Below are 56,140 nucleotides of genomic sequence, written 5' to 3' on the forward strand. Positions count from 1 at the left end.
AGCAACTCGTCGGCGCTGAACGCGAAGTCGTTCGAAAAGCGCAGCACGCGATCGTCGACGCCTTCGAGCAGCGCCCGCAAAATCGCGCGGCGCCGTTCGAGCGGCACGTCGCGCAGGTCGTAGCCGTTCAGAAACGGCAGATCGAACAGATAGATCACGATGTCCTGTGGGCGATGCGCATCGAACGCGTTTTGCAGCAACTGGAAGTTCGGCACGTCGCGTTCATCGAGCACGACCGCTTCGCCGTCGAGCCACGCGCTTTGCACATCGAGTGCCGCGAGCGCCTCGATCTGCTTGCTGAACTTTGCGGTCCAATCGTTGCCGTTGCGCGTGAAAACGCTGACGGCACCGCCCTTCGCTTTCGAGGCGTGGTCGATGCGCGCGAGCACGCGGTAGCCGTCGAACTTGATTTCGTAGAGCCAGTCATCGCCTGGCGGCGCGCTGTCGACGAGCGTCGCCAGCTCCGGCTTCAGGCTCGCGGGCAAGGCGGCTTTGACCGCGCCTTCGATCGACGGCGATGCGGCGAGTTCGCGTAGCGACTGCGCGCTGCGCGTCGCGAAGATGTCGGGGCGTTTGGGATCGGCTGCGCGGCGCGAGGATGCGGATTTCGCCGGCTTGCCCGCGCTCGTGGCCTTGCCGTCGCGCGAGGTTTTCGTCTGCGCTTTCGATTGCTTCGTTTTCCTGCCTTTCGAAGCCCCGTCGGCCAGCACGCTGCCCGGCAGCTTCTTCAGCACGTCGTAGTCGCTTTCGTCGCGCGCTTCCTCGTCGCGCTCCTTGATCAGCAGCCATTGCTCCTTGTCGCCGCTGCCGCGCATGTGGCTCCGTACGAGCGTCCAGCCGCCATGCAGCTTCTCGCCGTGCAAATGAAACTTGAGCTTGCCGGCCGCGTACGACCGCGCGGCTTCGGCCGCGCCGCCCGCCGGCTCCCACGTGCCGCGATCCCACACGATCACGGTTCCCGCGCCGTAGTTGCCGGGCGGAATCTCGCCCTCGAAGGTACCGTATTCGACCGGATGGTCCTCGACGTGCACCGCGAGCCGCTTGACCGACGGGTCGAGGCTCGGCCCCTTCGGAACCGCCCACGACAGCAGCGCGCCGTTCAGTTCGAGCCGGAAGTCGTAGTGCAGACGCCGCGCGTCGTGCTCCTGGATCACGTAGGAGAGCGTATCGGGCGCGGCACGCGTCGCGCGCTTGCCGGTCTTGCTCGCGGCGCGCTCGCGGGTCGTCGCGCCGGCCGGCTCCGGCGTGTCCTCGAAGCGGCGCTTGCGATGATAGTGGTCGAGCCGGTCGTTCATGGCGATGACTCCGGTGCGTTTGGTGCCATAGACGGCTCGGCCGCGCGCTCAGGCCGCCGCGCGCCGTTTGCGGGACGTTGCGGTGGTTTTCGACGTCGCGCGCCCGCTGCCGCCGCTACCGCTGCGACCGCGCGCCGTGCTCGCCGCGCGCGGCTTTTTGCGCGCGGGCGCGGCCGCCTCTTCATCGGACTCGGCCTCGTTATCGCTCTGATCCTCGTCCTCGTCGGCGGCGCGCTTGCGGCCCGTGGTGGCCTGCTTGCCCTTGCCGCGGCCAAGACTGCGGCGCAGCAGATCGGACAGGTCGAGAATGTCGGCGGACTTGCGCGACTCGTGCGGCGTTTCGACCTCGACGACCTCCTCGGTCTTGCCCGCCTGGATCTTGCGCTCGACGAGCGCCATGATGTCGTCGCGAAACGTATCGTGATACTGCATCGGGTCCCACGGCTCGCTCATGTCGTCGATCAGCTTTTTCGCCATGTCGAGTTCTTTCGCCGACACGCCGGCGGCCTTCATGCCTTCGGGCGGCACGTTGAATTCGTCGAAATTGCGCACCTCGTCGGCCCAGCGCAGTGTGTTCAGCGCGAGCATCGGACCGAGCGGAATCAGCGCCGCCAGATGCTGCTTGTTGTGCAGCACGACACTCGCGACGCCGATCTTGCCCGACGCCGTCATCGCCTCGCGCAATAGCGCATAGACCTTTTCACCCTTGCGGTCGGGCGTCAGGAAATACGGCGTATCGAGATAGAGAAACGAGATGTCGGGGGCGTCGACGAACGCGAGGATGTCGACCGTCTGCGTCGACTCGGGGTTCGCCGAGCGGATTTCGTCGTCCGACAGCACGACGTAGCGATCCTTCTCGTACTCGAAGCCGCGCACGATGTTGTCGCGGGTCACGTCCTTGCCGGTCCGCTTGTTGATCTGCTTGTAGCCGATCGGATCGATCGTGCGCTTGTCGAGCAGATTGAAGCCGACCTTCTCCGACTGCGTCGCCGGATAAAGCTGCACCGGTACGTGGACGAGCCCGAAACTGATTGCGCCCTTCCAGATCATGTGTGCCATCGCGCGCTCCCTGTCCCATGGCCCTGAGATATCAGGCGAAGCAGTAAGCGTGCCCGCGTTTCGGCGCGCTCGACACTGCTGCCACGCGTAAAGCAGGAGCGGTTCGGCTCGGCGGCGTGCTGTCATGGGGTTGTAAGTCTTGCGACGAGGCGGCAAAACCTACGGTTTTCCTGGTGCGCGCGGTCTACGCGGCGCCCGCATCAAGGCTCGAGCAGGACCGGTACCGACGCAAACCCGCGAAATCGCACGCGACCGCCCCGCGTCGGCTCACCATCGACGCGATACGCCGGGAAGCGCTGCACGAAGCGCCCGATCGCAATCCGCGCCTCCAGCCGCGCCAGCGACAGACCCGCGCACTGATGAATCCCGAACCCGAACGCGAGATGCCGGTTCGGGTCGCGGCAAATATCGAAGCGGTCCGGCTCGGCAAACTGCTCGGGATCGCGATTGGCCGCGCCGATGCACAGCGTGACCGGCGTGCCGCGCGCGAGCGCGACGCCGCCGATCTCGGTATCGACGGTGGCCATGCGATTGCCGAGCTGGTTCGAACTCTCGAAGCGCAAGCACTCCTCGACCGCGGTGCCGATCAACTCCCGCTCGCGCAGCAGCGCGGCACGCTCGTCAGGCCACTCGCTCAGCGTGACGAGCCCGTTGCCGATCAGGTTGGTGGTCGTTTCGTGCCCGGCGTTCAGGATGAAAATGCAGTTCTGCAGCAGTTCGGCTTCAGATAGCTGCTCGTCCGGCCCCTCTCCCTGGATCAGCCGCGTCAGCACGTCGTGCTGCGGATCGCCCGGCTCGCGGCGGCGTCGTGCGACGAGGCCGCGCAGATACTCGACGAATTCGCTGACCGCGCGATTGCCGCGCTCGAACTGCGCGTCGGTCAGCGACGGCTCGAGCGCGCCCAGTATCGCGAGCGACCAGTCGCGCAACGGCGCGCGTTCATCGTGCGGCACCTCGAGCAGATTGCCGATGACCTCGACCGGAATCGCCGACGCGAATTCGCCGATCAGATCGATACGCCCGCGCTGCGCGGCCGCATCGAGCAGGCCGTCGACGAGCCGGATCAGGGCGGGCTCCATCGCCGCGATCGCGCGCGCGGTCAGCGCGCCGGCGATCAGCTTGCGCACCCGCGTATGGCGCGGCGGATCGTTGAACACGAGACTCGTGGTGTGATGCGCGTAGAGGAGAGAGTCGCCGTATTTCGGGCGGAACTCGACGGTCTTGTCGGAGCTGAACGTCTTGGGGTCGCGGTAGACCGCCTGCACGTCGCGAAAGCGCGTCAGGAACAGCGAGCCGTCGGGCATGCGCCGGATTGGCTCATAGCTGCGCAGTGCGTGATAGACCGGATAGGGATCGGCGTAGAACGCCGGGCTCAGATGACGCAGATCGAAGTCGCGGGCAAGGGAGGATGCCTCGCTGGCGGTTGCCGGGGTCATGCGTTGTCTCCGTGGGGCGTCTTGTTGCGCCCGTGTGGGGTGGTGGGTTCGTGTGACCGTATTCGTTCGGCCTGCTCCGTTACGGCGATGCGCCGATCGCCGGCTTCAGCCAACGCGACGACTGCATCACATGATTCGATGCGCCAGTATGAACCGCACGCCGCCGGAGCGCACGGCAAGCCCGGCAAAGCCGCCTGCGACGGGCCAACGCACAGAACCGATACAATAGCGCGATCTTCCGCGCGCCACGCGCCTCCTTCTTCCCGCGTCACCGGTCGTCCATGAACCTCGTCATTCAAAGCGTCGCCCCCCTTTCCGCCGACCACCACAAAACGCTCGTCGCGCTCGCACGCGGCTCGCACGCCGCCGTGATCGACGAGCACGCGATTCGCATCGCCGGCGCGAACCTCGCGCAACGCGCCGACGTCGAAGCGTATTGCTATGCGCATCGACTCGACTACGCGTTTGTCGAAACCGGCCGCCAGTTGAGCGACTTCGGCCTCGTCGCGATGGACATGGATTCGACGCTGATCACGATCGAGTGCATCGACGAAATCGCCGATTTCTGCGGGCTCAAAGCCGAAGTCGCGGCGATCACCGAGGCTGCGATGCGCGGTGAGATCACGGACTTCAACGAGAGCCTGATTCGTCGGGTCGCGCTGCTGAAAGGGCTCGACGCCAGCGCGCTCGAGCGCGTGTACGAGGAGCGGCTGCGGTTGTCGCCTGGCGCCGAACGCATGCTGGCCGGCGCGAAACAGGCGGGCCTGAAAACGCTGCTCGTGTCGGGCGGCTTCACGTTCTTCACCGCGAAGCTGAAGACGCGCCTTGGGCTCGATTTCACGCGCGCGAACACGCTTGAAATCATCGACGGCAAGCTGACCGGCAATGTGATGGGCGAGATCGTCAATGCCGACGTGAAAGCGCGCACGCTGCGCGAAACCTGCGCGACGCTCGGCATCGAACCGTCGCGCGCAATTGCGATGGGCGACGGCTCGAACGACCTGAAAATGATGGCCGAAGCGGGACTCTCCGTTGCATTCCGGGCGAAGCCGGTGGTGCGGGAAGCAGCCAGCGTGTCGTTCAATTTCGTTGGACTGGACGGTTTGCTGCGGTTGGTTTGAGGCTGGCGCTCGAGGGATTCGTCATCGCTCGCGTCGGCACAACGACCGACGCGCTAGCGAGCCGCGCGAACCGTTGCGTTATCTGTTGAAAATGGCCGGCAGGAACAGCGCGAACATGCCGATGGAAATCAGGATGCTGAAGATCAACACGCCCTTCATGATGCGATCGTGATTTTTGCCTATTTCCAATGACAGGATAAATTGTTTCATAAGCTCCTCCACAAGACAGAACAAGTATAAGAGCTGCACTATCCAATAAAACTAATTGAGGTAAATGTGCAGGGCCGCGGATAGAAGAAGCGCCGCCAGGCAGGTCATGAAAATTGACGTGCCTATCGCCCCACGCGATAGCGCGCCAACCACGGACTCGGTCTGCCGGTGATCGATAGCGGTGCCGAAGCCGTCCCGCCGCACCTTGAGTAAGCACGCCATCACGGCTATGGAACAGGCGAACGCCAACCCGCAGAACCCAACGATCCCCAACGCAAGCATCGACGTCTCCCCGCTGCCCTGCTCCAAGGCCATCACCGCCTCATAATCGCGGCGGCGCAAAGTCCGATCGCACACCAGAACAGTTGCCCGTCCTCGACCGACGCCGCAATCATCGTCCTGGCAACGCGCCAGCCATACGCGGGCGCGACGAGCGCGAGCGTAAAGATCGACCCGGCAATCGGCACCGCAAGGTTCAGCAACAGCCAGAAGAAAAGATTCATCCAAGCCCCTCCCCCGAGCGCCGCAACGTTATCCGGCAAGCACACGATCGTAGCGTCGCGCCGCGGCATCGAACATTCGGCCGAACGGTCGGGTCTGCCTGATACTCAGGGCAACAAAAAAGCCCGCCGGGAACACATCCCGGCGGGCTTCTCGAACAACGTGTCGAACAGGGCTAACGCGTGTTAAGCCAGCTTGGCCAGGCTCTGCTCGATATCCGCACGCAGGTCCGCCTCGTCTTCCAGACCGATATAGAAGCGCACCAACGTGCCGCGACGCGGCCACTGCGCCGCAGTGCGCATCGACGCGATGTCGTACGGCATCGCGAGGCTATGCGCGCCGCCCCAGCTCCAGCCGAGCGAAAACAGTTCGAGCGACTCGCAAAACGTGTCGATCCGCGCCGCGCTGTACCGTTCGTCGAACACCACCGAAAACAGTCCGCCCGCGCCGCTGAAATCGCGCTTGTACACTTCGTGCCCCGGACAGTCACCGAGCGCCGGATGCAACACCGCGACGATTTCCGGCCGGCTCTTCAACCACGTCGCGAGCGACAGCGCCACGCGATCGTGCTGCGCGAAACGCAATTGCATGCTCGGCAGGCTGCGCAGGATCAGCGAGCAGTCGTCCGAGGACACGCCGATGCCCATGCGCATGCGCGCCGCCTTCAGCTTCACATGCACGTCGCGGTCGACCGTGATCGTCGCGCCCATCAGCACGTCGCCGCCGCCCGACTGGTATTTGGTCAGCGCCTGCACCGAGATGTCGACGCCGTGGTCGAACGGCCGGAACGCGAGGCCCGCGGACCACGTGTTGTCGATCGCGGTGACGACCTTGCGCGCGCGCGCCGCCGCCGTGATGGCCGGCACGTCGGGCACTTCCATCGTCACCGAGCCGGGCGCCTCGATCCAGATCAGGCGCGTGTTCGGCTGGATCAGACTGGCGATGCCGGCGCCGATCAGCGGATCGTAGTAGCGCGCCGTGATACCGAAATCGCGCGCGAGCCAGTCGCCGTGGTCGCGGTTCGGCGAGTACACATTATCGGGAATCAGCACGTCGTCGCCGGCCTTCACGAGGCCGAAGTAGACGTTCGAGATCGACGACAGCCCCGACGGCTGCAGCAGCGCATGATTGCCGCCCTCGATCGCGGCGAGGCGCTGAGCGAGCGCGATCTGCGTCGGCGTCGCATGCAGGCCGTAGCGCCATTGCGCGTCGTTTTTCCAGTCGAGCGCGCGCATCGCGGCGAGGTCGGGAAACACCACCGTCGACGCGCGCGTGACGGGCGTCGAGAACGATTCGAAGCCCGGCGTGATCTGGTCCTCGGCACGCACGATGCGGGTCTGCAGGCCATGTTTGAATTTGGATTCAGTCATGTGAAGCTCGGTGAAAAACATAGTGAAGCGAGCCTGAAGCAACGGCCGCGCTGCGCGATTCCGGATGCCCGGCGCGCGTGCGCATCAGTAGCCCGTTTGCAGGTTGCTGACGCCGCCCACTGGGTGCCCGCCGGCAGCGGGTGCCGGCGCGGGAACCGCCGCTGCGCCGTTGGCCGCGGCCGGTTGCGGTGAGGGGGCTGCAGGCCTCGTCGCCGCACCGCCGGCCGAACCGGCCAGCGGCACCGCCTGCCCTGCCGCCAGCGGCTTCAGGTTGAATTCCTGCGGGTTCGAATCGTCGACGTTCATGCGGTCGCCTTCGAGCGAGCCGTCCGCCGCGAACTTGCCAACCCAGTTGCCGGTGATATGCGTGCCGTCGTTCGATTCCTCGACTTCGAGCGTATCGCCGTCGCGATCGCCGGCGATCAGAATCACCTCGCCGCTATCGGTGTACTGATACTCGCCGTGCACGCCAGATGGATCGTCGGTCTTGGGCCCGAGCCGCAGCACGATCGGCCGCGCGCCGAGCGTGCCCACGTAGCGCGGAAACTTCGCGAACTCGGGGCTCGGTTTCAGCGGCAGCTGGATCGGCGGCGGCGCGGCCAGTGCCTTGACCGCATCGCTTTGCGCCCACGCCTGCGACGGCATCCACAGCACCGTGCCCGTGCACAACAGCGCGGCGGCACTCACCACCACGCCGGCGCGCCGGCGCAAGGCGCGCGTTGCCGAACCCTTCGTCACTTTCGCTTCCTGCATCCCGTCGATCCTTGTTGCTGGTTCCTGCTTGCTACCTATGTCGCGCCGGCCTGCCGTGCGCGCTCACAGACGCTCGAAAACCGCCGCGATCCCCTGGCCGCCGCCGATGCACATCGTGACGAGCGCATAGCGCCCGCCGATGCGCTGCAGCTCGTACAGCGCCTTCACGGTAATCAGCGCGCCGGTCGCGCCGATCGGATGGCCGAGCGAAATGCCCGAGCCGTTCGGATTGACCTTGGCCGGATCGAAGCCGAGCTCCTTGCTGACCGCGCAGGCCTGCGCGGCGAATGCCTCGTTGGCCTCGATCACGTCGAGATCGGCGACCGTGAGACCCGCCCGCTCGAGCGCCTTGCGGCTCGCCGGCACCGGCCCGATGCCCATATACGCCGGATCGACGCCCGCATGCGCGTACGACACGAGCCGCGCCAACGGCTTCACGCCGCGCCGCTCGGCGACGCTACGCTCCATCAGTACGACGGCCGCGGCCGCGTCATTGATGCCCGACGCGTTGCCCGCCGTCACCGTGCCGTTTTCCTTCGCGAACACCGGCTTCAACTTCGCGAAGTCGTCCGCCGTTGCGTTCAGCCTCGCGTGCTCGTCCGTGTCGAACACGACGTCGCCCTTCTTCGACGCAATCGTGATCGGCAGAATCTGTTCCTTGAAGTAGCCGCTCGTGATCGCGTGGGCCGCGCGACGATGCGACTCGAGCGCGAGCGCGTCCTGCGCGTCGCGCGAGATCTCGTACTTGCGCGCGACGTTCTCGGCGGTCACGCCCATGTGGATCGACTGGAAAGGATCGTTGAGCGCGCCGACCATCATGTCGACCAGACGCGCGTCGCCCATGCGCTGTCCGAAGCGCGCGGCCGGCATCGAGTAAGGCGCGCGGCTCATGTTTTCAGCGCCGCCGCCGATCGCGATATCGGCATCGCCGAGCAGCACGCTTTGCGCGGCCGAGACGATGGCCTGCAAGCCCGAGCCGCACAGCCGGTTCACGGTCAGCGCGGGTGTATGCTGCGCGACCCCGCCGTTGATCGCGGCGACGCGCGCGAGATACATGTCTTTCGGCTCGGTGTGCACGACGTTGCCGAACACGACGTGTCCGACTTCGTCGCCCGACACGCTCGCGCGCTCGAGCACTTCGCGCACCACGCGCGCGCCGAGATCGGTCGGCGCGAAATCCTTCAGGCTGCCGCCGAACGTGCCGATTGCCGTGCGCACACCACTTACCACCACTACGTCCCGTTGCATCGCTTGTCCCTCCTGTTGTCTCTCCAGTCTGCCTGGATGATTGCACCAGCGCGGGCCATGCTGCGCCGCGCGCGGCTTACGTAAAACCTAGTTCGCCAGCCGCCGCTCGACTGTCTCGCGCGACGGAATCGGCGCGACCGCGCCATAACCTTGCGTGGACAGCGCGGCGGCAACGTTCGCGTAGCGCGCGGCGGCAAATGGATCGTCGCCCGCGACGATGCGCGCGATGAAGGCGCCGCCGAAACAGTCGCCGGCGCCGGTTGCATCGACCGCGTCGACGACGTGACCCGGCACGACGCGCCGCTCGTTCGGCGTCGCGATATACGAGCCGTCCTTGCCGAGCTTCAGCGCGACCACGCCCGACCCATGCGACAGCAAAAAATCGACGATCTCGTCACGGCCGGTCAGCCCCGTCAGTTCGGTCACATCGTCCCAGCTCGGCAGGCAGATGTCAGTCTGGCGGATCGCCTCGAGCATCACCGCGCGCGCCCGCGCCAGCGGCCACAGCTTAAGACGCAGATTGGTGTCGAAGCTCACGCGCGCGCCATTCGCGCGCGCATGCGCGATCGCTTCGAGCGCGGCGTCGCAGGCGCTGACGCTGATCGCGAGACTGATGCCGGACAGATGGACGACCTTCGCCGCCGCGAGCGCGTCGCGCGGCAGATCGGCGGGTGCATAGCGGCTCGCCGCCGAGCCCGCGCGCAGATAGTCGAACGCGTGGCCGTTGGGGCCGTGAGACACGAAATAGACGCCGGTCGACGCTTGCGCATCGATGCGCACGAACGACGTGTCGACCTGCTCGCGCTCCCACAGATCGACCAGCAGGCGTCCGAAATGATCGGCGCCGACCGCCGACACGAAGCCGGTCCTCGCACCCTGGCGCGCGGCCGCGATGCAGAAGTTCGAGGTGTCGCCGCCGAAGCCTTGCAGGTAGTTCGGTTGATCCTTCGCCGACTGGTTGAATTCGATCATCGCCTCGCCGAGCGCGAGGATGTCCGGTGTGTGAGCTTCACGCTGTGCGGCCGCGCTGTGCGTCATCGCTTAGACCTCGCCCCACAAATCGTGGCCGTCCGCGCCGGTGATCTTCACCGACACGAAATCGCCGACCTTGTAGCGCTTCGACGCCTTGGCGGACGGCGCGATATAGACGACGCCGTCGATCTCCGGCGCATCCGCCGCGGTGCGGCCGATGCCGCCGTCCGCGTTGATTTCGTCGACGAGCACCTTCAGCGTCTTGCCGACCTTCCTCGCGATGCGCTTGGCCGACACCTGCTCGGCCACTTCCATGAAGCGCGCGCGACGTTCCTCACGCACTTCATCGGGCAGCGCGCCGTCGAGTTCGTTCGCGCTCGCGCCTTCGACCGGCGAATACGCGAAACAGCCGACGCGATCGAGTTCCGCCTCGCGGATGAAATCGAGCAGCGTCTCGAACTGCTCTTCGGTCTCGCCCGGAAAACCGGCGATGAACGTGCTGCGGATCGTCAGATCGGGGCAGATCTCGCGCCAGGCCTTGACGCGCTCCATCACCTTCCCGGCGTTGGCCGGGCGCTTCATGCGCTTCAGCACTTCCGGATGCGCGTGCTGGAACGGCACGTCGAGATACGGCAGCACGTGGCCCTTGTACGGACCCTCGGCCATCATCGGAATCACTTCGTCGACGCTCGGATACGGATACACGTAATGCAGGCGCACCCACGCACCATACTGCGCGGCGAGTTCGCCGAGCGCGGCGACCAGATCCGTCATGCGCGTCTTGATCGGCTTGCCGTTCCAGAAACCGGTGCGGTATTTGACGTCGACGCCATATGCGCTCGTGTCCTGCGAGATCACGAGCAGTTCCTTCACGCCGGACTTGAACAGGTTCTCCGCTTCGAGCATCACTTCCGCGACCGGGCGCGACACCAGATCGCCGCGCATCGACGGGATGATGCAGAACGTGCAGCGGTGATTGCAGCCTTCGGAAATCTTCAGGTACGCGTAGTGGCGCGGCGTGAGCTTGACGCCCGCGGCGGGCACCAGATCGACGAACGGATCGTGCGGCTTCGGCAGATGGCTGTGCACCGCCTGCATCACCTCGCCGAGCGCGTGCGGGCCGGTCACCGCGAGCACCTTCGGATGCACTTCCTCGATCAGCCCCGAGCCGCTCGCACTCTTCTTCGCACCGAGGCAACCGGTGACGATCACCTTGCCGTTTTCGTTGAGCGCTTCGCCGATCGCGTCGAGGCTTTCCTGCACGGCTTCGTCGATGAAGCCGCAGGTGTTGACGACCACGAGGTCCGCGCCGTCATAGGTGCCGGAGATTTCGTAGCCTTCGGCGCGCAACTGGGTGATGATCTGCTCGGAATCGACGAGGGCCTTGGGGCAGCCGAGAGAGACGAAGCCGACTTTCGGCGTGGCGCCCGGCACGGCCGGAGCGTTCGAGGGGGTGGAAGACATGGGGAACCGCTTGAAGACGTTAAACCCTGAATTGTAGCGGTTCGCCACCGCCACCGCTCGTAAGTCTTTGAATTCCAGTCTTCAAACGGGGATGGGTTCGGCAGGATCGGGTTGATTCAGCTCGCCATTTTCGTCGCTGGAAACGTGCTGACGCGTCGGCGCCGACGCGGCTCCGGCCGCCAGCGCCTGGCCGATTACCGTAAGAATTTCGTCAGAGTCCTGCACTCGCCGGATCGCCGCATGCAGTTCGGCGGCTTGCGGCCAGGTCCGCTGCAGGTAGCTGAGCCACTTCTTGACGCGGCCGTGCTCATGGGTCAGCGTGCCATGCGCCCGCAGCTTGTTCATGTAGCCGACGATCGAACCCAGCACCTGCTGCCATTCGTCGGCAGATGGACACGGGTCGAGGAGCCCGCGGATTCGCTGCGCGAGGAACGGATCCGACACGGCGCCGCGCCCGATCATCACGTCCGCGCAGCCGCTGACCGAGCGGCAACGCTGCCAGTCCCCCACCGTCCAGACTTCGCCGTTCGCGATGACGGGCACGTCGACGGCGTCGTCGATGCGCGCGATCCACTCCCAGTGCGCAGGCGGCCGATAGCGGTCGTCGCGCGTGCGCGCATGCACGACGAGCGAGGCCGCGCCGCCGTCCGCGAGCGCCTGCGCGCATTCGATCGCCCGCGACGTGTCGGACACGCCGAGGCGCATTTTTGCCGTCACCGCGATATCGGCAGGCACCGCGGCGCGCACGGCCGAGACGATCTGGTTCAGCAACTTCGGGTTCGCGAGCAGCATCGCGCCGCCGCCGTGCTGATTGACGACTTTGGCGGGACAGCCGAAGTTCAGGTCGATACCGTTGGGCGACAGCATGGCCGCGTACGCGGCATTGCGTGCCATCCACTCGGGATCGCTGCCGAGCAGCTGGATCACCATCGGCGTGCCACTGGCGGTCACGCTCGCGTGCAGGATTTCGGGCGCCTCGCGCTCGTAGACGCGGGTTGGCAGCAGCGAGCCTGTGATGCGGATGAACTCGGATACGCAGCCGTCGAAAGCGCCCGCGCTCGTCAGCACGTCGCGCAGCACATAGTCAGCGAGCCCTTCCATCGGGGCGAGAAACAGCCGGCTCATGAGCGGTGTGGGTGAACGGCGGGTCAGAGCAGAATGATCCGCGCGGCCTTCGCAACGGAAGACGCTGACGCGATCGGGGAGACGGTTTGAAACATAGGACGGGTCCAGCGGAAGAAACGGTAACGGCGCAAGCAGCGGTGTGCCAGCAGTGGACGCAACGGACATCGAGCCGCGGCCGGAATCCGGTTCCGACGGAACAGCGTCCCCCCGCGCGGGCCGCCATTGTAGCGCGTCGGCGGCTGCACTCCCGCGAGCTCGCCGCCATTCACTCCTTCACTTCTTCTCCGTCTCCGGATTGGCCTGCGGCGTGGCCGGCGCATTGCTCGCATTGCTCGCGTTGACCGCGCCGCCCGGCGTAAACGGGAACGTGGCGAACATGGTCTTCGCCTGATTCTGCATCTGCTCCTGCATCTGCACGAACATGTTCTTCGATTGCTCGATGTAGCTGGTCATCATGCCCTGCATCATCGGCGCCTGCATGTTCATGAACTGCGACCAGACTTCGGGGTTCATCGCCTTGCCTTCATAGAGATTCTTCGACTGGTCGGCAAGCTTCGCCTGAATGTCGATGAAGGCCTGGATGTTCTTTTCCAGATACGTGCCCATCATGCCTTGCATCGCATGACCGTAGAACCGGATGATCTGCGACAGCATCGACGACGAGAACATCGGCAGGCCGCCGCTCTCTTCTTCGAGAATGATCTGCAGCAGGATCGAGCGCGTCAGGTCCTCGTTGCTTTTGGCATCGATCACCTTGAAATCTTCCTGATCGAGCACGAGTTGCTTCACATCAGTCAGCGTGATGTAGGTACTCGTCTCGGTGTCGTAGAGCCGACGATTCGGATATTTCTTGATCAGTCGTTCGGCCGTTTTCTTTGTAGTAGTAGTCATGTAACGCCTTTAAGCTCGAGTTAAGCAAACGCGGAAACGGCGTCCGGGTTGTGCAACGGGATCCATTGCGCAGCCGGGACGCCGGCGAAACCATCTGAGCCGAAGCGCGCCGCCTTCCGGTCCGGCGCGCCGATGGCTCAGCCCATATGCAAGCCGCCGTTCAGCGAAAAATCGGCGCCCGTGGCGAAGCCCGATTCTTCCGACGCAAGCCACGCGACGATCGAGCCGATTTCGCCCGGCTGACCGAGGCGGCGCACCGGAATCGTCGCGACGATTTTTTCCAGCACGTCCGGGCGGATCGCCTTGACCATGTCGGTGCCGATGTAGCCCGGCGACACGGTGTTGACCGTCACGCCCTTGGTCGCGACTTCCTGCGCGAGCGACATCGTAAAGCCGTGAATGCCGGCCTTCGCGGTCGAATAATTGGTCTGGCCGAACTGGCCCTTCTGGCCGTTCACCGACGAAATGTTGATCACCCGGCCAAAGCCACGCTCGACCATGCCGTCGATCACCTGCTTGGTGACGTTGAACAGGCTGGTCAGATTGGTGTCGATCACCGCCGTCCAGTCTTCGTGCGTCATCTTGCGGAACACGACGTCGCGCGTGATGCCGGCATTGTTGACCAGCACGTCGATCTCGCCGACTTCGGCCTTGACCTTGTCGAATGCGTCCTTGGTCGATTGCCAGTCACCGACGTTACCCTCGGAGGCGACGAAGTCGTAGCCGAGTACCTTCTGCTCGTCGAGCCACTTCGCACGGCGCGGCGAATTCGGGCCGCAGCCGGCGATCACCCTGAAGCCTTCCTTGTGCAGACGCTGGCAGATGCTGGTGCCGATGCCGCCCATGCCGCCCGTTACGTACGCAATTCGCTGTGTCATAAACCACACTCCGTTATCGTTGTCGAGGCGCCTGCCGGCGGCCTCGTGCCTCGCCTGATGCTGGTTCGCGTTGCCGCCGGGCGACCGTCTGGCAACGCGCACTGCCGACACGAGTCACCTGTTGCAACGCGCCGCACCGCCAGTTGACGTGCGGCGCAGCCAGATGCCTGTGCTGGCGAAGACCGCGCGCGACCGGTCGCGAGTGCGCGCGGCGTACCCAGCGTACTTTAAACGCGCTCGACCGCGAGCGCGACACCCATGCCGCCGCCGATACACAGCGACGCCAGACCCTTCTTCGCATCGCGCTTCTGCATTTCGTGCAGCAGCGTGACGAGAATCCGGCAACCGGACGCGCCGATCGGGTGGCCGATCGCGATCGCGCCGCCGTTCACGTTGATCTTCGACGTGTCCCAGCCCATCTGCTTGTGCACGGCGAGCGCCTGCGCGGCAAACGCTTCGTTGATTTCCATCAGGTCGAGGTCGGCCGGCGTCCAGCCCGCGCGCTCGAGGCAACGGCGCGAAGACGGTACCGGGCCCATGCCCATCACCTTCGGATCGACACCCGCGTTCGCGTATGCCTTGATGCGCGCGAGCGGTGTGAGGCCGAGCGCTTCCGCTTTTTTCAGCGACATCACGAGCACCGCGGCTGCGCCGTCGTTCAGACCCGATGCGTTGGCCGCCGTGACCGTGCCTTCCTTCGAGAACGCCGGCTTCAGGCTCGCGAGTGATTCGGCCGTCACGCCATGACGCACGAATTCGTCGGTGGTGAAGCGCAGCGGCTCGCCCTTGCGTTGCGGAATCTCGACCGGCACGATTTCGTCGTTGAAGCGCCCCGACTTCTGCGCGGCTTCCGCCTTGTTCTGCGACAGCGCCGCGAACGCGTCCTGCTGTTCGCGCGTGATGCCGTGCTCCTGCGCGACGTTCTCGGCCGTCACGCCCATGTGGTACTGGTTGTAGACGTCCCACAGGCCGTCAACGATCATCGAGTCGATCAGCTTCGCGTCGCCCATGCGGAAACCGTCGCGCGAACCCGGCAGCACGTGCGGCGCGGCGCTCATGTTTTCCTGGCCGCCTGCCACGACGATGTCCGCGTCACCGGCGATGATCGCGTTGGCCGCGAGCATCACGGCCTTCAGACCTGAGCCGCAGACCTTGTTGATCGTCATGCCCGGCACGGCCGCCGGCAAACCCGCCTTGATCAGCGCCTGACGCGCGGGGTTCTGACCGGAGCCCGCCGTCAGCACCTGGCCCAGAATAACTTCGCTCACCTGTTCCGGCTTCACGCCTGCCCGTTCGAGCACGGCGCGCACCGCGACCGCGCCGAGTTCAGGTGCGGCAATCTTCGCCAGCGACCCACCAAACTTGCCCACTGCAGTACGAGCGGCCGATACGATCACAACATCAGTCATTTCCATATCCTCCGGGCATCCCGGCCAACTGCGCCACAGCCCGTTACGTTAAAAATTGCGTTGCAACTTGCGTTGCTCTCACGCCTTCATCAACCAGACGCTCATTCACCTGCCAAACACCTATGCACCGGCCGACTGCGCACTATGCCGACGTCGACAGCAATGCCGTCCGCGCGCGTCGAGCCTGTGCGTGAACCTACTCCCGTTGCCGCACGTAGCGGCCCGGCGCCGGCTCGATGACCGGGAATTCGTCGGAGCCCAAATTGGCGCGCGGCTTCACTTTCTTGCCGCCGTACTGATCGAGCCAGTCGGTCCATTCCGGCCACCAGCTGCCGGGCACTTCGGTCGCCGCGTCGAACCATTCGTCCGCGCGTTCGGGCAGCGTGTTCGCGTCGGTATCGAGCTTCCAGAAGCTGCGCTTTTTCTTCGCGGGCGGATTGATCACGCCGGCGATATGGCCCGACGCGCCGAGCACGAACTTTAGCGGCCCGGTGAGCAGCGGCGCCGACGCATATGCGGTTTGCCACGGCACGATATGGTCTTCGCGCGAACCGTAGATGAAGGTCGGCACGTCGATCTTCGACAGATCGATCGGCTCGCCGCAGGTGGTCAGCGCACCGGGCTCGCGCAGCTTGTTCTCGAGATACGTGTTGCGCAGATACCAGACGTACATCGGCCCAGGCAGACTGGTCGAGTCGCTGTTCCAGTACAGCAGGTCGAACGGTACCGGCGTGCGGCCCTTCAGGTAACTGTCGACGACGTAGTTCCACACGAGGTCGTTCGGGCGCAGGAACGAGAACGTGTTCGCGAACTCGACGCCGCGCATCAGTCCCGGCGGCGCGCCGTTCTTGCCGCCGATGCTCTGCTCGCGCATCTGCACGTGCGCCTCGTCGACGAACACGTCGAGCACGCCCGTGTCGGAGAAGTCGAGCATCGCGGTGAGCAGCGTCATCGACGCGGCCGGATGTTCGCCGCGCGCCGCAGCCACCGCGAGCGCGGTGGCGAGCATCGTGCCGCCGACGCAAAAGCCGAGCGTATTGATCTGCTCGCGGCCGCTGATCTTGCGCACGGTGTCGATCGAGGTGAGTACACCCTCGCCGATGTAGTCGTCCCACGTCTTGTGCGCGATGGACTGATCCGCGTTGCGCCACGAAATCAGGAACACCTGATGGCCCGAATCAAGCCCGTGCGCGACGAGCGAGTTTTCGGGTTGCAGGTCGAGAATGTAGTACTTGTTGATGCACGGCGGCACGATCAGGAGCGGCCGCTCGCGCACGGTCGCCGTGCGCGGCTTGTACTGGATCAGCTGCAGCAGATCGTTCTCGAACACGACCGAGCCTTCGGTGTTCGCGAGGTTCTCGCCGACCGCGAAACGCGATTCGTCGGTTTGGGAAATCTTGCCGCGCTGCATGTCGGCGAGCAGGTTCATCACGCCCTGGCGCAAGCTCTCGCCTTTACTGTCGAGCAGCGTTTTCTGCGCTTCGGGATTCAGCGCGAAGAAGTTGCTCGGCGAGGCCGCCGCGGTCCACTGCTGGACCGCGAAGCGAATGCGCTCGCGGGTTTTCGGCTGGGTGTCGAGCGCGTCGACCAGCTGCTGCAGATAGCGCGCGTTCAGCAGATACCACGCGGCGGTGAACGCGTAGGCGGGCGCCGCGCTCCAGGCGTCTGCGCTAAAGCGCCGGTCCTTGAGCTCGGGCGCCTTGATCGCCGACGTGGTGGCCTGCTGGATCAGCTCCATCGCCTCGCGCGAATAGTCGGTCTGCAGCTTCTGCAAACGCTCGGGCGGAATCGCGGCGGTGGGAATGCTCAGCCCCGGCAACGACGGCAACGCACCGGCGGCCAGCTTGCTGAAGTCGGGCATGCCGGGAAACGCCGGTATTTGCGGGAAGCCCGCCGTTATCTGTGCAAGGTCCGGCATCTGCGGCATTGAGGGCATCTGAAATGCCGTGCCACTGGGCTGCGCGCCGAACGAACGCCAGGCGTTCATCCAGGCGTCGAGAAATTGCTGCATGCCTGCGGCTGACGATGCACCGCTCGTACCGGCCTGCTGCGTCTGCTCCTTCGAGGAGTCGGTGCTGGGGGAAGCTGAGGAATGAGATGCTGCCATACCTGCTTTTGACCGGTAAGTCCTTGCGGACGGGTTGAGAGGCAGGTCCGTGCGCACGTGGCGATTGCTCGCGACTTCGTCACGCCCTGTCCCATGAACGACGAGGAGCTTAGAAGGAACATTCTTGCTCCCCATCACAAGGCATGTCAATGCTTGCTCCCGATTTTGCCGCAGTGCGATAGTTTTTTAATTATCGTTTTCCCTGTATGGCAAATCGCGCTTTAACGAATCAAATGAGGCCTGCCGCGGGTAAATCCGAAAAACTCCTAGGGCGCATGGCACTTAAGCATATTCATTCGTTCGGTCGCCCACACAGCCGGCGGGCGATTCGCGCTATCGGCGGGCCTTCCGGCGGCGCAACAAAAAATGCGTGTGAAGGCCGGGGAACGGGCCGTCAGCGAGGGGTCGGCAGTGGGATTCGCGAATAACGACCCGGTGCGCATTCACGCGAAATAAAACCACGGCTCGATTTTAAAAGTATGACAAGATGCGCCCGCGCGCCACCCCGAATTAATCGGCAATTGATTGCGCCTGTTCGTCGATCCAGATCAACGCGGCCATGCGACCGGTCTCGCGATCACGGCGATACGAATAAAAACGCTCGCGCAACGTGACCGTGCACAGATCGCCGCCGCTGATGCGCGTAAGGCCGAGCCGCTGCAGGCGCAGGCGCGCCAGCGCCGGCAGATCGGCGAGATATTTGCCGGCATTCGCGGGATGCGCGACGAACGCCTGCGCGGTCGCGTCGCGTTGTGCATCGTCGGCACCGGTCATGAAGGCGTCACGCACGTCTGCGCCGACTTCGAATGCGCTGGGCCCGATCGACGGCCCGAGGTACGCATGCAGCTCGCTCGCCCGCACACCCGCCAGCGCCGCGACCCGCGCGGCGGTCTGCTCGACGATGCCCGCCGCGAGTCCGCGCCACCCGGCATGCGCGGCGCCGACCGCGCGCCCCGCTTCGTCGCACAACAGCACCGGCATGCAATCGGCGACCATGACGACGCACGCGATGCCCGCGCCATCGGTGACGCTCGCGTCGGCGCGCGCCGGCGCACCATGCTCGCGCGCGTGCGCGATCGCATCCTCGGCGCGGACGATGCCGGCGCCATGGATCTGTTCGAGCCACGCGGCCTCGCGAACACCGGCAAGCGCGACGAGCCGTGCGCGATTGCTCGCGACCGCGGCGGGATCGTCGCCGGTCTTCATGCCCAGATTCAGCCCGCCGGGCTGGTCGGCGCCGTCGCGCCAGCGGCCGAACGGCGCGTCGCTGAGGCCGCCGTCGCGGGTGGTCACGAGCGCGCGCACGCGCGGCGACACGTTCCATGCGGGTTGCACGACATCGGCAAAACCCAGCTCCGGGAGATAGGTGCTCATGCGTGATCGTCCTCGTCGTGGTCGCTGTCTTCATCGTACGCGCCGTCGTCGACCGATGCATCGTAGTCCTCATCCTCGCCATACGCATCGTCGAACTCGCCCGCGTCGTCGCGACCCAGACCGAGCGCGGCCGACAACGCCTCGATGTCGGCCGGCACCTCGGCGCGCCATTGCATCGAGCGGCCGGTCTTCGGATGAATCAGGCCGAGCCGCCACGCGTGCAGCGCCTGGCGCGCGAAGCCGTCTGGCAGCGGCGTGACCGAGCGCTTGCCGCGCGCGCGTCCGTACACGGGATCGCCGAGCAACGGATGACCGATGTGCGCGCAATGCACGCGAATCTGATGCGTGCGCCCCGTCTCCAGATCGCAGTGAATCGCCGTGACCGGCTGACGCTGCCAGATCGCCGAGGCCACGCGCCGGAAATGCGTGCGCGCCGGCTTGCCGGCCGCGCCCGTCACCACGGCCATGCGCGTGCGCTCGCGCGGATCGCGGCCGATCGGCGCGTCGATCGTGCCTTCTTCGGGCAGGTTGCCCCACACGAGCGCGAGGTAGCGGCGCTTGACCGTGCGCGCCTGCAACTGGCGCACGAGGTCGGTCTGCGCCTCGAGCGTGCGCGCGACCACCATCAGCCCCGAGGTCTCCTTGTCGAGCCGATGCACGATGCCCGCGCGCGGCAGACCCGCCGCGGACTCGCCATAGCGGTAGAGCAGCCCGTTCAGCACGGTGCCGCTCCAGTTGCCAGCCGCCGGATGCACGACCATGCCGGCCGGCTTGTTGATGACGACGAGCGTGTCGTCCTCGTAGACGATGTCGAGCGGCACGGGCTCGGGCGTGAAGGCGAGCTGCTCGGGCAGCAGATCGGGCACGAGCTCGATCGTCGCGCCAAGCGGCACCGGCTGGCGGATCTTCGCCGCCTTGCCGTCGACGCGCACCCGCTGTGCCTCGATCCAGCTTTGCAGACGGCTGCGCGAGAACTCCGGGAATACTTTGGCGAGCACCTTGTCGAGGCGCTCGCCGGCCAGTTCGTCGGGTACCACGACACTGCGCGGCGCTTCGTCGGCCGCGCGCACGGGCACGGGTGCCGCCGCGGCCGCAGAGCCTTGCGGGATGCTTGCCGCGAGCGCGTCGCTGGAGAAATCGTCGTCGAGGGAATCGACGCCCAACGCGTCGGCCGGGTCGGCGCTTACGCTATAATCTTCGTTGCTATTCCCGGCGCCTGCGGCGCCTGGAGTATTTGAGCGGGTCATTGAATCTGGGTCACCTGGACGTAAAGCTAGACTGGAAAATGCGAGCCTTGAACACCATCACTGAAGCGGCGATCAATTTGGCGGCCGTCAAGAAGGCGGCCCGGAAAGTGGCCGGATACATTGCGTGCGCCGCGGCCGTCGTCGCTGTTGCGGCTTGCCACGGCCTGCCGGAGAAGACCGACGAAACGGCAGCGTGGAACAACAACAAATTATATACGGAGGCGAACGACGCCCTGACCGGTGGTGACTGGGGCAAGTGCGCGAAGTATTTCGAGCTGCTCGAGGGCCGCGACCCGTTCGGCCACTTCGCCCAGCAGGCGCAGATCAACGTCGCGTACTGCAACTGGAAAGACAACGAAAACGCCGCCGCCGACCAGGCCATCGACCGCTTCATCCAGCTGCACCCGGATCATCCGGACATCGCCTACGCGTATTACCTGAAGGGCATGATCCACTTCAACGACGACCTCGGTCTGTTCGGCCGCTTCTCGGGCCAGGATATGAGCGAGCGCGATCCGAAGTCGCTGCGCGAGTCGTATGACGCGTTCAAGGTCGTGGTGGACCGCTTCCCGAACAGCAAGTACGCGCCGGACGCCGCCCAGCGCATGCGCTACATCGTGAATGCGCTTGCATCGCACGAAGTCCACGCCGCGGACTACTACTATCGCCGCGGCGCCTATGTCGCCGCCATCAACCGTGCGCAGCTCGCATTGCGCGAGTACAAGAACGCGCCGGCCATCGAAGACGCGCTGCACATCATGATCCTGTCGTACGAGAAGCTGAACAACCAGCAACTCGCCGACGACACTCGTCGCGTGCTGGCCGGCACCTTCCCCGACAGCCCGTACGTGACCGGCCACGCACGGCCCGGCACGGCGAAGTCGTGGTGGCAGTTCTGAGCCCTCACGCGCCGACGGCACACTGACCTTCGTCTGAAAACGAAAACGCCACGACCTCGGTCGTGGCGTTTTCGTTTATGCGCGCCGCGAGACTCAATCGCGCTCGAACAGCGCAATCGATTCCACGTGCGACGTATGCGGGAACATATTGACGACGCCCGCGCCCACCAGCCGATAGCCGGCCTCATGCACGAGCAGCCCGGCATCGCGCGCGAGCGTGGCCGGCGCGCACGACACATAGACGATGCGCGTCGGCAGCGGCCCGTTGCCGCTCTGCGCGATCTCCGCGAGCGCCTTCGCGATCGCGAGCGCGCCTTCGCGCGGCGGATCGACGAGGAACTTGTCGAAGTGGCCGAGCGCGCGCAAGTCGTCGGCGGTGACTTCGAACAGGTTGCGGCACGCGAACGACGTATGCCCGGCGACGCCATTCAGCTCCGCATTCGCGAGCGCGCGCTGGGTCAGCACTTCGCTACCCTCGATGCCGACCACTTCCCGCGAGATTCGCGCGAGCGGCAGCGTGAAGTTGCCGATCCCGCAGAACAGGTCGAGCACGCGGTCGGTGCGTGCCGGCGCCAGCAGGCGCAGCGCGCGGCTCACCAGCACGCGGTTGATCGCGTGATTGACCTGGGTGAAATCAGTTGGCTTGAATGGCATACGGATGCCGTATTCGGGCAGCGTGTAGTCGAGCTGCACGTCGAGAGGATAAAGCGGCGTGACCGTGTCGGGACCGCCCGGCTGGATCCAGAACTGCACCTTGTGCTCGTCCGCGAACTCGCGCAGCACCTGCTCGTCCCCGGCCGTCAGCGGTTCGAGGTTGCGCACGACGAGCGCCGTGACCGACGAGCCGACCGCGAGCTCGAGCTGCGGCATGCGGTCGTAGATAGACAGCTTGCGGACCATGAAACGCAGCGGCATCAGCATGGCCGACACATGCGGCGGCAGCACCTCGCAGGTCTTCATGTCGGCGATATAGCTGCTCTTCTTCTCGTGAAAGCCGATGCGCATGCCGCCGCGCTCCGGCAGGTAGCGCACCGCGAGCCGCGCGCGATAGCGATAACCCCAGGACGGCCCGTGAATCGGCCGGAACACCGTTTCGGGGCGCAGCTTCGCCAGATGCTGCAGGCTGTCCTCGAGCACGCGCTGCTTGACCGCCACCTGCGCGCGCATGTCGAGATGCTGCATCGAGCAGCCGCCGCAGATGTTGAAGTACGTGCATTTCGGCGTCGTGCGGATCACGCTTTCGCGGAACACCTGGACGACTTCGGCCTGCTCGAATTTCGGCTTGCTGCGATGCGTCGAATAACTGACGAGTTCACCCGGCAGCGCGCCTTCGACGAACACGACCTTGCCCGGCGTGCCGTCTTCGCTCGTGGTGCGGCCCACGCCGCGCGCTTCCATATCGAGCGAAACGATTTCGATGAGCGGTTCGTTGCCGGTAATGACGGGCGCCGGCGCCGGGGCGTGCGCCCTGGCATGCTTCGATGAGCGCCGCGGCGAGCGACGTGGGGGGGCAGTTCGGGACACCTGCGGACTTCCTGACAAACTAAGGGGGGAAAGGCGAGATTGTAGACGAAGCGCCGGGCTTGCCTGCGATGCGGTGCGGACCACACGCGGAGCGAGTGCGGATCGCGGCCCGGATTGCGGCTCCCCGGCGGAGGCTCTGCTCGCGCGCGCTTACTGCACGAACGCCGCCAGATACTCGGCCCACTGCGGCGCGCTTTCCAGCGCGAGCGCGTTCTTCACGAGGTTGATCTCGTCAGCATACTCCGACGGCGAAAAGCCGCCGCGCATCAGTTGGAAGCGGCAATACAGCAGGTACGTATTGACGACGTCGGTCTCGCAGTAATTGCGGATTTCCTCGATACGCCCTTGCTGGAACGCCTGCCACACCTGACTGCCGTCCATGCCCATCTTGCCCGGAAAGCCGCACATCTTCGCGAGCGCGTCGAGCGGCGCGTTCGCGCGCGCCTGGTACATCGCGAGCACGTCCATCAGATCGGTGTGTCGCGCGTGGTAGCGGCTGATGTAGTTGTTCCACTTGAAGTCGCGGTCGTCCTCGCCGAGATCCCAGAACCGGTAGGCGGGGATGCCGTTGACGAGCGCGCGGTAGTTGAGCACCGGCAGATCGAAACCGCCGCCGTTCCACGACACGAGTTGCGGCGTGTACTTTTCGATCACGCGATAGAACGACTGCACGAGCGTCGCCTCGCCGTCCTCGGGCGTACCGAGCGAGCGCACGCGAAAACCGTTGTTGTCACGGAACACGCAGGAAATCGCCGCGACCCGCTGGAGGTGATGCGGCAGAAAATCGCTGCCCGTTTTTTCGCGGCGTGCGGCGAACGCGTGCTCGGCGACGTCGGCGTCGCTCATCGACGCGGGCAAATCTTCAAGCCGGCGGATGCCGGCGACATCGGGAATCGTCTCGATGTCGAAAACAAGAATCGGTGTCATCAGGTCAGAGAACGGCGTCTTTGCGGACACCGTTTGAGGCAAAGAAGCGCTTCAGTCGCACCAGCGCTTCCTGTTGGATCTGGCGCACACGCTCGCGCGTGAGGCCCATTTCGTCGGCCAGCTCCTCGAGCGTGGCGGGCTCGATGTGATTCAGACCGAAGCGCCGCTCGATCACATGGCGGTGCTTGTCCGACAAACGCGCGAGCCATGCGCGTGTCAGTGTTTCGAGCTCGCGATGCTGCACTTCGGCGTCTGGCGACTGGCTCTGGTCGTCCGACAGCAGATCGAGCAGGCTGCTCGCCGGATCGAGATCGAGCGGCGCATCGAGCGAGGCGGTGTGCTCGTTCAGCGCGAGGATGTCGGTGACTTCGTCGGTGGTCTTGCCGGTCAGATAAGCGATGTCGTCGATGCTCGCGTCGCGGCGCTCGGCCGCCTCCCCCGAATTCATCGAGTTCTTTTCCAGATGGCGCTTCGCGCGCAACACCTGGTTGAGCTCACGAATCACATGGACGGGCAATCGCACCGTACGCGCCTGGTTCATGATCGCGCGCTCGATGCTCTGGCGGATCCACCACGTCGCGTAGGTCGAGAAACGGAAGCCGCGCGTCGGATCGAATTTTTCGATTGCGTGCATGAGGCCGAGGTTGCCCTCCTCGATCAGATCGAGCAGCGGCACGCCGCGATTCAGATAACCCTTGGCAATGCTGACGACCAGCCGCAGATTGCGCTCGATCATCACCTGCCGCGCTTCGAACTCGCCGGCCTTGGCAAGGCGCGAATATTTCTGCTCTTCCTCGACGGTGAGCAACGGCTTCACGCTGATGCGATTCAGATAATGCTGGATCGTGTCGGCCGTGAGCTCGGCCTGCAGCAGTGCGCGGAAATCGTCGGCGTCGGGCGGCGCCTCGCCGGTGGTTTCGCGCGCGTCAGCGCTCTCGCTGTCGTCGAGGCCGCTCTGGCGTTCGTCGAGATCGCGCTCCTCCGCGACCTCTTCTTCCACTTCCGAAGCGCCGCTTTCGTCCACTGCGGCAGACGTGACTTCGCTGATCGTCTCAGACTCGGCTTGGGGCGGGCGGCGCTTCGATTTCGGCATGGTCGTATCGCTTATTGCGGCGGCAAATACTTCAGTGGGTCGACTGGTTTACCCTGTCGGCGAACTTCGAAATGCAACATCACACGGTCGGAATCGCTATTGCCCATCTCTGCGATCTTCTGCCCCTTCGTAACCGCGTCCCCCTCTTTTACCATCAAAGCGCGGTTGTGTGCATACGCAGTGAGATAAGTTGCATCATGCTTGATGATAATGAGATTGCCGTAACCACGCAGCCCATTTCCGGCATAGACGACGCGACCATCGGCTGACGCTTTAACCGGCTCGCCCGCGGAGCCGCCGATATTGACGCCCTTGTTGGTCGAGTCGTTGAACGTGTTGAGCAGCGGACCGCGCACCGGCCATGCAAATGCTACGTTGCCTGCCGCGGCGCTGCCGATGTCGGCGCTCGCCGCAGAGGGATTGGCCGGAGGCGCAGCTACCGCACCATTCGCGGGCGTACCGTTCGTCGCGCCGCCGTAGAGCGGCGGCATCGCGGCGCCGACCACGGCCGGCGCGTTGTTGTTCAGCGGTGCGCTTTGCACCGCGCCCGTGCTGCCGATCGGCGCGGTCGACACGCCCGGCGTCATGGCCGCGGTATTCGCGCCCGGCGGCACGACGCGCAGCAGCTGGTCGACTTCGATCTGATTCGGGTTGGTCAGGTTGTTCCACGTCGAGATGTCGCGGTAATTCTGGCCGTTTTCGAGCGCAATGCGGTACAGCGTATCGCCCGGCTTCACGCGATAGTAGCCGGGCGGCGGCGGGCCGAGCGGCACCGCCGGTTGCGCCGCGCCCTGCGCGGTGGCGAGCGTGCCGCCGCCGGAGCGGTCGACGACGGGCGCCTGGTCGAGCCGGGATGCACAGGCCGTCATCAACAGGGACAAGGCGAGCACGCACACGCTGCGCTGGGTTACGGTCAGGGGGGTATTCGGGGTGGTTCTCTGCATCGCGCGCAACATACTCATCGGTGTCAAATCACTCCGGATTTTAAGGGTACAAAGAAAACGCGATCAAGCCGCGACTCGCGCCATTGCGCGGGGCCGAGGCGCTCGATCAGCGTCAGCACCTGGCTCTGTCCTTCCTGCGAGCCGACCGGCGCAACCAGACGTCCGCCGATCGCAAGCTGCTCGAGCAACGCCTGCGGCACGTCGAGCCCGGCCGCCGCGATCACGATCGCGTCGAACGGGGCCGCCGACGGCAAACCGAGCCGCCCGTCGCCGTAATGCAGCCGGATATTCGGAATGCGCAGCGGACGCAGATTCGTCTTCGCGCGCTCGGACAGCGGCTTGATGCGTTCGATCGAATAAACCTCGCGTGCGACCTGGCTCAGCACCGCCGCCTGATAGCCGCAACCGGTGCCGATTTCGAGCACCGTGTTCAGCGCGCGCCCGGCCGCCGCGAGTTCGATCATTCGCGCAACCACCGACGGCTTCGAGATAGTCTGGTGATGACCGATCGGCAGCGCGGCATCTTCGTACGCCTGGGCCGCAAGACCCGGATCGACGAACATGTGGCGCGGCACCGCCGCCATCGCGTTCAGCACACGCTGATCGCTGACGCCATTGGCTCGCACGCGTTCGACCATGCGTTCGCGAACCCGTTCCGAGGTCAGCGCCAAGGCGTTGTTCATCGCGCCGCTCATTGCACCGGCCAACGCGGCGTTCGGCGCGGGTTTCGCGCTTTGCTGCAGTTGCGACTGGAGTGGCGATGGCGTCGCGCGTGCGCTGTGGCCAGACGCATGCGTCGAGTTTTTGCCTGGCTTGACCGACGACTTTGGTGCTTGCTTGACAGGCTGCCCCGCCAATGCACCAGCCAACGAGTTCGCCGTTGTCTTTGCGACTGGCGCGGCCTGCGGCTTTGGCGGCATTGCACCGGTCGCCGCCGTTGACGTACCGAACGAAGCGCTTTGCGTCTTCGCCTGGGGAATCACCTGGGGTCGCGTCGCCGGCGTAGATTGCGCAGCAGCTGAGGTCCTCGCTTGCGCCCGTGCGGCCGCGCCGCCCTGCGTCGGTTTCGCCGACTGCTGCCGTGCGTTCAACGCCGCGCTCGCCGCGAGCGCCGCCGCGCGCATCTCACCCGGACGTCCCTCGGGCCGGCGCGGTTCGCGCACCAGGTCCTCGAGACCTAACGGAAAGCGCTTCGCGCGCTCGCCGGTCATGAACTGCCGCTCCCGGCGCGCAGCCAGTCGCGCGCCGCAGGCAGCATTTGCGTGTAGGTCAGATCGAGCTGCAGCGGCGTGATCGACACGGCGCCGTTGGCCACCGCATGGAAGTCCGTGCCTTCGCTCGCGTCGCGCGCCTGGCCCGAGGCGCCGATCCAATAGATCGGTTCGCCGCGCGGATTGGTCTGGCGGATCACCGGCTGCGACGGATGACGTTTGCCGAGTCGCGTGATCTGCCAGCCGCGCAGTTCGTCATACGGCAGGTTAGGAATATTGACGTTCAGCAGCGGATGTCCCGGCAACGGCCGCGCGAGATAATGCGCGACGATTTCGGCGGCAACGCGGGCCGCGTCTTCGAGATGCGCCCAGTCCTTGTCGACGAGCGAGAACGCGATGGCCGGCACCCCGAACATGATGCCTTCGGTGGCGGCTGCGACGGTGCCGGAATACAGCGTGTCGTCGCCCATGTTCTGGCCGTTGTTGATACCCGACACGACGAGGTCCGGTGTATGGTCGAGCATGCCGGTCAGTGCGATGTGCACCGAGTCGGTCGGCGTGCCGTTCACGTAGTAGAAACCGTTCGCCGAACGCAGAACCGACAGCGGCCGCCACAGCGTCAGGGAATTCGACGCGGCGCTGCAGTTCTGTTCGGGAGCCATCACGGTGACGTTGGCGATCGGCTTCAGCGCTTCGTAAAGCGCGGCGAGGCCCGGCGCCAGATAACCGTCGTCGTTGCTGAGTAGGATTCGCATGCGCCGATTGTAACCGAGGAAAGATGGCACGCGAACGACATGGACGGCGTGTCCGCGTGGCGTGCACAAGCGTCGTGCGAGCCAGTATTTTCCAGGTGCGCGGATGCTTGTATCGAACGCAAAGATGCTGCTTCGCACTGAACGCGCGGCCGTGCGCGCTCGTCGATGAATCGGCATCCTGTGCGTACTTCGCGCTGTGCAATGCAATACGGCTTGCGCGAGAAGCGCGCGCGACGTATCAAAAGCGCGCTGCACGTTGTAACCCGCAGCGCAATAAATCGCACGGTCGTGCGCTTTGCTTTACACTCAAAAACAGTGCAAACCCTGAACGATACGGAGACACGATGCGCGCGATTCGCTGCAAGCAGTACGGGCCGCCCGAGAGCCTGGTCGTCGACAACCTGGCGGATCTCGAAGCGCCGCCTGGCCACGTCGTGATCGACGTGAAGGCCGCGGCCGTCAATTTTCCCGACGTGCTGATCATCGAGAACAAATACCAGTTCAAGCCGCCGCTGCCGTTCACGCCCGGTTCGGAAGCCGCAGGCATCGTTCGCGCGGTGGGCGAAGGCGTCACGCAGTTCAAGCCTGGTTCGCGCGTGGCCGCGTTCACCGGCTCCGGCGGTTTTGCCGAGCAGGCGCTTGCGCCCGCCGCGGCCTGCGTGCCGCTCGACGATGACGTGTCGTTCGAACTCGCGGCCGCGTTCACGCTCGCGTATGGCACCTCGCATCACGCGGTGGTCGATCGCGGCGCGCTGCAGCCGGGCGAGACGATGCTCGTGCTCGGCGCGGCCGGCGGCGTCGGGCTGGCGGCGGTCGAAATCGGCAAGGCGCTCGGCGCGCGCGTGATCGCGGCGGCATCGAGCGACGAAAAGCTCGCGACCTGCGTGAAGCACGGCGCGGACGCGACGATCAACTACAACACCGAGGATCTGCGCGAGCGCATCAAGGCGCTCACCGATGGCAAAGGTCCGGACGTGATCTACGACCCGGTCGGCGGCGTGTATGCGGAGCCGGCGTTTCGCAGCATCGGCTGGAGGGGGCGTTATCTGGTGGTCGGCTTTGCGAATGGCGAGATTCCAAGGCTGCCGCTGAACCTGATGTTGCTCAAGGGCGCAAGCGTGGTCGGCGTGTTCTGGGGCGACTTCGCAAAGCGTGAGCCGCAGCGCAATCGCGCGGCATTCGAGCAGATGACCGGCTGGATTCGTGAAGGCAAGCTCAAGCCCTACGTGTCGGCCCGCTACTCGCTCGACGACACCGGCCGCGCGTTGCGCGACATGGCCGAGCGCCGCGTGATCGGCAAGGTGGTCATCACGCCGTAGCACAACCAATAAAGCAGCATCAAAAACGGCGCGGCGGCCGACTGCGATTTCGGCCGCCGCGCCGCTTGCGATCCACGTTCACAGCTTCTCGGTATCCCCGGTGCGCGGCTGCCACTTCATCAAACGCCGCTCCGCGGTCCCGACGATCGCATCGAGAATCAGCGCGAACGCGGTCAACACCAGAATCCCCGCGAACACCGTGTTGATATCGAAGGTGCCCTCGGCCTGCAGGATCAGATAGCCGACGCCGCGCGCCGAGCCCAGATACTCGCCCACCACCGAGCCGACGAACGCAAGCCCCACCGACGTATGCAGGCTCGAAAACACCCAGCTCATCGCGCTCGGCAGATAGACGAAACGCAGCAGCTGTTTGCGGTTCGCGCCGAGCATGCGCGCGTTCGCGAGCACGACCGGGCTCACTTCCTTCACGCCCTGGTAGACGTTGAAGAACACGATGAAGAACACCAGCGTGACGCCGAGTGCGACCTTCGACCAGATGCCGAGGCCGAACCACACGCCGAAGATCGGCGCGAGAATCACGCGCGGCATCGAGTTCGCGGCCTTCACGTACGGATCGAACAGCGCGCTCGCGGTCGGCGCGAGCGCGAGCCACAGGCCGACGCCGAGCCCGATCGTGGTGCCAAAGACGAACGCGAGCACGGTCTCGACGAGCGTGATCCACAGATGCAGATAGATCTCGCCGCCCGTGAACCATTCCCAGATCCGCTGCAGTACTTTCTGCGGCTCGCCAAAGAAAAACGCCGCCTTGTTCGGATCGTCGAAATAGAACGGCGGTATCAGCGTCGGGCTCGTCAGCACGTACCACAGCACGAAGCACAGCACGAGCAGCAGCCACTGCCAGATCACCAGATTCGCCCGGCTCGGGCGCAACGTCTTCCACATGACTTGGTTTGCCTTGGACGATTATTGAACACGTCTTCTTTTCGATGCGCAGGCGGGGATGCGCGGCACATTTAAACAGCGGTCAGTTGCTGCTGATAACCCTTGAGCACCTCGTCGCGCAGCACACCCCAGAGCTGCGCATGCAACTCGACGAAGCGCGGATGCGAACGGATTTCGGCGACATCGCGCGGCCGCGGCAGATCGATCCGGAACTCGCCGATCGGATGCGTCGCAGGCCCGGCCGACAGTACCACCACGCGGTCCGACATCGCGATCGCTTCGTCGAGATCGTGCGTAATGAACAGCACGGCCTTGCGCTTCGCGGCCCAGAGATCGAGCAGCTCGTTTTCCATCAGCTGCCGCGTTTGAATATCCAGCGCGGAAAACGGCTCGTCCATGAGGATGATGTCGGGGTCGAGGATCAGCGTCTGCGCCATCGCGACGCGCTTGCGCATGCCGCCCGACAGCTGATGCGGATAGCGGTCGCCGAAGCCGCCGAGGCCGACACGCTTCAACCACTCTTCGGCCTTCGCGCGCGCTTCCGAGGCCGGCACGCGGTGAAACGACAGGCCGGCCATCACGTTGTCGAGCGCCGAGCGCCACGGCATCAGCGCATCTGCCTGGAACATATAGCCCGCTCGGCGATTCAGGCCGCTGAGCTTTTCGCCGAACACGCTGACGCCGCCCGTCGACGGCTGGAGCAGCCCCGCGCCGATGTTCAGCAGCGTGGACTTGCCGCAGCCAGTCGGCCCGACGACCGACACGAACTCGCCGGGTTCGATACGCAGCGTCGTGTCCTTAACTGCTGTGTAGCGCTGGGCGCGGTTGTCACGCGCGGCGAACGTGCAGGTGATGTTTTCGAGCGCCAAGGCAGCAACGGTCATCGTACGGCTCGCTTCGGGAATCGGGTTAGCGGGGAGTTGTCGCGGCGACGCTGGGGCGACGGCTGTGGACGCGGCGAATCGCCCTGTCCACGTCCCATTCGATGCGCCTGTGCGCGCGCCGCGTCGTTTATGCCTTGACGGTCGCGAGCGCCTTCTTCACGAAGTCGTTGGTCCACGTCTTCGACAGATCGATCTGCGCGTTCTGGATCACCGGATCGAACGCTTTCAGCGTCTTCAGCGACGTCGCGGGACCGTCGGCGGGCATCAGGCCGTCGGGCGACATCGCTTCGCGCACGTGCTGCCACGCGTCGAGATAGAGCGCGCGGTCGCCGAGCAGATAGCTCTCCGGCACCGTGTTGATCAGTTCGCTGCCGCTCGCGTTCTGCAGCCACTTGAGCGCGCGCACCATCGCATTGGTCAGCGCCTGCGTGGTGTTCGGGTTCTTCGTGATGAACGACTGCGATGCGTACAGGCAGCCCGCCGGCATGTCGCCGCCGAACACGATGTGCGTATCGGTGAGCGTGCGGGTATCCGACACGACGCGCACGTCGCCGGCGCGCTCGAGGCGCGTGACGACCGGATCGAGATTGGCGATCGCGTCGATCTGCCCGGACTGCAGCGCGGCGATCGCGCCGGCACCGGCGCCCACGCCGATGAACGCGACGTCCTTCGGACTGAGCCCTGCTTTCGCGAGGACGAAGCTCGCCATGATCGCCGTCGACGAACCCGGCGCGGTCACGCCAATCTTCTTGCCCTTCAGATCGGCGATCGACTTGTAGTTCGGCATCGTCTTCTTCGACACCGCCAGCACGATCTGCGGCGCGCGGCCCTGCAGCACGAATTCGCGGAACATCTGCTTTTGCGCCTGCAACAGCAGCGTGTGTTCGAACGCGCCGGAGACCACGTCGGCGCTTCCGCCGACTGCCGCCTTCAACGCCTGCGAGCCGCCCGCGAAGTCGGAAATCTCGACTTCGAGCCCCTCGTCCCTGAAGTAGTTGCGGCGCTCGGCGATCGTCAGCGGCAGGTAGTAGAACAGGTTCTTGCCGCCGACCGCGATGGCGACCTTGGTGGTCTCGGGCTTGCCCTGCGCGAAAGCGAACGACGTGGCCGCGAGCGAGGCGCCCGCGAGCGCCGCACCGCCGGCGAGGAAGGTTCTGCGTTGCATGGTCCGTTGTCTCCAGATTTTTTGTAGTCCGGCTTTTTGACCGCCCGTGTGCGCGTTGCGCAAGCGCTTGGCCACAGTGTGGGGCTGCCGGTCGCAAGGCGCGAATCGTGCGTCAGCGCCGCGCTTTACGCGCCTTTCTCCATGCGTTGCGCTGTGCGCATCAGACGATCTGTTGCGCCCGCAACCGCGCGATGCCGTCAGCATCATAACCTAGCGATTGCAGGACTTCATCGGTATGTTCACCCAGTTCTGGCCCCAGCCAGCGCGTCTCACCGGGCGTCGCCGACAGCTTCGGCGTAACCGTGGGCAGCGTGATTTCCTTGCCGTCCTGCCACTTGAACCGCTGGATCATCTGCCGCGCCATGAACTGCGGATCGGTGAACATATCGGCTACGCTGTAGATGCGGCCCACCGGCACGTCGGCCGCGTTCAGCACCGCGAGCGCTTCGTCGATCGTGCGCGTGGACAGCCACGCGCCGATCGCGGCGTCGATTTCCTGCGTGCGCGGCACGCGGCCATCGTTATGCGCGAGCGCCGGATCGTTGGCGAGATCGTCGCGTTCGATCGCGATCATCAGGCGCCTGAAGATCGGATCGCTATTGCCGCCGATCACGATGCTGCCGTCGCGGCACGGATACGTATTCGACGGCACGATGCCCGGCAGAGACGCGCCGGTACGCTCGCGCACCATGCCGTAGACGCCGTATTCGGGCACCACGCTTTCCATCATGTTGAAGACGGCCTCGTACAGCGCGACGTCGACGACCTGCCCGTTGCCGCCATTCATCTGCTTGTGATGCAGCGCCATCAGCGCGCCGATCACACCGTGCAGCGCGGCGATCGAATCGCCGATCGAAATGCCGATGCGCGGCGGCGGCAGATCCGGATAGCCGGTGATATGGCGCAGACCGCCCATCGACTCGGCGATCGCGCCGAAGCCGGGCCGGTCGCGATACGGGCCCGTCTGGCCGTAGCCCGACAGACGCACCATCACGAGGCCGGGGTTCTCGGCGGACAGCACGTCGTAGCCGAGCCCGAGCTTTTCGAGCAGACCGGGCCGAAAATTCTCGACGACGATATCGGCCTCTTTCGCGAGGCGCCGCACGATCTCCTTGCCCTCTTCGGCTTTCAGGTTGATCGTGACGGACTTCTTGTTGCGCGCCTGCACGGCCCACCACAGCGACGTACCGCCGACTTCCGGGTACAGCTTGCGCCATTTGCGCAGCGGGTCGCCGCCTTTGGGGTCCTCGATCTTGACGACGTCGGCGCCGAACTCGCCGAGAAAACGCGCGGCGAACGGCCCGGCGATCAGCGTGCCGAGTTCCAGCACCTTGACGCCGGCGAGCGGACCGCACGCGTCATGCGGTGCGGCGCTCGCGCCTGATTCGGGGGTGGCGCTCATGAGTCTCCCTGGTTCTGCATCGTTGTGTACCCGGTCTGTCTGGTTTGCAACGACTTGCGACGATGCGTGCCTGGACGGATATGGCGGCGACCAACGAAAGCCGCGTGGCTACATCGAACGACGGTCGAGCATCGCGCGCGCGATCGTGCCCGCGTCGACATACTCGAGCTCGCCGCCCACCGGCACGCCGCGCGCGAGACGCGTCACGGCAAGGCCGCGCGCCTTCAGCGTCTGTCCGAGGTAATGCGCGGTAGCCTCACCCTCGTTGGTGAAATTGGTGGCCAGCACGACTTCCTTGACGACGCCATCCGACGCGCGCTTCACGAGCCGGTCGAAATGGATTTCCTTCGGGCCGATGCCGTCGAGCGGACTCAACCGCCCCATCAGCACGAAATAGAGGCCGCGATAGGTCATCGTCTGTTCGAGCATGATCTGGTCGGCCGGCGTTTCGACGACGCACAGCAGCGACGGATCGCGCTCCTCATCGAGGCAGACCTCGCAGATCTGCGCTTCGGTAAATGTGTTGCACTTTTCGCAGTGACGCAGATGCTCGGTCGCGAACAACAGCGAGCGCCCGAGCTTTTCGGCGCCTTCGCGATCGTGCTGCATCAGGTGATACGCCATGCGCTGCGCGGACTTCGGCCCGACACCGGGCAGCGCGCGCAGCGCTTCGACGAGCGCCGACAGGGCGGAAGGTTGTTTCATGCGGATCGGCGTCGACGTGGGAGGTGCTCGGGTGGGCGAATTGGGATGCGGGGGCGTTGCTCGAACCGGGCCGCGCTTTCACGCCGCGACGACGCTTTCACGCACGGCTGCAGGTTCGATGTTTCCAGCCTGCACGCGGCGCGCGGCGGCGAGCGTCTGCGTTCGCACCGCGGCAATCAATCGCCGCGGCGCTCACCCGCTTCAGCCCTCTCTCAATCAGAACAGGTTCAGAACGGCAGCTTGAAACCCGGCGGCAGCGGCAGGCCGGCGGTCATGCCGCCCATCTTTTCCTGCGCGGTCGCCTCGGCCTTGCGCACGGCGTCGTTGAACGCGGCGGCGACGAGATCTTCCAGCATGTCCTTGTCGTCGGCGAGCAGGCTCGGGTCGATCGACACGCGGCGCACGTCGTTCTTGCAGGTCATCGTCACCTTGACGAGACCGGCACCCGACTGCCCCTCGACTTCGATCTGCGCGAGTTGCTCCTGCATCTTCTTCATGTTTTCCTGCATCTGCTGGGCTTGCTTCATCAGCCCGGCGAGTTGGCCTTTCATCATGGACGTGCTCCTTCTAGATAGCGTGGAATCTGGCATTCCGGCGCCGCGCCGCGACGACGCCGCGAACGATGGATCAGTGGGCCGGCGACGCGCCGTTCGGGGCGGCGTCCGGGGTAATCGGGCGGATCGAGCCCGGCACGATGCTCGCGCCGAACTCGCGAATCAGCGACTGCACAAACGGATCGGCGCTGATCTCGCGCTCGGCTTCCTGCTGGCGCTGCGCGCGCAGCTTCGCGTCGTGCGCGGCGGCGGTACGGCGCGCCGGGCCGACTTCGACCTGCACGTCGACGTTCTGGCCGAGCCGCTCGACGAGCGCTGCCTTCAGTTTAGCGACCTGCGACGCTTCTGCGTATTGCGGCACCGGCACGTTGAGCTTCAGCGTGCTGCCGTCGAGCGCCATCAGTTCGCTGTTGAACGCAAGCTGATACGAGATGCCCTTTAGCGGCAGGTCGACGGCGAGCGCCGGCCAGTCGCCGGTGAAACCTAGCGGATCGAGCGGCACGGCAGGCGGCAGCGGGCGCGTATCGGCGACCGGCGCCGGCGCGGCGGCCTGCGCGGCCGCGCCGTCCATGCGGACGTCGTCGGGGCCGTGGTCGAACACCGGCACGAAGTTGTCGTCTGGCGGAATGAAGTACGCGTCGTCCGCGGCCGACAACGGCAGGTAGTCGTCGGGCGGCATGTCGTCCCATGGTGGGGTCGACGGGCTGTTCTGCTGCGCATTGCTGCTCGCGCCGCTATTTGCGTCGCGAGTGGGCGCAGCCTGCGCGGCGGTGTCCTGCGACACGCGGCGTGACGCACCGGGCGTCGGCACCGGCACGACCACACGCGGCGCGGCGGGTTTCGGTGCGGCCGGCTTCGGTGCGGCCGGCTTCGCGGACACGTCCGTGTTAGCGCGGCCACGGTCGGACGATACTTTCATGCCGGCGTTGCGCAGCACGTCGAGCGCGGCGCTGGCGCCGCCCGCGCGGCGCGGCACGGAGTCGGCTGCGGCCGCCGGTGCCGCCATTGAAGCGGGCGCCGCCAATTCCGGCTGCGCTTCCGGTTCCGGTGACGTGGCCTCGTCCGCGCGACCAGGCGCGGCAGTTGCAAGCGCGCTCGGTGCGGACGAAGGTGCGATGTCGGAAACTTCGTTCGAGACCGGCGCGCTCGAGCTGGCGATCGTGGCGACGGCATTCGCGGGCGCGTCTTCCCACGGCGCCAGCGGGGGTGCCGTAATGGCAGGCGCTTCTGTCACGCGGGCGACTTCGGCGTTGGGCGATTGCGGTGCTGCTTCAGATTGCGCGGAGTCGGCTGCGGGCTTCGCGATCGGCTTTGCAGTCGGCGCGGTCGATTTCATCGCGTCGCCCTGCTCCTCGCCGGCAACGCCTACCTGAGGTCCACGAACGGGCGCAGCAGTTGCCATGGCCGTCGCGGACGACGGTGACAGCGCGCGCAGCGCGGCAACCGTCGGTGCACCCGAGCGCTGCGCACCGGCGCCGGCGCCGCCCGCACCGCTCTGCGTGCCAGCGGCTCCCGCCGCTCCGCCACCGCCGCCTGTCGGCGCCGGCTCGAACGCTAGCATGCGCAGCAGCGTCATCGTGAAGCCCGCGTATTCGTCGGGTGCGAGGCCCAGTTCGCTTCGGCCGATCGTCGCGATCTGATAGAACAGTTGCACCTGCTCGGCGCTCAACGCGTCGGCGAAACGGCGCAAGTCGGCCGCCTCCGGCCATTCGTCGAGCACCGACGAAGGCGCGAACTGCGCCCACGCGATCCGATGCAGCAGGCTCGCCAGGTCTTGCAGCGCCGTCGAGAACGACAGGCTGCGCAAGGCCATCTCGTCGGCGACCGCCAGCACCGCCGCGCCGTCGCCCTGCGCGAGCGCGTCGAGCAGGCGGATCAGATAGCTTTGGTCGAGCGCGCCGAGCATGCCGCGCACCGCGTCTTCACTGACCTGGTTCGCCGAATAGGCGATCGCCTGATCGGTCAGCGATAGCGCGTCGCGCATCGAACCGTCGGCCGCGCGCGCGAGCAGGCGCAACGCCTGCGCCTCGTGAGGCACGTTCTCTTCGCCGAGAATGCGTTCGAGATGCGACACGATATGGCCGGCCGGCATCTGCTTCAGATTGAACTGCAGACAGCGCGACAGCACGGTGACCGGAATCTTCTGCGGATCGGTGGTCGCGAGGATGAACTTGACGTGCGGCGGCGGCTCTTCGAGCGTCTTCAGCATCGCGTTGAACGCGTGGTTCGTCAGCATGTGCACTTCGTCGATCATGTAGACCTTGAAGCGCGCATCGACGGGCGCGTACACCGCGCGCTCGAGCAGCGCGGCCATTTCATCGACGCCACGATTACTCGCCGCGTCCATTTCGACGTAATCGACAAAGCGCCCTTCGTCGATCTCGCGACATGCACGGCATACGCCGCACGGCGTCGACGTCACGCCGGTCTCGCAATTGAGCGCCTTCGCGAAGATGCGCGACAGCGTGGTCTTGCCGACGCCGCGCGTACCTGTAAACAAATAGGCATGGTGCAGACGGCCGCCGTCGAGCGCATGGGTGAGCGCGCGCACCACGTGCTCCTGTCCGACGAGCGAAGCGAAATCCTTCGGCCGCCATTTGCGTGCGAGAACTTGATAGGTCATCCGGAAATTGTATCAGTAACAATGGCGCGCAAAACCGATTCGGGAAGACGCGTGAAATGCGCGAAACGGCCACGACGACGCTCCATCCGAAGACGGCGAACGATCAATACAAAAGCTCGGAATGACTGAGGAGAAACTGCGCAGAAGCCGTGAAAACGGCCGCGGAGAAAAAAGCAAGGAAAGGTGACGAGCCCGACCCTCGGCACTGGTGGAAAACGGCTGTGGCTGCTTCGTTCCCGACCTGACCAGGTTGACCATCCCTCCATGCGAGGAGGCCCGTCACGAAGGATTCTATCATTGCCGCGCGCATTGTGCGACTGTTGACACGAGCAAAACGCGAACGACGCTCCGCTACGAACGGCTTCGCGCGGTTTGCGGCCGCTTTCTGCACGCCGCCAGACACCCTCCCGGCCACCGCGGCGACGCGCGCCACGCGCGGCACTTGAGTTCGCCGCGCGCGACACCATTTAGATTGCAACGCGGTCGCCGTGAGCCGCAGAAACCGGCCGACGCTGCGGCGGCGGCCTATTAGCCCCACTGCGTTGATGAGTACTATCGCCATCGGCAACGCATAGCGAATTAAGCTACACTGCCAGTTGAAAGACCCGCATACGCGACTCTTTCCGCGCATTGCGTGAAAATCCGGCGTTTTTTCAGACGGTTCCTCTGATTTTCACAGGCATGCGCGGCGAGGCTCTGGATGCGGCAAAGCGAACGGAAGTATTCCCAGTTTTTGACGTATCGTGGCGAGCAATTCAGGCGGGCCTCGAACCGAGAGAGGTATTCATAAATGAGCGAACAAATCAAGCATATTAGCGACGCATCGTTCGAACAGGACGTCGTGAAATCCGATAAACCCGTGCTGCTCGATTTCTGGGCCGAATGGTGCGGTCCGTGCAAGATGATCGCGCCGATCCTCGACGAAGTCGCGAAGGATTACGCCGATCGCCTGCAAGTCGCGAAGATCAATGTCGACGAGCATCAGTCCACGCCGGTCAAGTTTGGCGTGCGCGGCATCCCCACATTGATCCTGTTCAAGAACGGCGCCGTTGCCGCTCAGAAGGTCGGAGCTCTGTCGAAGTCGCAACTCACCGCGTTCCTCGACGGCAACCTGTAAAGCAAGCAGTACGCCGCGGCGCTCGCGGGTCCATCGCGCGCCGCAGGCAGTTGGAGAATCGGGCGCATCGGGTGAGCAAACCGCCGCGCCCGCCGGTCAAGCGTGTTGTCAGCCGGCAACACGCTTTGCAACAAAGATGCCACGCTGCCGCACTGGCTTAAATTGGCGTGTGCTATGCTAGAATCCACAAAACGTCGAAAAGACGTGTAAGTCTTTGAGCGGTTCCGCTCACCCTCCTCCCAGATTTCATTTCGTCGCACCTTCTCCTGCGGGTTCTCCGTATGCATTTATCCGAGCTTAAGACTCTACACGTGTCCCAATTGATCGAGATGGCCAATGGCCTCGAGATCGAAAGCGCGAACCGCCTGCGCAAGCAGGAATTGATGTTCGCCATTCTAAAAAAACGAGCCAGAGCGGGCGACACGATCTTCGGCGACGGCACCCTCGAAGTGCTGCCGGACGGTTTCGGCTTCCTGCGTTCGCCGGAAACCTCCTACCTCGCCAGCACGGATGACATCTACATCAGCCCGTCGCAAATCCGCCGCTTCAACCTGCATACGGGCGACACGATCGAAGGCGAAGTGCGCACGCCGAAAGACGGCGAGCGCTATTTCGCGCTGGTGAAGGTGGACAAGGTCAACGGCCAGCCGCCGGAGGCCTCGAAGCACAAGATCATGTTCGAAAACCTGACGCCGCTGCACCCGAACAAGGTGCTGCTGCTCGAACGTGAAATGCGTGGCGAAGAGAACGTGACCGGCCGCATCATCGACATGATCGCGCCGATCGGCAAGGGCCAGCGCGGCCTGCTCGTCGCGTCGCCGAAGTCGGGCAAGACCGTGATGCTTCAGCACATCGCGCACGCGATCAAGCAGAACCATCCCGACGTCGTACTGTTCGTGCTGCTGATCGACGAGCGTCCGGAGGAAGTGACGGAAATGCAGCGTTCGGTGGCCGGCGAAGTGATCGCCTCAACGTTCGACGAACCCGCCGCGCGTCACGTGCAGGTCGCCGAAATGGTGATCGAGAAGGCCAAGCGCCTCGTCGAAATGAAGAACGACGTCGTGATTCTGCTCGACTCGATCACGCGTCTCGCGCGCGCTTACAACACGGTGGTCCCGGCCTCGGGCAAGGTGCTGACGGGCGGTGTCGACGCGAACGCGCTGCAGCGCCCGAAGCGGTTCTTCGGCGCGGCGCGCAACATCGAGGAAGGCGGATCGCTGACCATCATCGGCACGGCGCTGATCGAAACCGGCAGCCGCATGGATGATGTGATCTACGAAGAGTTCAAGGGCACCGGCAACATGGAAGTGCACCTCGAGCGCCGTCTCGCCGAGAAGCGCGTCTACCCGTCAATCAACCTGAACAAGTCGGGCACGCGCCGCGAAGAGCTGCTGATCAAGCCCGAAGCGCTGCAGAAGATCTGGGTACTGCGCAAGTTCATTCACGACATGGACGAAGTCGAGTCGATGGAATTCCTGCTCGACAAGATCCGCCAGACGAAGAGCAATTCCGAGTTCTTCGACATGATGCGTCGTGGCGGCGGCAGCTAACGCGCGACGTTCGTGCTGGCCGTATTAGTCGGCAACTGCAACGCATGAAAAACCGCTCGCAACCTGCGAGCGGTTTTTTTTCGTCCGTCGTCCGCAGAGACAATGCGCCGCCTCAACATCAGCGTGAACGTACACGCGGTTTCTCGGAGGGGCCTCGGCTATCCCGTCGAGAACACCGGGCGGCTCGTCGGCGCCACGTCGCTGATTTCGGCGAGCGCGCTGTTCGTCTATCTGCGTTTTGCGAAGCTGCTGCCGCGCAAGAAGTGGATCATCGTGCCGGGCTTCGGGGTGACCGCGTTCGCCGCCGGGTGGATGACACGCATGTCACCGGACGTCGGCGAGGTGGCGCTCGCCCTGCCGCTGCTGCTGCGCGGCCTGCTGTTGCTGTTCATCGTGCCGCCGGTCGCGAATCTGACGTGCCGCATCTTCTTGATCGAGGAGGGGTTCACGCACGGCTACCGGCTGAAAAACATCGTCCGGCAGCTGACCATCTCCTTCGCGACCACCTCGGTGATCATCGTCGAGCAGCACCGGCTCGCGCTGCATCAAAGTCGCCTCGCGGAGTCCGTGAATCCGTACAATCCGGTCTACCAGAACACGCTCGCGACGTTGGCGCGCGGCTCCGCCGCCGGTCATGCGGCGAGCGAAGCGCACGCGCTCGCGATCGCGTCGATCAGCCGGTCGATTGGGCAGCAGGCCAGTTTGCTCGCGTCGCTCGACGGTTTCTATTTTCTGATCGGCGTCGCGATATGCGGCGGCCCGTTCGCCGCGTAGCAAAAACAGATCGACTGAAGGTGGGCTCCAAGCATGCTGTCGAAACTCACGAACTGGCTGGGCGCACGGCGTCGCGAGCGCGCGCTGCGCGACTACGCGATCGACGATTCCTTGTGGCAGGCGACACTCGCCGGCCTACCCTTTCTCACGCATCTGGAAGCGCCCGATCTCGCGCGGCTGCGCGAGATGACGAGTCTCTTCCTCGCGCAGAAGGAGTTCTCGACCGCGCACGAGCTCGAGCTGACCGATGCGATGACGGTCGGCATCGCCGCGCAGGCGTGCCTGCCGGTGCTGAACCTGAGCCTCGATCTGTATCGCGGCTGGGTCGGCGTGATCGTCTATCCGGGCGAGTTCGTGATCCGCAAGACCGTTGAGGACGAAGATGGCGTCGTGCACGAGATCGAACACGACGCCAGCGGCGAGGCGTGGGAAGGCGGCCCGGTGGTGCTGTCGTGGGAAGACGCGCAGATGACCGATGGCAGCGACGCATACAACGTCGTGATCCACGAGTTCGCGCACAAGATCGACATGCTCAACGGCGAAGCGGATGGCCACCCGCCCCTGATGCGCCGCTGGCACGCGCCGCTCGATGCGCAGACATGGGCCGATGTGTTCGACCATGCATACGATCACTTCTGTGCGAAAGTCGACGCGGTGCCCGAGCGACGCTGGGCGCGTTTCGAACGCGAGTCGCTGATCGATCCGTATGCGGCGGACCATCCGTCGGAATTTTTTGCCGTATGCAGCGAGGCGCTGTTCGTGCGGCCCCAAGCGTTCGAGGCGGAGTATCCGGAACTGTACCGACTGCTCGCGCGCTACTACCGGCAAGATCCAGCGCGCGTCGGTTTGACGTTCACGCCCCTTTGAGACGCCGCGAATGTGGGTGCCGCTTGCGCCGCAAGAGAATCCGCTGGCAGAAAAATCGCCAAGCGACTGATTTTCTGGCATAATCGCGGTTTTTCGACCGTAGGCAAGTGGCTCGCGCCTGAAGGCAGTCCCATTCGAGGCTGCACGCGGGTTGGCTACCGCCAGATTAAAGGAAAGACCATGAAAGAAGGCATTCACCCGAATTACCGCGAAGTCCTGTTCGTCGACATGTCGAACGACTTCAGGTTCGTGACGCGCTCGACCATCCAGACGCGCGAAACCGCGGAATTCAACGGCAAGACCTATCCGCTCGCGAAGATCGAAGTGTCGTCGGAATCGCATCCGTTCTACACCGGCCAGCAAAAGATCATGGACACGGCCGGCCGCGTCGAGAAGTTCAACAAGAAGTTCGGCGCACGTGCTTCGGGCAAGGCAGTAAAGTAATACCACAACGGTGCCGGCTACCGGCCGGCAACGGAGCAAACAGAAAGGGCAGCGCGAGCTGCCCTTTTTTGTCGCCTGCGCTTGTGCGCCCGCTGGGTCGCACGCCGCGCTTTCGCGACACTGTGTTACAGCTTGTCCATTGACGTTGCCGGGCGTTACCGGCCGTGACGTGCATCGCACGGCACGACTACAATGCCGGATGCTCGAAACGGGCCCTCGCGCCCTGACCTGCCGGGCCGCTCCGGCTGCATCGTTTATCCAGACTCCACACACCGCATGAGACCTGTCGTTCGCCTCACCGCCTCTGCGACCAGTGCGTTGCCGCGCTGGCTGCTGCTGGCCATCTGTATCGTCTACGCCTCGTTCGGCCTGTTCGGCCGCGATCCGTGGAAGAACGAGGACGCAGCCGGCTTTGGTGTGATGTGGACGATGGCGAACGGCGGCGCGCACGACTGGCTGCTGCCGAATCTCGTCGGCAAATATCTGACCGAGGACGGCCCGCTCGGCTACTGGCTCGGCGCGAGTGCGATCCGCATCCTCGCACCGTGGGTCGACGCGAGCAACGCGTCGCGCGTGTTCACGGGCCTGATGTTCTGCGCGGGCTGTGCGTTCGTCTGGTACGCCGCGTATCTGCTCGGCCGGCGCGCCGAAGTGCAGCCATTCAAATATGCGTTCGGCGGCGAGCCGGAACCGCGCGACTATGGCCGCACGCTCGCCGATGGCGCACTGCTGATCCTGCTCGCGTGCTTCGGCCTCGCCGAGCGCGGTCACGAGACCACGCCGCAGCTCGCACAGTTCGTCTGCATCGCGATGCTCGTGTACGGCCTCGTGCGCATGATCGACAAGCCAATTCAGGGCGCGCTGATCTGGGGTCTCGCGATCGGCCTCGTCACACTCGCGAGCAGCCCGGTGCTGGTCGGCGCGCTGCTGCTCGGCACGCTCGCGATGACGCTGATCGTACGCGAAACGCGATCGCGCTGGCTGCTGCTCGCGGGTCTGCCCGTGGCGCTCGTGCTCGCGGTGTCGTGGCCGATCATCGCGCTCACCGCGTTCCCGGACGACGCTGTCTGGTATCTGAACCAGTGGCTGCACGTGAGCCTGAGTTCGTTCGCGGGCCCGCCCGGCTCGGTCGCCGCGTATGCGCTGAAAAACCTGCCGCTCTTCACATGGCCCGCCTGGCCACTCGCGCTGTGGTCGTGGTTCAGCTGGCAGGGACTGCGGCGCGCGCCGCACGTGGCGATTCCGCTGTCGGTGATCGGGCCGCTGTTCGTGCTCGTCGTGCTGCAAAGCCATCAGTCGAACCGACTCTACATGCTGCTGCTGCCGCCACTTGCGGTACTCGCCACTTTCGCGCTGCCGACGCTCAAGCGCGGCGCGATCAACGCGATCGACTGGTTCGCGCTGCTGAGCTTCACGATCCTCGGCAGCTTCGTATGGCTCGTGTATGTGGCAGGCCTGACCGGCTTTCCGCATCCGCTCGCGCGCAATCTCGCGCGACTCGCGCCCGGCTTCGTGCCGCAGTTCAAGATTCTGTCGTTCGTGTGCGCGGTCGCGGTGACCGTGTGCTGGTTCCTGCTGGTGCGCTGGCGCCTCGCGCGTCATCCGAAGGTGCTGTGGCGCAGCGTCGTGCTGTCGAGCGCCGGCACCACGCTGATGTGGGTGTTGCTGATGACGCTGTGGCTGCCGGTCGTCAACTACAGCCGGACCTATCGCGACGTCGCGCAGCAGATCGCCGCCCACTTGCCCGATGACTACACGTGCATCGCGCCGGTGCGCCTGGGCAATGCGCAGATCGCGACATTCGCGTATTTCGGCGACATGCATTTCTCGTTCAACCAGGACTGCGACGTAATCCTGCGTCAGGACTCGCAGGACTACGGCAACCCGAGCGCGATGCCCGACTACATCTGGAAGCTCGTGTGGGAAGGCCGCCGCGCGGCGGACCGCGACGAGCGCTTCCGCCTGTACGTGCGCATCGACCGTCCCAAGCCGCCGCCCGGCAAGCGCCGCAACTGGCACAAGAAGCGCGACTGACGATGTTCGCCGACGTACGGAAGATCGCCGCGCTCGCGTGGCCCGTATTGATCGGCCAGTTGGCCATCATCGCGTTCGGCGTGATCGACACGGCGATGGTCGGGCGCTACTCGGCCGTCGATCTGGCCGCGCTCGGCCTCGGCTCGTCGATCTACGTCTCGGTCTATATCGGCCTGACCGGCATCCTGACCGCGCTGCAGCCGATCACCGCGCAACTGTACGGCGCGCGTCGCTACGGCGAGATCGGCGAAGAGGTCCGCCAGTCATGGTGGCTTGCCGCCGCGCTGACCGTGATCGGCTTTCTGATCCTGTTCTTCCCCGGAGCGCTGCTGGCGTTGTCGCGGGTGCCCGACGCGTTGCACGAGCGCACGCTCGCGTACCTGCGGATTCTCGCGTTCGGGCTGCCCGCCGGCCTCGCCTTCCGGGTCTACGGCTCCGTTGCCAATGCGCTCGCCAAACCGCGGCTCGTGATGTTCCTGCAGATCGCCGCGCTGCTGCTGAAAATTCCGCTCAATACCTGGTTCATTTTCGGCGGCCTCGGCGTGCCCGCGCTGGGCGGTCCGGGCTGCGCGCTCGCCAGCACGCTGCTCAACTGGGCACTCGCGGCGCTCGGCATGCTGCTGCTCGCGCGCGTCGACGATTTCAAGGCACTCGGCATCTTCACGCACTTCTGCTGGCCGGTCTGGAAGCGCCAGGCCGCGCAACTGCGGCTCGGTATTCCAATGGGGCTGTCGTATCTGATCGAGGTCACGTCGTACACCTTCATGGCGCTTTTCATCGCGCGTTTCGGCACGACGACGCTCGCCGGGCACCAGATCGCCGGCAACGTCGGCGCGGTGCTCTATATGACGCCACTGTCGATCGGCATCGCGTCGTCGACGCTGGTCGCGCAGGCGCTCGGCGCGCATCGGCCGCAGGCGGCGCGCACGCTGTCGCGTCACGGCATCGCGATGGCGGTTGCGATCGCGTGCTGCTATGGCGCGCTCGTGCTCGTGCTGCGGCCGTATATCGTCGACGGCTATACGACGAACGCGCAGGTGGCGGCGAAGGCGTTGCCGCTGGTGCTGATCGTCGCCTGCTACCACCTGTTCGACGCGTTGCAGATCTCGACCGCGTTCGTGCTGCGCGCCTACAAGGTCGCGGTCGTGCCGACCATCATCTATGCGGTGGCGCTGTGGGGAGTCGGGCTCGGCGGCGGCTATGCGCTCGGCTTCGATACGACCGGCCTCACGCCGCCCTGGCTGACCGGCGCGCGCGGCTTCTGGGTCGCGAATACCGCAAGTCTCGCGATTGCCGGGCTCGGCTTGCTCGTGTACTGGCGATTCGTGAGCCAGCGCTATTTGCGCGAGGCTGCGGCGGCGCTGGTTGATTCGGCTGTTTGAGGGGATGGAGGGTTGGGAAGGCCACGAATAGCACCGACCGGACCGTCAGTTGCGCCCAAGCCGGAGTGAGAGACGACCTGTTCTGCATCCGCCTTTCCGTTCCCCACGCAGCTCAGCCCGCCCACGCCGCGTATGCGGCCTGCCCCTCCCGATCCTTGGCCTCGAAAATTTCCCGCGCCGCGAACAGCGCATTGAGCGCGGCCGGAAAGCCCGCATAAAGCGCCATCTGCATGAACACCTCGACGATCTGCTCGCGCGTGCAGCCGACGTTCAGCGCCGCCTCGATATGGACCTTCAGCTGCGGCTGCGCGCAGCCGAGGGTCGCGAGCGATGCGATCGTCGCAATCTCACGCGTGCGCAGATCGAGCTGCGGCCGGCTGTAGATGTCGCCGAAGCCGAATTCAATCAACAGGCGTCCGAATTCCGGCGCGACGGGCGCGAGCGCGGCGATTACCTGCTCGCCCGCCGAACCGTCGATTTCCCTGAGCTTGTCCCAGCCCCGCGCGTAGCGGTCGTTGTGTGCGTAGTCCATTGCGAGTCCTTATCGGGGTGTGAGGGCGACGAGGCTTCGTCGTCCTGTCGTGCCGGGTCGGGCTCAAGCGCGCCGCTCGTGGCCGCCTCGTAGTACGCGATCTTGTCGTCGATCGCGCCGAGGTTGCTCTGCAGATCGGCGATCCGCGCGAGCAGCGCGGTGCGATGCGCAACCAGCAGGTCGCGGCGTGCGCGCATCGTCGGATGGCCTTGCGCGCGCAGCGCGGCGATCTGCTGCATGCCGGAGATCGACATGCCCGTTGCCTTCAGACGCATCACGAAGCACAACCAGTCGAGATCGGCCGGCGAGTACAGCCGATGCCCCGTCTGCGTGCGTCCGACCGGCCGGATCAGGCCGGCCTGTTCGTAATAGCGCAGCGTGTGCGTGGACACGCCGATCGTTTCGGCGACCTGACCGATGGTGAGCGCGGTTGAGTGTTTCGACATGACGGACTCAGGTTAGGACTTCGAGTGCACTCTAAGTCAAGCGTCGGACGCCGTCATTCCTTTGTGTTGCTCATTCTTTATCGCAGACGAGTTATCGCGATCGATATCGACCGATAAATTCACCGGCACTGCATGCCGCTAAAAGCTTTAAATATTGTGTGGCGGATTTACTTGTCATCAATCGATCGGTATAAATCGTCCGCTATCTCAAATCGGGCCTGCGATTTGTCCTATGCTTAAACGCAGCGCCCGCTGACAGGATAGGTCGTCCGTTCCCGGCTAACTTTTTGCCCTCAATGGAGTGCTTGCCATGCTGAAGAAGCTTTTCATGCTTTGCGTCGCTGTGGCTTTGTCGCTGTCGGCCGGATTTGCCGCGGCCGTGGAAGTGAATACCGCCGATCAGGCCGCGCTCGAATCGGTCAAGGGCATCGGCCCCGTGCATGCGAAAGCGATTCTCGACGAACGCGCCAAAAACGGCCCGTTCAAGAACGCCGACGATCTCGCCGCGCGTGTGAAGGGCATCGGCCAGAAATCGGTCGAGAACCTCGAAGCGGCCGGACTGACGATCAACGGCTCGTCGGCACCGCCGACCGGCGCGAAGACGTCCACCAAGTCGGCCACGAAGACCACACCGGCGGCTCCCGCGGCAACCACCGCCGCCGCGCCCGCTGCCACGACGGCAGCGCCGGCCGCGGCTGCCCCCGCCTCGGCCGCGAAGCCGTCGAAGTCGAAGAAGAAGGACAAGGCCGCAGGATCCGAAGCGGCAGCCGCTTCGGCTCCGGCCGTCGCGGCTAGCGCACCGGCCGACGCGTCCGGCACCAAGGCTTCGAAGAAGAAAGCGAAGAAGAGCAAGGCGGCATCCGCCGCGGCTGCGTCCGGCGCATGATGCCGGCGGGGCTGCCGCCCTGCGTTTCACCGCGACACGCAACCGCGCGTCGACGTCACCCGCCCGGCCGTCATACGCGCCGGCATTGAAGAGAGACCGTCATGAGCCTACTCGACACCATCGGTTCCCTGCTTGGCAAATCGCCAGAAGGCGGCGGCCAGCCAGCGCTGATCGCCGCCGCGCTCGAATTCGTCAACAACCAGCCTGGTGGCCTGAACGGCCTGATCCAGCGCTTCCAGGAAAAGGGCCTCGGCGACGTCGTGTCGTCGTGGGTCGGCAATGGCGAAAACCAGCCGATCGCACCCGACGCGCTGCATAACGTGCTGGGCTCGGAAGCCGTGACCGGTCTCGCCGCCAAGGCCGGCGTCCAGCCGGATCAGGTGACGGGTCTGCTGTCGCAGATCCTGCCGCACGTCGTCAACGCGGCCACGCCGGAAGGCGAAGTGCCGGCCGATGGCAAGCTGAACGCGACCACGGTGCTCGGCGCGCTCGGCGGCCTGTCGGCGCTGCTCGGCAACAAGGGCAACGCTTAAGCACGCTGTGCTCCATGCGCTGGCGGCTTGCAGAGACCTTCGCTCCACGGTGATGCCACCGGTTTGAAATCGGCGGGCAAAAGAAAACCGGCAACGAAGTCACCTTCGTTGCCGGTTTCTTAACGTTGGCGGGAACGACTCGCCTGCCGTCGTCCCTTCGCATCATCAAGCCATCGCCTTCAGTGCACGACGCGCTCGAACAGCAGCTTGCCGTCGTGCACTTCGACCGGAATTACATCCTTCGGACCGAACTTGCCGGCCAGAATCAGCTTCGCGATCGGGTTCTCGATCTCCTGCTGGATCGCGCGCTTCAGCGGCCGCGCACCGAACAGCGGGTCGTAGCCGACCTTGCCGATGTGCTCGAGCGCCGCGTCCGACACCACCAGCTGCATGTCGAGCTTCGCGAGCCGCTCGTGCAGACGCTGCAACTGGATCCGCGCGATCGACTGGATGTTCGAGCGATCGAGCGCGTGGAACACGACGACGTCGTCGATCCGGTTCAGGAACTCGGGCCGGAAGTGCAGCTTCACCTCTTCCCACACGGCGTCCTTCACGGCTTCCTGCGGCTCGCCGACCATCGCCTGGATGACCTGCGAACCGAGGTTCGAGGTCATCACGATCACCGTGTTCTTGAAGTCGACGGTGCGGCCCTGGCCATCGGTCATGCGGCCGTCGTCGAGCACCTGCAGCAGCACGTTGAACACGTCCGGATGCGCCTTCTCGATTTCGTCGAGCAGGATCACGCTATACGGCTTGCGGCGCACGGCCTCGGTCAGATAACCGCCCTCCTCGTAGCCGACGTAACCCGGCGGCGCGCCGATCAGACGCGCGACGCTGTGCTTCTCCATGAACTCGCTCATGTCGATACGGATGAGATGCTCTTCCGAATCGAACAGGAACGACGCCAACGCCTTGCACAGCTCGGTCTTGCCGACGCCGGTCGGCCCGAGGAACAGGAACGAGCCATACGGACGGTTCGGGTCCGACAGACCCGCGCGCGAGCGGCGAATCGCATCGGCGACCGCGCTGATCGCCTCGTCCTGGCCGACCACGCGCTCATGCAGCTTCGACTCGATCTGCAGCAGCTTTTCGCGCTCGCCCTGCATCATGCGCGACACCGGAATGCCGGTGGCCCGCGACACGACCTCGGCGATTTCTTCCGCGCCGACCTGCGTGCGCAACAGACGCGGACGCTTCGGACTGTTCTGCTCCTCGGCCTCGGCGCGCGTGACTTCCTTCAGCTGCGCCTCGAGACCCGGCAGCTTGCCGTACTGCAACTCGGCCACCTTCTCGAGCTTGCCCTCACGCTGCAGACGCACGATTTCCGCACGCGTCTTCTCGATCTCTTCCTTCAGCTGCGCGCTGCCTTGCACCGCCGCTTTTTCCGCGGTCCAGATTTCATCGAGGTCCGAATATTCGCGGTTGAGCCGCTCGATTTCCTCTTCGATCAGCTGCAGACGCTTCTGCGATGCTTCGTCCTTCTCCTTCTTCACCGCTTCGCGTTCGATCTTCAGCTGGATCAGACGACGGTCGAGCCGATCCATCTCCTCCGGCTTCGAGTCGATTTCCATCTTGATCTTCGACGCGGCTTCGTCGACCAGATCGATCGCCTTGTCGGGCAGGAAGCGGTCCGTGATGTAACGATGCGACAGCTCGGCGGCCGCGACGATCGCAGGGTCGGTGATGTCGACGCCGTGGTGCAGCTCATAGCGCTCCTGCAGACCGCGCAGGATCGCGATGGTCGCCTCGACCGACGGCTCGTCCACCAGCACCTTCTGAAAACGGCGCTCGAGCGCGGCATCCTTTTCGATGTACTTGCGGTATTCGTCGAGCGTGGTCGCGCCGACGCAATGCAGCTCGCCGCGCGAGAGCGCCGGCTTCAGCATGTTGCCCGCGTCCATCGCGCCTTCGGCCTTGCCGGCGCCGACCATCGTGTGAATCTCGTCGATGAAGACGATGGTTTGCCCTTCGTCCTTCGCGATGTCGTTGAGCACCGCCTTCAGGCGCTCCTCGAACTCGCCGCGATACTTGGCGCCCGCGAGCAGCGCGGCCATGTCGAGCGACAGCACGCGCTTGTTCTTCAGCGTTTCCGGCACTTCGCCGTTGACGATGCGCTGCGCGAGCCCCTCGACGATCGCGGTCTTGCCGACGCCCGGCTCGCCGATCAACACCGGGTTGTTCTTGGTGCGGCGCTGCAGGATCTGAATGGAACGGCGGATTTCGTCGTCGCGGCCGATCACGGGGTCGAGCTTGCCTGCGCGGGCGCGCTCGGTCAGGTCGATCGTGTATTTCTTCAGCGCTTCGCGCTGGCTTTCGGCGTCCTGGCTATGCACCTGCGAGCCGCCGCGCACCGCGGCGATCGCGGTTTCGAGCGCCTTGCGCGACAACCCATGCTCGCGCGCGAGACGGCCGGCCTCGCCTTTGTCGTCGGCGACCGCGAGCAGGAACATTTCGCTCGCGACGAACGTGTCGTTGAGCTTCTGCGCTTCCTTGTCGGCCTGGTTCAACAGACCGGTCAGTTCGCGGCCGATCTGCACGTTGCCATCGGTGCCTTGCACTTGGGGCAGCCGCGTGACCGCGTCGTTCAGTGCGGTTTGTAGAGGTTGTACATGCACGCCGGCGCGCGACAGCAGCGAGCGAGCGGAGCCGTCCTGCTGCGCGACGAGTGCCCCGAGCACGTGGACGGGTTCGATGTACTGATTGTCGTGGCCAACCGCCAGACTCTGGGCGTCCGCGAGCGCTTCCTGGAATTTAGTGGTGAGTTTGTCGATTCTCATCAAGAGACCTCCAATTTCGATTACCACCAAAATGAGGCGTTTTATTAGGGTTTCAAGCGCTTTTTTGGCCTCGGTCGCAACTATTTAACATTTGAGCGCAAGAACTGCCGCGATCCTTCCCCAGTGGCGCGGCCGGGCGGGTTTGCGCACCCGGGAGCCGGCCGGATGTTCTAGTTCTTGTGGCCCAGCGTCGCCGGACTGCCGCCGCGCGTGCTATCCGATACCACCGTAATCGGCAGGGGCACCATCTGAATCGTGGAGCCTAACCCGAGCAACGCCGCGAGCGGACTTTTCGGTTGCGCGACTTCGCCGATCGTAAAACGATCGAGCTCGGCGAGAAAAGCGAGGTTCGCCGCCTGCAACGCGCCACGCAGCCGGCACTGCGTCGTGATGACGCAAGGCCGCTGTTGGCCCTGCCGGTCCGGCAGACAGCCGACCAGCGCAAAGTCGCTTTCCGTGACCCGCACCACGTCGCCGACGGTCAGCGACAGCGATTGCGCGCCGAGCCGCAAGCCGCCGTTGCGGCCGCGCACGGTTTCGACCCAGCCGAGCTCGCCCAGTTGCTGCACGACCTTCATCAGATGGTTCTTCGAGATGCCGTAGGCTTGCGAAATGTCCTGAATCGTCGATAATCCGTCGCCCCGCACCGCGAGGTACAGCAGCACGCGCAGCGCGTAATCCGTATAGTCGGTAAGTCTCATAGGTCCCGGTATAGCTTGAAAGGCTGCGAGCAAGTGCCTTGAACGTCCCGATAACCGCGTCGACGCAAGAGTTGCCGGGAACGAGCGCTACGCCCTAACATGACTGGCGGACATGACTGGCCGGCGGGCGACGTTCCGCGAATCGCGTTGCAAAACTGTTTCGGATAGCAATAGTAGCTTTTTCCGCATCAACCGTTTGTTAGAAAAACGGGGGGTCAAAGTTCAGTTCAGCCGTCATCGGCAACCGCAATTTTCTGGAATCCGCATGAATCCGTCTTTCCCCGCCGCGCCGCCGGTCGAACGCGCGGCCGAACCCACCGACGCCAATATCGGCGACCTCGTCTATGGCTTTTACGATCGCGTGCGTGCCGACCCGCTGCTCGGTCCGGTCTTCGACGCGAAGCTCGCGGGCCGCTGGGACGACCATCTGCCGAAGATGTGCACATTCTGGAGCAGCCTCGTGCTCGGCGCGAAGCAGTATCGCGGCAACGTGCAGCAGGCGCATCAGCCGCTCGAAGGCATCGAGCCGCAGCATTTCAGCCGCTGGCTGTATCTGTTCCTCGATACGGTCGAATCGCGCTATCAGCCGGCCGCGGCGGTCCGTTTCATGGAGCCGGCGCTGCGGATCGCGCAGAGTCTGCAGCTGAGCCGTTTCGGCTGGGATTACAAGATCCCGCCGGAGCAGCAGGCGCTGCTCGAGCGGGTGGCGCCGAAGCGTCGGCCGCGAGATGGCGACGTTGACGACGATGGCGAGCATCCGTCGCGGCCGGCTGGGGAGCCGTTCCCGGTGCCGATCATCGGACGCTCGCGGGACGAGTGAACGTCGGCCGGCGCCGACGCCCCTCACACAAAGACGCCGCGTGCGCCGTCGCAACTCCGCGGCCCGCGACTCGTTTACTCCGGAGTCCGATTTCCCGAATCGATTCCCCAGCGCGCGAGCGCGGCATCGTCGGTCACGCGCGCGTCGACCCAGCGCTCGCCCGCGTCGGTTTTCTCCTTCTTCCAGAATGGCGCTTCGGTCTTCAGATAGTCCATCACGAATTCACACGACGCAAACGCGTCGCCGCGATGCGCGGCCGTCGTCGCAACGAGCACGATCTGATCGAGCGGATACAGCTTGCCGACGCGATGCACGATCAGCACCTCGATGCCCGGCCAGCGTTCGCGCGCACGCTCGACGATCGCCTCGAGCGACTTCTCCGTCATGCCCGGATAATGCTCGAGCTCCATCGTCTCGACCGCGCTGCCCTCGTTGAGATCGCGCACGGTGCCGACGAAGCACGCGAGCGCGCCGATCCTCGGATTGCGCGCGCGCAGCGCGGCCACCTCGGCGCTGAGGTCGAAGTCTTCGGTCTGGACGCGAACGGGCATGGACGGCTCCTGAGGGCTTTTGTCGCTGGCGTGAACGTGATGTGCGAGAGCGCGGTTCAGCCGCCGGTGACGGGCGGAAAGAACGCGACCTCGCAGCCCTCGGTGATGCGAGCGCTCGCGCCGGTCATCACGTGGTTGCAGGCCATGCGCAGCGCGCGGCCTTCGGCGAGCGTCTCGGCCCAGATGCCGCCACGCACGCGCAGCCACGCGCGCACATCGCCGACGGTCGCGATGCCGTCGGGCACCTCGACGCTTTCGGCGGACGTATTGAGCGCTTCACGCACGCTCGCAAAGTATCGGAGTTCAATCTTCATCGGGATACCGCCGGTCTACGCCGCGCATGCCGCGGACGACCGGCCTCAGTTCAACAGTTCGGAAAACGGAATGAAGCGCACGGTTTCGCCGGCGCTGATCGCGTGGTTCGGCGGATTGTCGATCAGACCGTCGCCCCACACGGTCGACGTCAACACGGCCGAACTCTGATTGGCAAACAGATCGAGCCCTCCCGCCACGTTGACGCGCGCGCGCAGGAACTCGTTGCGGCGATCGGCCTTGCCCTGCGTGAAGTCCGCGCGCAGCGACAGCGCGCGCGGCGCGACCGCCTGCACGCCGGCCAGCCGCAGTACGAACGGACGCACGAACAGCAGGAACGTCACGAAGCTCGACACCGGATTGCCGGGCAGGCCGATGAAAAACGTTTCGGCCGGCTCGCCCCCATTTGCACCACCCGCACCACGCCGCACCGCGCCGAACGCGAGCGGCTTGCCCGGCTTCATGGCGATCTGCCACATCGACAGACGCCCTTCGGCCTCCACCGCCGGCTTCACGTGATCCTCCTCGCCGACCGACACGCCGCCGCAGGTGAGAATCAGATCGTGCGCCTCGGCGGCTTCGCGCAGCGTCGCGCGGGTCGCGTCGAGTTGATCGGCGACGATGCCATAGTCGGTCACGTCGCAGCCGAGCTTCTCGAGCAGGCCGCGCAGCGTGAAGCGATTCGAGTTGTAGATCGCGCCGGGCTTCAGCGGCTCGCCGGGCATCGTCAGTTCGTCGCCGGTGAAGAATACGGCGACTTTCACGCGGCGGCGCACCTCGAGCCGCGCGCATCCGACCGACGCGGCAAGTCCCAACGCCTGCGGCGTGAGCCGCGTGCCGGCCGGCAGGATCACCGAGCCCGCGCGAATATCGGCGCCCTGTGCGGTGATCCACTCGCCCGCCTGCGGACGATGCACGATCGTCACCTCGTCGGCAGCCGCCTCGGTCTGCTCCTGCATCACGACCGCGTCCGCGCCGGCGGGCACCGTCGCGCCGGTGAAGATGCGTGCCGCGCTGTTGGGCGCGAGCGGCGTCGGCGCATGGCCGGCCGGAATGCGTTGCGAGACCGGCAGGCGGCTGCCGTGCGCGAGATCGGCGATGCGGACCGCGTAGCCGTCCATCGCGCTCGTGTTCATCGGCGGCACGTCGAGCGGCGACGTGACGTCGGTGGCGAGCACGCGATTCAGCGCGTCGAGCGTCGGCAGCGTTTCGATACCGTCGAGCGCGCGCGCGGCGTCGAGCAGGATCGCCAGCGCATCGGCAGTGGCGAGCATCGGGGCGCGGGGCGTGGGTGTGGACATCTGGAGGGTGGAAGCCGCAGGTTAAAAGAACATTGTAGCGGCCGATGCCGTTAGCCTGGGCGGCCGGGCGTTATGGGGAGCTTTTGGTGTTTTTCGATGCGTGGCCGCGGAGGGTGCGGCCAGCGTTTTCTCGTAGTGCGGGCGTGAGCGTCGATCAACGTGAAGCGACGCGGCATCCCGCGTGAGCCGTAAAACGGCTCACGCGGCCCGCTCGCCCTTATTCGCCGGTATTCGCGACGATGAAGTCCTTCACCCGCTGCGCATCCGCGGGCACGACCTCGAAGCGCTGCGGCAGCGACTCGAGCCCCGAGAACGCCGCCGGCCGCTCCGGCTCGCGCAGCAGCGCCTCGCGGATCGTCTCGCCGAACTTGATCGGCTGCGCGGTCTCGAGCACGATCATCGGAATGCCGGGCTGCAGATGCTCGCGCGCGACCTTCACGCCGTCGGCCGTGTGCGTGTCGATCATCGTGTCGTAACGCTGGAACACGTCGCGGATCGTGTCGACGCGGGTGTCGTGGCTGCTGCTGCCCGACACGAAACCGAACTCCCTTACGCGCGCGAAGTCGCCACTTGCCGCGAGATCGAAACCGCCCTTCTCCTCGACGTCGCGGAACAATTGCAGCACGCGCGCCGGATCGCGGCCGAGCAGGTCGTACACGAAGCGCTCGAAGTTCGATGCCTTCGAGATGTCCATGCTCGGGCTGCTCGTGTGATACGTCTCGGCCGCCTTGCGTACGCGGTAAATACCAGTGCGGAAGAACTCGTCGAGCACGTCGTTCTCGTTGGTCGCGACGACGAGCTTCTCGATCGGCAGACCCATCATGCGCGCGATATGACCCGCGCACACGTTGCCGAAGTTGCCCGACGGCACCGTGAACGACACGCGCTCGGCGTTCGACTTCGTCGCGGCAAAGTAGCCCTTGAAGTAATAGACGACCTGCGCGACGACCCGCGCCCAGTTGATCGAATTGACCGTGCCGATCTTGTACTTCGCCTTGAACGCGTGATCGTTCGACACCGCCTTCACGATGTCCTGCGCGTCGTCGAACACGCCTTGCACCGCGAGGTTGAAGATGTTGGGGTCTTGCAGGCTGTACATCTGCGCGGTCTGGAACGCGCTCATCTTTTTGTGCGGCGACAGCATGAACACGCGGATGCCCTTCTTGCCGCGCATCGCGTATTCAGCGGCGCTGCCGGTGTCGCCCGACGTCGCGCCGAGAATGTTCAGCGTTTCGCCATGCTTCGCGAGCGCGTACTCGAACAGGTTGCCGATCAGCTGCATTGCCATGTCCTTGAACGCGAGCGTCGGACCGTTCGACAGTTCGAGCAGCGACAGCGGCGCGCCGTCTTCGACGCCGAGCGTCTTCAGCGGCGTGATCTGCGCGGCGCTTTCGTCGTCGCGCACGTTGCAGTAGGTCGCGGCCGTATAGGTCTTGCGCGTCAGTGCGCGCAGATCGTCGGCGGGAATGTCGTCGCAGAACTTCGACAGGATCTCGAAGGCGAGATCCGCGTACGGCAGCGTGCGCCAGCGCGTGAGTTCATCCGCGGTGACCCGCGGATAGTCGGCCGGCAGATACAGGCCGCCGTCTTTCGCGAGACCGCCGAGCAAGATCTCGGAGAAGGTATGGCGCTCGCCGGCTCCGGCGCCGCGCGTGGAGAGGTAGTTCATAGTTCGGCCTAGTTCAGCGCTTCCATGCGCAGCTTCGTGACTTGCGAGACGACGGTCTCGAGCGCCTCGATCGACC

The 56,140-nt window shown here is 65.1% G+C and carries 52 protein-coding genes, 1 other RNA gene and 1 pseudogene (2 of these 54 cut by a window edge); 13 read left to right on the forward strand and 41 right to left on the reverse strand.

Translation table 11 applies throughout. From position 1 onward, the window contains the following. The 3 genes from ligD to HDG32_RS04290 all read right to left on the reverse strand — a co-directional run. Positions 1 to 1,295, reverse strand: the 5' portion of a protein-coding gene (gene ligD, locus HDG32_RS04280) for a DNA ligase D (protein ID WP_184063658.1). Its footprint begins 1,522 nt before the window's first position; the window shows 1,295 of its 2,817 coding nt (coding positions 1–1,295); it begins with the start codon at positions 1,293 to 1,295; its stop codon lies off the left edge, out of view. 48 nt (positions 1,296 to 1,343) lie between these two features. Beyond that, the gene (locus HDG32_RS04285) at positions 1,344 to 2,354 is read right to left on the reverse strand and encodes a Ku protein (RefSeq protein ID WP_184063660.1); all 1,011 of its coding nucleotides are present in this window, start codon (positions 2,352 to 2,354) and stop codon (positions 1,344 to 1,346) included. 200 nt (positions 2,355 to 2,554) lie between these two features. Continuing rightward, positions 2,555 to 3,790 (reverse strand): cytochrome P450, encoded by a 1,236-nt coding sequence (locus tag HDG32_RS04290; RefSeq protein ID WP_184063662.1) that lies wholly within the window; start codon positions 3,788 to 3,790, stop codon positions 2,555 to 2,557. A gap of 281 nt (positions 3,791 to 4,071) precedes the next feature. Here HDG32_RS04290 and serB point away from each other — a divergent pair, with 281 nt between their 5' ends. Then, the gene (gene serB, locus HDG32_RS04295) at positions 4,072 to 4,911 is read left to right on the forward strand and encodes a phosphoserine phosphatase SerB (RefSeq protein ID WP_184063664.1); all 840 of its coding nucleotides are present in this window, start codon (positions 4,072 to 4,074) and stop codon (positions 4,909 to 4,911) included. 78 nt (positions 4,912 to 4,989) lie between these two features. Here serB and HDG32_RS36155 read toward each other — a convergent pair whose 3' ends face one another. The 15 genes from HDG32_RS36155 to HDG32_RS04365 form a co-directional block, all read right to left on the reverse strand. Continuing rightward, positions 4,990 to 5,121 carry a hypothetical protein gene (locus HDG32_RS36155; protein WP_260321381.1) on the reverse strand — a complete coding sequence of 44 codons (132 nt, stop codon included), beginning with the start codon at positions 5,119 to 5,121 and terminating at the stop codon, positions 4,990 to 4,992. 51 nt (positions 5,122 to 5,172) lie between these two features. Beyond that, positions 5,173 to 5,436 (reverse strand): hypothetical protein, encoded by a 264-nt coding sequence (locus tag HDG32_RS04300; RefSeq protein WP_184063666.1) that lies wholly within the window; start codon positions 5,434 to 5,436, stop codon positions 5,173 to 5,175. Further along, positions 5,436 to 5,624 (reverse strand): hypothetical protein, encoded by a 189-nt coding sequence (locus HDG32_RS04305; protein WP_184063668.1) that lies wholly within the window; start codon positions 5,622 to 5,624, stop codon positions 5,436 to 5,438. The genes HDG32_RS04300 and HDG32_RS04305 overlap by 1 nt, the downstream gene beginning before the upstream one ends. A 183-nt stretch (positions 5,625 to 5,807) precedes the next feature. Next, positions 5,808 to 6,992 carry a cystathionine beta-lyase gene (locus HDG32_RS04310; protein WP_184063669.1) on the reverse strand — a complete coding sequence of 395 codons (1,185 nt, stop codon included), beginning with the start codon at positions 6,990 to 6,992 and terminating at the stop codon, positions 5,808 to 5,810. Positions 6,993 to 7,076: 84 nt separating this feature from the next. Further along, complete coding sequence (locus HDG32_RS04315) at positions 7,077 to 7,745, reverse strand: hypothetical protein (protein ID WP_184063671.1); 669 nt, start codon at positions 7,743 to 7,745, stop codon at positions 7,077 to 7,079. 63 nt (positions 7,746 to 7,808) lie between these two features. After that, the gene (gene bktB, locus HDG32_RS04320; protein WP_184003465.1) at positions 7,809 to 8,993 is read right to left on the reverse strand and encodes a beta-ketothiolase BktB; all 1,185 of its coding nucleotides are present in this window, start codon (positions 8,991 to 8,993) and stop codon (positions 7,809 to 7,811) included. 87 nt (positions 8,994 to 9,080) lie between these two features. Further along, positions 9,081 to 10,031 (reverse strand): sugar kinase, encoded by a 951-nt coding sequence (locus tag HDG32_RS04325; RefSeq protein ID WP_184063674.1) that lies wholly within the window; start codon positions 10,029 to 10,031, stop codon positions 9,081 to 9,083. Positions 10,032 to 10,034: 3 nt separating this feature from the next. After that, positions 10,035 to 11,429, reverse strand: a complete 1,395-nt coding sequence (rimO, locus tag HDG32_RS04330) for a 30S ribosomal protein S12 methylthiotransferase RimO (RefSeq protein ID WP_184043864.1) — start codon at positions 11,427 to 11,429, stop codon at positions 10,035 to 10,037. A gap of 81 nt (positions 11,430 to 11,510) precedes the next feature. Continuing rightward, on the reverse strand, positions 11,511 to 12,554 hold the full coding sequence (locus HDG32_RS04335) for a tRNA-dihydrouridine synthase (RefSeq protein ID WP_184063677.1): 1,044 nt from the start codon (positions 12,552 to 12,554) through the stop codon (positions 11,511 to 11,513). 273 nt (positions 12,555 to 12,827) lie between these two features. Then, positions 12,828 to 13,445 carry a polyhydroxyalkanoate synthesis repressor PhaR gene (phaR, locus tag HDG32_RS04340; protein WP_184028813.1) on the reverse strand — a complete coding sequence of 206 codons (618 nt, stop codon included), beginning with the start codon at positions 13,443 to 13,445 and terminating at the stop codon, positions 12,828 to 12,830. Between the two features lie 137 nt (positions 13,446 to 13,582). After that, positions 13,583 to 14,323, reverse strand: coding sequence for a 3-ketoacyl-ACP reductase (locus HDG32_RS04345; RefSeq protein ID WP_184003457.1), 741 nt, complete (start codon positions 14,321 to 14,323; stop codon positions 13,583 to 13,585). Between the two features lie 227 nt (positions 14,324 to 14,550). Next, positions 14,551 to 15,732, reverse strand: coding sequence for an acetyl-CoA C-acetyltransferase (locus HDG32_RS04350; protein ID WP_184063680.1), 1,182 nt, complete (start codon positions 15,730 to 15,732; stop codon positions 14,551 to 14,553). Positions 15,733 to 15,928: 196 nt separating this feature from the next. Continuing rightward, positions 15,929 to 17,743 (reverse strand): class I poly(R)-hydroxyalkanoic acid synthase, encoded by a 1,815-nt coding sequence (phaC, locus tag HDG32_RS04355; protein WP_184064175.1) that lies wholly within the window; start codon positions 17,741 to 17,743, stop codon positions 15,929 to 15,931. Positions 17,744 to 18,349: 606 nt separating this feature from the next. Continuing rightward, complete coding sequence (gene pgeF / locus HDG32_RS04360; protein WP_184063683.1) at positions 18,350 to 19,213, reverse strand: peptidoglycan editing factor PgeF; 864 nt, start codon at positions 19,211 to 19,213, stop codon at positions 18,350 to 18,352. Beyond that, positions 19,210 to 20,460: an RluA family pseudouridine synthase gene (locus HDG32_RS04365; protein WP_184063686.1), complete on the reverse strand. Its 1,251-nt coding sequence runs from the start codon at positions 20,458 to 20,460 to the stop codon at positions 19,210 to 19,212. The genes pgeF and HDG32_RS04365 overlap by 4 nt, the downstream gene beginning before the upstream one ends. 38 nt (positions 20,461 to 20,498) lie before the next feature. Between HDG32_RS04365 and HDG32_RS04370 the strand changes: the two genes are divergently transcribed. Further along, a complete protein-coding gene (locus HDG32_RS04370; protein WP_184063689.1) occupies positions 20,499 to 21,359 on the forward strand; it encodes an outer membrane protein assembly factor BamD in 861 nt (286 codons plus the stop codon). A 93-nt stretch (positions 21,360 to 21,452) separates the two neighbouring features. Here the strand turns inward: HDG32_RS04370 and rlmD are convergent, their stop codons facing one another. The 6 genes from rlmD to surE all read right to left on the reverse strand — a co-directional run bounded on the left by rlmD (position 21,453) and on the right by surE (position 27,813). Next, positions 21,453 to 22,883 carry a 23S rRNA (uracil(1939)-C(5))-methyltransferase RlmD gene (gene rlmD / locus HDG32_RS04375; RefSeq protein WP_184028916.1) on the reverse strand — a complete coding sequence of 477 codons (1,431 nt, stop codon included), beginning with the start codon at positions 22,881 to 22,883 and terminating at the stop codon, positions 21,453 to 21,455. A 150-nt stretch (positions 22,884 to 23,033) separates the two neighbouring features. Beyond that, the gene (locus HDG32_RS04380) at positions 23,034 to 23,810 is read right to left on the reverse strand and encodes a 3'-5' exonuclease (RefSeq protein ID WP_184028919.1); all 777 of its coding nucleotides are present in this window, start codon (positions 23,808 to 23,810) and stop codon (positions 23,034 to 23,036) included. 4 nt (positions 23,811 to 23,814) lie between these two features. Then, on the reverse strand, positions 23,815 to 24,903 hold the full coding sequence (rpoS, locus tag HDG32_RS04385) for an RNA polymerase sigma factor RpoS (RefSeq protein ID WP_018418126.1): 1,089 nt from the start codon (positions 24,901 to 24,903) through the stop codon (positions 23,815 to 23,817). Positions 24,904 to 24,914: 11 nt separating this feature from the next. Further along, positions 24,915 to 25,865 carry a peptidoglycan DD-metalloendopeptidase family protein gene (locus HDG32_RS04390; protein ID WP_184028933.1) on the reverse strand — a complete coding sequence of 317 codons (951 nt, stop codon included), beginning with the start codon at positions 25,863 to 25,865 and terminating at the stop codon, positions 24,915 to 24,917. Between the two features lie 5 nt (positions 25,866 to 25,870). After that, a complete protein-coding gene (locus HDG32_RS04395; RefSeq protein ID WP_184063692.1) occupies positions 25,871 to 27,058 on the reverse strand; it encodes a protein-L-isoaspartate(D-aspartate) O-methyltransferase in 1,188 nt (395 codons plus the stop codon). After that, the gene (surE, locus tag HDG32_RS04400; protein WP_184063695.1) at positions 27,055 to 27,813 is read right to left on the reverse strand and encodes a 5'/3'-nucleotidase SurE; all 759 of its coding nucleotides are present in this window, start codon (positions 27,811 to 27,813) and stop codon (positions 27,055 to 27,057) included. The genes HDG32_RS04395 and surE overlap by 4 nt, the downstream gene beginning before the upstream one ends. 344 nt (positions 27,814 to 28,157) lie before the next feature. Between surE and HDG32_RS04405 the strand changes: the two genes are divergently transcribed. Beyond that, a complete protein-coding gene (locus tag HDG32_RS04405) occupies positions 28,158 to 29,132 on the forward strand; it encodes an NADPH:quinone oxidoreductase family protein (protein WP_090804634.1) in 975 nt (324 codons plus the stop codon). Between the two features lie 78 nt (positions 29,133 to 29,210). On the opposite strand, the gene HDG32_RS04410 is transcribed toward HDG32_RS04405, so the two are convergent. The 8 genes from HDG32_RS04410 to ffs all read right to left on the reverse strand — a co-directional run bounded on the left by HDG32_RS04410 (position 29,211) and on the right by ffs (position 37,649). After that, a complete protein-coding gene (locus tag HDG32_RS04410) occupies positions 29,211 to 30,035 on the reverse strand; it encodes an ABC transporter permease (RefSeq protein WP_090804632.1) in 825 nt (274 codons plus the stop codon). Positions 30,036 to 30,106: 71 nt separating this feature from the next. Continuing rightward, complete coding sequence (locus HDG32_RS04415) at positions 30,107 to 30,919, reverse strand: ABC transporter ATP-binding protein (RefSeq protein ID WP_184003433.1); 813 nt, start codon at positions 30,917 to 30,919, stop codon at positions 30,107 to 30,109. A gap of 127 nt (positions 30,920 to 31,046) precedes the next feature. Beyond that, the gene (locus HDG32_RS04420) at positions 31,047 to 32,084 is read right to left on the reverse strand and encodes an ABC transporter substrate-binding protein (RefSeq protein ID WP_184063698.1); all 1,038 of its coding nucleotides are present in this window, start codon (positions 32,082 to 32,084) and stop codon (positions 31,047 to 31,049) included. Positions 32,085 to 32,244: 160 nt separating this feature from the next. Further along, positions 32,245 to 33,486 carry a CaiB/BaiF CoA-transferase family protein gene (locus HDG32_RS04425; protein ID WP_184063700.1) on the reverse strand — a complete coding sequence of 414 codons (1,242 nt, stop codon included), beginning with the start codon at positions 33,484 to 33,486 and terminating at the stop codon, positions 32,245 to 32,247. 108 nt (positions 33,487 to 33,594) lie between these two features. Beyond that, positions 33,595 to 34,191: a recombination mediator RecR gene (gene recR / locus HDG32_RS04430; protein WP_018418135.1), complete on the reverse strand. Its 597-nt coding sequence runs from the start codon at positions 34,189 to 34,191 to the stop codon at positions 33,595 to 33,597. Between the two features lie 227 nt (positions 34,192 to 34,418). Further along, the gene (locus HDG32_RS04435; RefSeq protein WP_008923976.1) at positions 34,419 to 34,745 is read right to left on the reverse strand and encodes a YbaB/EbfC family nucleoid-associated protein; all 327 of its coding nucleotides are present in this window, start codon (positions 34,743 to 34,745) and stop codon (positions 34,419 to 34,421) included. A 73-nt stretch (positions 34,746 to 34,818) separates the two neighbouring features. After that, positions 34,819 to 37,368: a DNA polymerase III subunit gamma/tau gene (locus HDG32_RS04440; protein WP_184063702.1), complete on the reverse strand. Its 2,550-nt coding sequence runs from the start codon at positions 37,366 to 37,368 to the stop codon at positions 34,819 to 34,821. Positions 37,369 to 37,550: 182 nt separating this feature from the next. Next, positions 37,551 to 37,649, reverse strand: an RNA gene (ffs, locus tag HDG32_RS04445) — signal recognition particle sRNA small type. A gap of 509 nt (positions 37,650 to 38,158) precedes the next feature. Between ffs and trxA the strand changes: the two genes are divergently transcribed. From trxA to HDG32_RS04480, 7 genes and pseudogenes are all read left to right on the forward strand, one after another. Beyond that, positions 38,159 to 38,485, forward strand: coding sequence for a thioredoxin TrxA (gene trxA, locus HDG32_RS04450; protein ID WP_013089343.1), 327 nt, complete (start codon positions 38,159 to 38,161; stop codon positions 38,483 to 38,485). Positions 38,486 to 38,766: 281 nt separating this feature from the next. After that, entirely contained in the window at positions 38,767 to 40,035 is a 1,269-nt protein-coding gene (gene rho, locus HDG32_RS04455) for a transcription termination factor Rho (protein ID WP_184028958.1), read from the forward strand. A gap of 150 nt (positions 40,036 to 40,185) precedes the next feature. Then, positions 40,186 to 40,809: pseudogene (locus HDG32_RS04460) on the forward strand (MFS transporter); the annotation flags it as partial. 33 nt (positions 40,810 to 40,842) lie between these two features. Then, a complete protein-coding gene (locus HDG32_RS04465) occupies positions 40,843 to 41,676 on the forward strand; it encodes a zinc-dependent peptidase (RefSeq protein ID WP_184063705.1) in 834 nt (277 codons plus the stop codon). A 180-nt stretch (positions 41,677 to 41,856) separates the two neighbouring features. Further along, complete coding sequence (locus HDG32_RS04470) at positions 41,857 to 42,120, forward strand: type B 50S ribosomal protein L31 (protein WP_090804621.1); 264 nt, start codon at positions 41,857 to 41,859, stop codon at positions 42,118 to 42,120. A gap of 276 nt (positions 42,121 to 42,396) precedes the next feature. Beyond that, complete coding sequence (locus tag HDG32_RS04475) at positions 42,397 to 44,154, forward strand: glycosyltransferase family 39 protein (RefSeq protein WP_184063708.1); 1,758 nt, start codon at positions 42,397 to 42,399, stop codon at positions 44,152 to 44,154. Positions 44,155 to 44,156: 2 nt separating this feature from the next. Then, positions 44,157 to 45,536, forward strand: coding sequence for an MATE family efflux transporter (locus HDG32_RS04480; RefSeq protein ID WP_184063711.1), 1,380 nt, complete (start codon positions 44,157 to 44,159; stop codon positions 45,534 to 45,536). Between the two features lie 112 nt (positions 45,537 to 45,648). Here HDG32_RS04480 and HDG32_RS04485 read toward each other — a convergent pair whose 3' ends face one another. Continuing rightward, positions 45,649 to 46,068, reverse strand: coding sequence for a carboxymuconolactone decarboxylase family protein (locus HDG32_RS04485; RefSeq protein ID WP_184063714.1), 420 nt, complete (start codon positions 46,066 to 46,068; stop codon positions 45,649 to 45,651). Continuing rightward, positions 45,987 to 46,514, reverse strand: a complete 528-nt coding sequence (locus tag HDG32_RS04490) for a MerR family transcriptional regulator (protein WP_184063717.1) — start codon at positions 46,512 to 46,514, stop codon at positions 45,987 to 45,989. Before HDG32_RS04490 ends, HDG32_RS04485 begins: the two co-directional genes overlap by 82 nt. Positions 46,515 to 46,824: 310 nt before the next feature. Here HDG32_RS04490 and HDG32_RS04495 point away from each other — a divergent pair, with 310 nt between their 5' ends. Next, positions 46,825 to 47,400, forward strand: a complete 576-nt coding sequence (locus HDG32_RS04495; protein ID WP_184063720.1) for a helix-hairpin-helix domain-containing protein — start codon at positions 46,825 to 46,827, stop codon at positions 47,398 to 47,400. Positions 47,401 to 47,501: 101 nt separating this feature from the next. Continuing rightward, entirely contained in the window at positions 47,502 to 47,933 is a 432-nt protein-coding gene (locus HDG32_RS04500; RefSeq protein WP_184063723.1) for a YidB family protein, read from the forward strand. A gap of 179 nt (positions 47,934 to 48,112) precedes the next feature. Here the strand turns inward: HDG32_RS04500 and clpB are convergent, their stop codons facing one another. Beyond that, complete coding sequence (gene clpB / locus HDG32_RS04505) at positions 48,113 to 50,710, reverse strand: ATP-dependent chaperone ClpB (protein ID WP_184063726.1); 2,598 nt, start codon at positions 50,708 to 50,710, stop codon at positions 48,113 to 48,115. Positions 50,711 to 50,880: 170 nt separating this feature from the next. Continuing rightward, positions 50,881 to 51,411, reverse strand: a complete 531-nt coding sequence (locus HDG32_RS04510; protein WP_184043901.1) for an Rrf2 family transcriptional regulator — start codon at positions 51,409 to 51,411, stop codon at positions 50,881 to 50,883. Between the two features lie 265 nt (positions 51,412 to 51,676). Here HDG32_RS04510 and HDG32_RS04515 point away from each other — a divergent pair, with 265 nt between their 5' ends. Then, on the forward strand, positions 51,677 to 52,231 hold the full coding sequence (locus HDG32_RS04515) for a group III truncated hemoglobin (protein ID WP_184063729.1): 555 nt from the start codon (positions 51,677 to 51,679) through the stop codon (positions 52,229 to 52,231). A 74-nt stretch (positions 52,232 to 52,305) separates the two neighbouring features. Here the strand turns inward: HDG32_RS04515 and HDG32_RS04520 are convergent, their stop codons facing one another. From HDG32_RS04520 to HDG32_RS04540, 5 genes are all read right to left on the reverse strand, one after another. Continuing rightward, on the reverse strand, positions 52,306 to 52,782 hold the full coding sequence (locus HDG32_RS04520; protein ID WP_090804601.1) for a molybdenum cofactor biosynthesis protein MoaE: 477 nt from the start codon (positions 52,780 to 52,782) through the stop codon (positions 52,306 to 52,308). A gap of 56 nt (positions 52,783 to 52,838) precedes the next feature. After that, positions 52,839 to 53,096, reverse strand: a complete 258-nt coding sequence (moaD, locus tag HDG32_RS04525) for a molybdopterin converting factor subunit 1 (protein WP_184063732.1) — start codon at positions 53,094 to 53,096, stop codon at positions 52,839 to 52,841. A 45-nt stretch (positions 53,097 to 53,141) separates the two neighbouring features. Next, on the reverse strand, positions 53,142 to 54,368 hold the full coding sequence (glp, locus tag HDG32_RS04530) for a gephyrin-like molybdotransferase Glp (RefSeq protein ID WP_184063734.1): 1,227 nt from the start codon (positions 54,366 to 54,368) through the stop codon (positions 53,142 to 53,144). A 244-nt stretch (positions 54,369 to 54,612) separates the two neighbouring features. Then, positions 54,613 to 56,064: a threonine synthase gene (gene thrC, locus HDG32_RS04535; RefSeq protein WP_184063738.1), complete on the reverse strand. Its 1,452-nt coding sequence runs from the start codon at positions 56,062 to 56,064 to the stop codon at positions 54,613 to 54,615. A gap of 8 nt (positions 56,065 to 56,072) precedes the next feature. Continuing rightward, positions 56,073 to 56,140, reverse strand: the 3' end of a protein-coding gene (locus HDG32_RS04540; RefSeq protein ID WP_184029020.1) for a homoserine dehydrogenase. It continues 1,264 nt past the right edge of the window; 68 of the gene's 1,332 nt are visible here — the last part of the coding sequence; the start codon falls outside the window, past its right edge; it ends in the stop codon at positions 56,073 to 56,075.

This window comes from Paraburkholderia sp. CI2 (assembly GCF_014201055.1).
Lineage (GTDB): Bacteria > Pseudomonadota > Gammaproteobacteria > Burkholderiales > Burkholderiaceae > Paraburkholderia > Paraburkholderia tuberum.

What these genes read in the sequence shown, in the direction of transcription:
- HDG32_RS04285 (WP_184063660.1), bottom strand. Translation starts at nt 2,354, where the DNA reads ATGGCACACATGATCTGGAAGGGCGCAATCAGTTTCGGGCTCGTCCAC.
- HDG32_RS04290 (WP_184063662.1), bottom strand. Translation starts at nt 3,790, where the DNA reads ATGACCCCGGCAACCGCCAGCGAGGCATCCTCCCTTGCCCGCGACTTC.
- serB (WP_184063664.1), top strand. Translation starts at nt 4,072, where the DNA reads ATGAACCTCGTCATTCAAAGCGTCGCCCCCCTTTCCGCCGACCACCAC.
- HDG32_RS36155 (WP_260321381.1), bottom strand. Translation starts at nt 5,121, where the DNA reads ATGAAACAATTTATCCTGTCATTGGAAATAGGCAAAAATCACGATCGC.
- HDG32_RS04300 (WP_184063666.1), bottom strand. Translation starts at nt 5,436, where the DNA reads ATGGCCTTGGAGCAGGGCAGCGGGGAGACGTCGATGCTTGCGTTGGGG.
- HDG32_RS04305 (WP_184063668.1), bottom strand. Translation starts at nt 5,624, where the DNA reads ATGAATCTTTTCTTCTGGCTGTTGCTGAACCTTGCGGTGCCGATTGCC.
- HDG32_RS04310 (WP_184063669.1), bottom strand. Translation starts at nt 6,992, where the DNA reads ATGACTGAATCCAAATTCAAACATGGCCTGCAGACCCGCATCGTGCGT.
- HDG32_RS04315 (WP_184063671.1), bottom strand. Translation starts at nt 7,745, where the DNA reads ATGCAGGAAGCGAAAGTGACGAAGGGTTCGGCAACGCGCGCCTTGCGC.
- bktB (WP_184003465.1), bottom strand. Translation starts at nt 8,993, where the DNA reads ATGCAACGGGACGTAGTGGTGGTAAGTGGTGTGCGCACGGCAATCGGC.
- HDG32_RS04325 (WP_184063674.1), bottom strand. Translation starts at nt 10,031, where the DNA reads ATGACGCACAGCGCGGCCGCACAGCGTGAAGCTCACACACCGGACATC.
- rimO (WP_184043864.1), bottom strand. Translation starts at nt 11,429, where the DNA reads ATGTCTTCCACCCCCTCGAACGCTCCGGCCGTGCCGGGCGCCACGCCG.
- HDG32_RS04335 (WP_184063677.1), bottom strand. Translation starts at nt 12,554, where the DNA reads ATGAGCCGGCTGTTTCTCGCCCCGATGGAAGGGCTCGCTGACTATGTG.
- phaR (WP_184028813.1), bottom strand. Translation starts at nt 13,445, where the DNA reads ATGACTACTACTACAAAGAAAACGGCCGAACGACTGATCAAGAAATAT.
- HDG32_RS04345 (WP_184003457.1), bottom strand. Translation starts at nt 14,323, where the DNA reads ATGACACAGCGAATTGCGTACGTAACGGGCGGCATGGGCGGCATCGGC.
- HDG32_RS04350 (WP_184063680.1), bottom strand. Translation starts at nt 15,732, where the DNA reads ATGACTGATGTTGTGATCGTATCGGCCGCTCGTACTGCAGTGGGCAAG.
- phaC (WP_184064175.1), bottom strand. Translation starts at nt 17,743, where the DNA reads ATGCAGCAATTTCTCGACGCCTGGATGAACGCCTGGCGTTCGTTCGGC.
- pgeF (WP_184063683.1), bottom strand. Translation starts at nt 19,213, where the DNA reads ATGAGCACCTATCTCCCGGAGCTGGGTTTTGCCGATGTCGTGCAACCC.
- HDG32_RS04365 (WP_184063686.1), bottom strand. Translation starts at nt 20,460, where the DNA reads ATGACCCGCTCAAATACTCCAGGCGCCGCAGGCGCCGGGAATAGCAAC.
- HDG32_RS04370 (WP_184063689.1), top strand. Translation starts at nt 20,499, where the DNA reads ATGCGAGCCTTGAACACCATCACTGAAGCGGCGATCAATTTGGCGGCC.
- HDG32_RS04380 (WP_184028919.1), bottom strand. Translation starts at nt 23,810, where the DNA reads ATGACACCGATTCTTGTTTTCGACATCGAGACGATTCCCGATGTCGCC.
- rpoS (WP_018418126.1), bottom strand. Translation starts at nt 24,903, where the DNA reads ATGCCGAAATCGAAGCGCCGCCCGCCCCAAGCCGAGTCTGAGACGATC.
- HDG32_RS04390 (WP_184028933.1), bottom strand. Translation starts at nt 25,865, where the DNA reads ATGAGTATGTTGCGCGCGATGCAGAGAACCACCCCGAATACCCCCCTG.
- HDG32_RS04395 (WP_184063692.1), bottom strand. Translation starts at nt 27,058, where the DNA reads ATGACCGGCGAGCGCGCGAAGCGCTTTCCGTTAGGTCTCGAGGACCTG.
- surE (WP_184063695.1), bottom strand. Translation starts at nt 27,813, where the DNA reads ATGCGAATCCTACTCAGCAACGACGACGGTTATCTGGCGCCGGGCCTC.
- HDG32_RS04405 (WP_090804634.1), top strand. Translation starts at nt 28,158, where the DNA reads ATGCGCGCGATTCGCTGCAAGCAGTACGGGCCGCCCGAGAGCCTGGTC.
- HDG32_RS04410 (WP_090804632.1), bottom strand. Translation starts at nt 30,035, where the DNA reads ATGTGGAAGACGTTGCGCCCGAGCCGGGCGAATCTGGTGATCTGGCAG.
- HDG32_RS04415 (WP_184003433.1), bottom strand. Translation starts at nt 30,919, where the DNA reads ATGACCGTTGCTGCCTTGGCGCTCGAAAACATCACCTGCACGTTCGCC.
- HDG32_RS04420 (WP_184063698.1), bottom strand. Translation starts at nt 32,084, where the DNA reads ATGCAACGCAGAACCTTCCTCGCCGGCGGTGCGGCGCTCGCGGGCGCC.
- HDG32_RS04425 (WP_184063700.1), bottom strand. Translation starts at nt 33,486, where the DNA reads ATGAGCGCCACCCCCGAATCAGGCGCGAGCGCCGCACCGCATGACGCG.
- recR (WP_018418135.1), bottom strand. Translation starts at nt 34,191, where the DNA reads ATGAAACAACCTTCCGCCCTGTCGGCGCTCGTCGAAGCGCTGCGCGCG.
- HDG32_RS04435 (WP_008923976.1), bottom strand. Translation starts at nt 34,745, where the DNA reads ATGATGAAAGGCCAACTCGCCGGGCTGATGAAGCAAGCCCAGCAGATG.
- HDG32_RS04440 (WP_184063702.1), bottom strand. Translation starts at nt 37,368, where the DNA reads ATGACCTATCAAGTTCTCGCACGCAAATGGCGGCCGAAGGATTTCGCT.
- trxA (WP_013089343.1), top strand. Translation starts at nt 38,159, where the DNA reads ATGAGCGAACAAATCAAGCATATTAGCGACGCATCGTTCGAACAGGAC.
- rho (WP_184028958.1), top strand. Translation starts at nt 38,767, where the DNA reads ATGCATTTATCCGAGCTTAAGACTCTACACGTGTCCCAATTGATCGAG.
- HDG32_RS04465 (WP_184063705.1), top strand. Translation starts at nt 40,843, where the DNA reads ATGCTGTCGAAACTCACGAACTGGCTGGGCGCACGGCGTCGCGAGCGC.
- HDG32_RS04470 (WP_090804621.1), top strand. Translation starts at nt 41,857, where the DNA reads ATGAAAGAAGGCATTCACCCGAATTACCGCGAAGTCCTGTTCGTCGAC.
- HDG32_RS04475 (WP_184063708.1), top strand. Translation starts at nt 42,397, where the DNA reads ATGAGACCTGTCGTTCGCCTCACCGCCTCTGCGACCAGTGCGTTGCCG.
- HDG32_RS04480 (WP_184063711.1), top strand. Translation starts at nt 44,157, where the DNA reads ATGTTCGCCGACGTACGGAAGATCGCCGCGCTCGCGTGGCCCGTATTG.
- HDG32_RS04485 (WP_184063714.1), bottom strand. Translation starts at nt 46,068, where the DNA reads ATGGACTACGCACACAACGACCGCTACGCGCGGGGCTGGGACAAGCTC.
- HDG32_RS04490 (WP_184063717.1), bottom strand. Translation starts at nt 46,514, where the DNA reads ATGTCGAAACACTCAACCGCGCTCACCATCGGTCAGGTCGCCGAAACG.
- HDG32_RS04495 (WP_184063720.1), top strand. Translation starts at nt 46,825, where the DNA reads ATGCTGAAGAAGCTTTTCATGCTTTGCGTCGCTGTGGCTTTGTCGCTG.
- HDG32_RS04500 (WP_184063723.1), top strand. Translation starts at nt 47,502, where the DNA reads ATGAGCCTACTCGACACCATCGGTTCCCTGCTTGGCAAATCGCCAGAA.
- clpB (WP_184063726.1), bottom strand. Translation starts at nt 50,710, where the DNA reads ATGAGAATCGACAAACTCACCACTAAATTCCAGGAAGCGCTCGCGGAC.
- HDG32_RS04510 (WP_184043901.1), bottom strand. Translation starts at nt 51,411, where the DNA reads ATGAGACTTACCGACTATACGGATTACGCGCTGCGCGTGCTGCTGTAC.
- HDG32_RS04515 (WP_184063729.1), top strand. Translation starts at nt 51,677, where the DNA reads ATGAATCCGTCTTTCCCCGCCGCGCCGCCGGTCGAACGCGCGGCCGAA.
- HDG32_RS04520 (WP_090804601.1), bottom strand. Translation starts at nt 52,782, where the DNA reads ATGCCCGTTCGCGTCCAGACCGAAGACTTCGACCTCAGCGCCGAGGTG.
- moaD (WP_184063732.1), bottom strand. Translation starts at nt 53,096, where the DNA reads ATGAAGATTGAACTCCGATACTTTGCGAGCGTGCGTGAAGCGCTCAAT.
- glp (WP_184063734.1), bottom strand. Translation starts at nt 54,368, where the DNA reads ATGCTCGCCACTGCCGATGCGCTGGCGATCCTGCTCGACGCCGCGCGC.
- thrC (WP_184063738.1), bottom strand. Translation starts at nt 56,064, where the DNA reads ATGAACTACCTCTCCACGCGCGGCGCCGGAGCCGGCGAGCGCCATACC.